Source organism: Paenarthrobacter sp. 10N417 (assembly GCF_056394745.1).
Genome location: NZ_JBFTIL010000014.1, coordinates 113979 through 161963 on the forward strand (window position 1 = coordinate 113979; position 47985 = coordinate 161963).

Annotated in this window: 55 protein-coding genes and 2 pseudogenes (1 of these 57 cut by a window edge); 29 read left to right on the forward strand and 28 right to left on the reverse strand. The window is 60.4% G+C overall.

The window, feature by feature from the left end; translation table 11 throughout:
- From AC1DCM_RS17280 to AC1DCM_RS17325, 10 genes and pseudogenes are all read left to right on the forward strand, one after another.
- Positions 1 to 29: the end of a CaiB/BaiF CoA transferase family protein gene (locus AC1DCM_RS17280; protein ID WP_477519167.1), read on the forward strand. 1240 nt of this gene lie to the left of the window's left edge; 29 of the gene's 1269 nt are visible here — the last part of the coding sequence; its start codon lies beyond the left edge, outside the window; the stop codon is at positions 27 to 29.
- A complete protein-coding gene (locus AC1DCM_RS17285) occupies positions 26 to 847 on the forward strand; it encodes an enoyl-CoA hydratase-related protein (RefSeq protein WP_477519168.1) in 822 nt (273 codons plus the stop codon). Before AC1DCM_RS17280 ends, AC1DCM_RS17285 begins: the two co-directional genes overlap by 4 nt.
- 148 nt (positions 848 to 995) lie before the next feature.
- Positions 996 to 1922 carry a dihydrodipicolinate synthase family protein gene (locus AC1DCM_RS17290; protein ID WP_477519179.1) on the forward strand — a complete coding sequence of 309 codons (927 nt, stop codon included), beginning with the start codon at positions 996 to 998 and terminating at the stop codon, positions 1920 to 1922.
- Positions 1922 to 2734 carry an SDR family oxidoreductase gene (locus tag AC1DCM_RS17295; protein WP_477519169.1) on the forward strand — a complete coding sequence of 271 codons (813 nt, stop codon included), beginning with the start codon at positions 1922 to 1924 and terminating at the stop codon, positions 2732 to 2734. The genes AC1DCM_RS17290 and AC1DCM_RS17295 overlap by 1 nt, the downstream gene beginning before the upstream one ends.
- 28 nt (positions 2735 to 2762) lie before the next feature.
- Positions 2763 to 4241, forward strand: coding sequence for an aldehyde dehydrogenase family protein (locus AC1DCM_RS17300; protein ID WP_477516684.1), 1479 nt, complete (start codon positions 2763 to 2765; stop codon positions 4239 to 4241).
- Between the two features lie 6 nt (positions 4242 to 4247).
- The gene (gene fdxA / locus AC1DCM_RS17305; protein WP_477516683.1) at positions 4248 to 4565 is read left to right on the forward strand and encodes a ferredoxin; all 318 of its coding nucleotides are present in this window, start codon (positions 4248 to 4250) and stop codon (positions 4563 to 4565) included.
- 506 nt (positions 4566 to 5071) lie between these two features.
- The gene (locus AC1DCM_RS17310) at positions 5072 to 5989 is read left to right on the forward strand and encodes an NADP-dependent oxidoreductase (protein WP_477516682.1); all 918 of its coding nucleotides are present in this window, start codon (positions 5072 to 5074) and stop codon (positions 5987 to 5989) included.
- A 45-nt stretch (positions 5990 to 6034) separates the two neighbouring features.
- The gene (locus AC1DCM_RS17315) at positions 6035 to 6331 is read left to right on the forward strand and encodes a type II toxin-antitoxin system HicB family antitoxin (RefSeq protein WP_442018082.1); all 297 of its coding nucleotides are present in this window, start codon (positions 6035 to 6037) and stop codon (positions 6329 to 6331) included.
- A gap of 312 nt (positions 6332 to 6643) precedes the next feature.
- Positions 6644 to 6703: pseudogene (locus AC1DCM_RS17320) on the forward strand (TMEM175 family protein); the annotation flags it as partial.
- A gap of 34 nt (positions 6704 to 6737) precedes the next feature.
- Positions 6738 to 6962, forward strand: coding sequence for a hypothetical protein (locus tag AC1DCM_RS17325; protein WP_477519181.1), 225 nt, complete (start codon positions 6738 to 6740; stop codon positions 6960 to 6962).
- Between the two features lie 390 nt (positions 6963 to 7352).
- On the opposite strand, the gene AC1DCM_RS17330 is transcribed toward AC1DCM_RS17325, so the two are convergent.
- The 3 genes from AC1DCM_RS17330 to AC1DCM_RS17340 are packed head-to-tail and all read right to left on the reverse strand — an operon-like array spanning position 7353 to position 9020.
- Positions 7353 to 7685: a DUF6510 family protein gene (locus AC1DCM_RS17330; RefSeq protein ID WP_442002448.1), complete on the reverse strand. Its 333-nt coding sequence runs from the start codon at positions 7683 to 7685 to the stop codon at positions 7353 to 7355.
- Complete coding sequence (locus AC1DCM_RS17335) at positions 7682 to 8479, reverse strand: ferredoxin reductase (RefSeq protein WP_442002447.1); 798 nt, start codon at positions 8477 to 8479, stop codon at positions 7682 to 7684. The genes AC1DCM_RS17330 and AC1DCM_RS17335 overlap by 4 nt, the downstream gene beginning before the upstream one ends.
- On the reverse strand, positions 8430 to 9020 hold the full coding sequence (locus AC1DCM_RS17340; protein ID WP_477519170.1) for a molybdopterin-dependent oxidoreductase: 591 nt from the start codon (positions 9018 to 9020) through the stop codon (positions 8430 to 8432). The genes AC1DCM_RS17335 and AC1DCM_RS17340 overlap by 50 nt, the downstream gene beginning before the upstream one ends.
- A 273-nt stretch (positions 9021 to 9293) precedes the next feature.
- Between AC1DCM_RS17340 and AC1DCM_RS17345 the strand changes: the two genes are divergently transcribed.
- Both AC1DCM_RS17345 and AC1DCM_RS17350 read left to right on the forward strand, forming a co-directional pair.
- Positions 9294 to 9560, forward strand: a complete 267-nt coding sequence (locus AC1DCM_RS17345; protein ID WP_442003648.1) for a type II toxin-antitoxin system Phd/YefM family antitoxin — start codon at positions 9294 to 9296, stop codon at positions 9558 to 9560.
- Positions 9557 to 9817, forward strand: coding sequence for a type II toxin-antitoxin system RelE family toxin (locus tag AC1DCM_RS17350; RefSeq protein WP_442003647.1), 261 nt, complete (start codon positions 9557 to 9559; stop codon positions 9815 to 9817). The genes AC1DCM_RS17345 and AC1DCM_RS17350 overlap by 4 nt, the downstream gene beginning before the upstream one ends.
- A 176-nt stretch (positions 9818 to 9993) precedes the next feature.
- Here the strand turns inward: AC1DCM_RS17350 and AC1DCM_RS17355 are convergent, their stop codons facing one another.
- The 12 genes from AC1DCM_RS17355 to AC1DCM_RS17410 all read right to left on the reverse strand — a co-directional run bounded on the left by AC1DCM_RS17355 (position 9994) and on the right by AC1DCM_RS17410 (position 21217).
- On the reverse strand, positions 9994 to 10458 hold the full coding sequence (locus tag AC1DCM_RS17355; protein ID WP_477516834.1) for a VOC family protein: 465 nt from the start codon (positions 10456 to 10458) through the stop codon (positions 9994 to 9996).
- A 75-nt stretch (positions 10459 to 10533) separates the two neighbouring features.
- Positions 10534 to 11283, reverse strand: coding sequence for an SDR family NAD(P)-dependent oxidoreductase (locus AC1DCM_RS17360; RefSeq protein WP_442003645.1), 750 nt, complete (start codon positions 11281 to 11283; stop codon positions 10534 to 10536).
- Between the two features lie 61 nt (positions 11284 to 11344).
- Positions 11345 to 12331 (reverse strand): Gfo/Idh/MocA family protein, encoded by a 987-nt coding sequence (locus tag AC1DCM_RS17365; protein WP_477516835.1) that lies wholly within the window; start codon positions 12329 to 12331, stop codon positions 11345 to 11347.
- Positions 12328 to 13188, reverse strand: coding sequence for a carbohydrate ABC transporter permease (locus AC1DCM_RS17370; RefSeq protein ID WP_477516836.1), 861 nt, complete (start codon positions 13186 to 13188; stop codon positions 12328 to 12330). Before AC1DCM_RS17370 ends, AC1DCM_RS17365 begins: the two co-directional genes overlap by 4 nt.
- Complete coding sequence (locus AC1DCM_RS17375) at positions 13185 to 14099, reverse strand: carbohydrate ABC transporter permease (RefSeq protein ID WP_477519171.1); 915 nt, start codon at positions 14097 to 14099, stop codon at positions 13185 to 13187. The genes AC1DCM_RS17370 and AC1DCM_RS17375 overlap by 4 nt, the downstream gene beginning before the upstream one ends.
- A 58-nt stretch (positions 14100 to 14157) precedes the next feature.
- Positions 14158 to 15420 (reverse strand): ABC transporter substrate-binding protein, encoded by a 1263-nt coding sequence (locus AC1DCM_RS17380; protein WP_477516838.1) that lies wholly within the window; start codon positions 15418 to 15420, stop codon positions 14158 to 14160.
- Between the two features lie 107 nt (positions 15421 to 15527).
- Positions 15528 to 16700: an MFS transporter gene (locus tag AC1DCM_RS17385; protein WP_477516839.1), complete on the reverse strand. Its 1173-nt coding sequence runs from the start codon at positions 16698 to 16700 to the stop codon at positions 15528 to 15530.
- Positions 16701 to 16798: 98 nt separating this feature from the next.
- Entirely contained in the window at positions 16799 to 17791 is a 993-nt protein-coding gene (locus AC1DCM_RS17390) for a Gfo/Idh/MocA family protein (RefSeq protein ID WP_477516840.1), read from the reverse strand.
- Complete coding sequence (locus AC1DCM_RS17395) at positions 17788 to 18690, reverse strand: sugar phosphate isomerase/epimerase family protein (RefSeq protein WP_477516841.1); 903 nt, start codon at positions 18688 to 18690, stop codon at positions 17788 to 17790. The genes AC1DCM_RS17390 and AC1DCM_RS17395 overlap by 4 nt, the downstream gene beginning before the upstream one ends.
- Positions 18691 to 18694: 4 nt before the next feature.
- Positions 18695 to 19261, reverse strand: coding sequence for a VOC family protein (locus AC1DCM_RS17400; protein WP_477516842.1), 567 nt, complete (start codon positions 19259 to 19261; stop codon positions 18695 to 18697).
- Positions 19258 to 20253, reverse strand: a complete 996-nt coding sequence (locus tag AC1DCM_RS17405; protein WP_442003637.1) for a LacI family DNA-binding transcriptional regulator — start codon at positions 20251 to 20253, stop codon at positions 19258 to 19260. Before AC1DCM_RS17405 ends, AC1DCM_RS17400 begins: the two co-directional genes overlap by 4 nt.
- Positions 20246 to 21217, reverse strand: coding sequence for a Gfo/Idh/MocA family protein (locus tag AC1DCM_RS17410; RefSeq protein WP_477519172.1), 972 nt, complete (start codon positions 21215 to 21217; stop codon positions 20246 to 20248). The genes AC1DCM_RS17405 and AC1DCM_RS17410 overlap by 8 nt, the downstream gene beginning before the upstream one ends.
- A 150-nt stretch (positions 21218 to 21367) precedes the next feature.
- Here AC1DCM_RS17410 and AC1DCM_RS17415 point away from each other — a divergent pair, with 150 nt between their 5' ends.
- The 3 genes from AC1DCM_RS17415 (at position 21368) to AC1DCM_RS17425 (ending at position 24242) form a co-directional block, all read left to right on the forward strand.
- Entirely contained in the window at positions 21368 to 22015 is a 648-nt protein-coding gene (locus tag AC1DCM_RS17415; RefSeq protein WP_477516843.1) for a bifunctional 4-hydroxy-2-oxoglutarate aldolase/2-dehydro-3-deoxy-phosphogluconate aldolase, read from the forward strand.
- Positions 22015 to 22563: a P-loop nucleotide/nucleoside kinase family protein gene (locus tag AC1DCM_RS17420; RefSeq protein ID WP_442019212.1), complete on the forward strand. Its 549-nt coding sequence runs from the start codon at positions 22015 to 22017 to the stop codon at positions 22561 to 22563. The genes AC1DCM_RS17415 and AC1DCM_RS17420 overlap by 1 nt, the downstream gene beginning before the upstream one ends.
- A gap of 257 nt (positions 22564 to 22820) precedes the next feature.
- Positions 22821 to 24242, forward strand: coding sequence for an MFS transporter (locus AC1DCM_RS17425; protein ID WP_477516844.1), 1422 nt, complete (start codon positions 22821 to 22823; stop codon positions 24240 to 24242).
- Between the two features lie 79 nt (positions 24243 to 24321).
- Here the strand turns inward: AC1DCM_RS17425 and AC1DCM_RS17430 are convergent, their stop codons facing one another.
- The 7 genes from AC1DCM_RS17430 to AC1DCM_RS17460 all read right to left on the reverse strand — a co-directional run bounded on the left by AC1DCM_RS17430 (position 24322) and on the right by AC1DCM_RS17460 (position 30643).
- Complete coding sequence (locus tag AC1DCM_RS17430) at positions 24322 to 24813, reverse strand: PaaI family thioesterase (protein WP_442019214.1); 492 nt, start codon at positions 24811 to 24813, stop codon at positions 24322 to 24324.
- A gap of 20 nt (positions 24814 to 24833) precedes the next feature.
- Complete coding sequence (locus AC1DCM_RS17435; protein ID WP_477516845.1) at positions 24834 to 25715, reverse strand: sulfurtransferase; 882 nt, start codon at positions 25713 to 25715, stop codon at positions 24834 to 24836.
- An 81-nt stretch (positions 25716 to 25796) separates the two neighbouring features.
- Positions 25797 to 26414: a CGNR zinc finger domain-containing protein gene (locus AC1DCM_RS17440; RefSeq protein WP_442019216.1), complete on the reverse strand. Its 618-nt coding sequence runs from the start codon at positions 26412 to 26414 to the stop codon at positions 25797 to 25799.
- Positions 26415 to 26472: 58 nt separating this feature from the next.
- Positions 26473 to 27261, reverse strand: a complete 789-nt coding sequence (locus AC1DCM_RS17445; protein ID WP_477516846.1) for an enoyl-CoA hydratase/isomerase family protein — start codon at positions 27259 to 27261, stop codon at positions 26473 to 26475.
- Between the two features lie 54 nt (positions 27262 to 27315).
- Positions 27316 to 28533, reverse strand: a complete 1218-nt coding sequence (locus AC1DCM_RS17450; protein ID WP_477516847.1) for an alpha/beta fold hydrolase — start codon at positions 28531 to 28533, stop codon at positions 27316 to 27318.
- Positions 28534 to 29256 (reverse strand): flavin reductase family protein, encoded by a 723-nt coding sequence (locus AC1DCM_RS17455; RefSeq protein WP_442003627.1) that lies wholly within the window; start codon positions 29254 to 29256, stop codon positions 28534 to 28536.
- Positions 29257 to 29473: 217 nt separating this feature from the next.
- Positions 29474 to 30643 carry a thiolase family protein gene (locus AC1DCM_RS17460; RefSeq protein ID WP_442019220.1) on the reverse strand — a complete coding sequence of 390 codons (1170 nt, stop codon included), beginning with the start codon at positions 30641 to 30643 and terminating at the stop codon, positions 29474 to 29476.
- A 232-nt stretch (positions 30644 to 30875) separates the two neighbouring features.
- Between AC1DCM_RS17460 and AC1DCM_RS17465 the strand changes: the two genes are divergently transcribed.
- From AC1DCM_RS17465 to AC1DCM_RS17475, 3 genes are read left to right on the forward strand one after another with little or no spacing between them, the layout of a single operon-like run.
- Positions 30876 to 31769 carry an alpha/beta hydrolase gene (locus tag AC1DCM_RS17465; RefSeq protein ID WP_477516848.1) on the forward strand — a complete coding sequence of 298 codons (894 nt, stop codon included), beginning with the start codon at positions 30876 to 30878 and terminating at the stop codon, positions 31767 to 31769.
- A 33-nt stretch (positions 31770 to 31802) separates the two neighbouring features.
- Positions 31803 to 32654 (forward strand): MBL fold metallo-hydrolase, encoded by an 852-nt coding sequence (locus AC1DCM_RS17470; protein ID WP_477516849.1) that lies wholly within the window; start codon positions 31803 to 31805, stop codon positions 32652 to 32654.
- 53 nt (positions 32655 to 32707) lie between these two features.
- Entirely contained in the window at positions 32708 to 33703 is a 996-nt protein-coding gene (locus AC1DCM_RS17475; RefSeq protein ID WP_477519173.1) for an SLAC1 family transporter, read from the forward strand.
- 439 nt (positions 33704 to 34142) lie between these two features.
- Here the strand turns inward: AC1DCM_RS17475 and AC1DCM_RS17480 are convergent, their stop codons facing one another.
- The 5 genes from AC1DCM_RS17480 to AC1DCM_RS17500 all read right to left on the reverse strand — a co-directional run bounded on the left by AC1DCM_RS17480 (position 34143) and on the right by AC1DCM_RS17500 (position 39066).
- Positions 34143 to 35528: an MFS transporter gene (locus tag AC1DCM_RS17480; RefSeq protein ID WP_442003622.1), complete on the reverse strand. Its 1386-nt coding sequence runs from the start codon at positions 35526 to 35528 to the stop codon at positions 34143 to 34145.
- A 233-nt stretch (positions 35529 to 35761) separates the two neighbouring features.
- Positions 35762 to 36583 carry an alpha/beta hydrolase gene (locus AC1DCM_RS17485; protein ID WP_477519174.1) on the reverse strand — a complete coding sequence of 274 codons (822 nt, stop codon included), beginning with the start codon at positions 36581 to 36583 and terminating at the stop codon, positions 35762 to 35764.
- 260 nt (positions 36584 to 36843) lie between these two features.
- A complete protein-coding gene (locus AC1DCM_RS17490) occupies positions 36844 to 37338 on the reverse strand; it encodes a tautomerase family protein (RefSeq protein WP_442003620.1) in 495 nt (164 codons plus the stop codon).
- 231 nt (positions 37339 to 37569) lie between these two features.
- Positions 37570 to 38538 carry an alpha/beta hydrolase gene (locus tag AC1DCM_RS17495; RefSeq protein ID WP_442003619.1) on the reverse strand — a complete coding sequence of 323 codons (969 nt, stop codon included), beginning with the start codon at positions 38536 to 38538 and terminating at the stop codon, positions 37570 to 37572.
- Between the two features lie 60 nt (positions 38539 to 38598).
- A complete protein-coding gene (locus tag AC1DCM_RS17500; protein WP_442003618.1) occupies positions 38599 to 39066 on the reverse strand; it encodes a tautomerase family protein in 468 nt (155 codons plus the stop codon).
- A gap of 304 nt (positions 39067 to 39370) precedes the next feature.
- Here AC1DCM_RS17500 and AC1DCM_RS17505 point away from each other — a divergent pair, with 304 nt between their 5' ends.
- From AC1DCM_RS17505 to AC1DCM_RS17540, 8 genes are all read left to right on the forward strand, one after another.
- On the forward strand, positions 39371 to 40288 hold the full coding sequence (locus AC1DCM_RS17505; protein ID WP_477516852.1) for an MBL fold metallo-hydrolase: 918 nt from the start codon (positions 39371 to 39373) through the stop codon (positions 40286 to 40288).
- 243 nt (positions 40289 to 40531) lie between these two features.
- Positions 40532 to 41542 carry a helix-turn-helix domain-containing protein gene (locus AC1DCM_RS17510; protein WP_442003616.1) on the forward strand — a complete coding sequence of 337 codons (1011 nt, stop codon included), beginning with the start codon at positions 40532 to 40534 and terminating at the stop codon, positions 41540 to 41542.
- A gap of 52 nt (positions 41543 to 41594) precedes the next feature.
- Positions 41595 to 41999 (forward strand): carboxymuconolactone decarboxylase family protein, encoded by a 405-nt coding sequence (locus tag AC1DCM_RS17515; protein ID WP_442003615.1) that lies wholly within the window; start codon positions 41595 to 41597, stop codon positions 41997 to 41999.
- A 159-nt stretch (positions 42000 to 42158) separates the two neighbouring features.
- Entirely contained in the window at positions 42159 to 43157 is a 999-nt protein-coding gene (locus AC1DCM_RS17520) for a helix-turn-helix domain-containing protein (protein WP_442003614.1), read from the forward strand.
- Between the two features lie 128 nt (positions 43158 to 43285).
- A complete protein-coding gene (locus tag AC1DCM_RS17525; protein WP_442003613.1) occupies positions 43286 to 44200 on the forward strand; it encodes an alpha/beta hydrolase in 915 nt (304 codons plus the stop codon).
- Positions 44201 to 44213: 13 nt separating this feature from the next.
- A complete protein-coding gene (locus tag AC1DCM_RS17530) occupies positions 44214 to 45236 on the forward strand; it encodes a VOC family protein (protein ID WP_442003612.1) in 1023 nt (340 codons plus the stop codon).
- Between the two features lie 101 nt (positions 45237 to 45337).
- Complete coding sequence (locus AC1DCM_RS17535) at positions 45338 to 46207, forward strand: MBL fold metallo-hydrolase (RefSeq protein ID WP_442003611.1); 870 nt, start codon at positions 45338 to 45340, stop codon at positions 46205 to 46207.
- 148 nt (positions 46208 to 46355) lie between these two features.
- Positions 46356 to 46574 carry a hypothetical protein gene (locus tag AC1DCM_RS17540; protein WP_442005908.1) on the forward strand — a complete coding sequence of 73 codons (219 nt, stop codon included), beginning with the start codon at positions 46356 to 46358 and terminating at the stop codon, positions 46572 to 46574.
- A gap of 124 nt (positions 46575 to 46698) precedes the next feature.
- Here AC1DCM_RS17540 and AC1DCM_RS17545 read toward each other — a convergent pair.
- Positions 46699 to 47014 (reverse strand): annotated as a pseudogene (locus AC1DCM_RS17545) (winged helix-turn-helix domain-containing protein); the annotation flags it as partial.
- Here AC1DCM_RS17545 and AC1DCM_RS17550 point away from each other — a divergent pair.
- The 3 genes from AC1DCM_RS17550 to AC1DCM_RS17560 all read left to right on the forward strand — a co-directional run.
- Positions 46947 to 47159 carry a type II toxin-antitoxin system RelE family toxin gene (locus AC1DCM_RS17550; protein WP_442005907.1) on the forward strand — a complete coding sequence of 71 codons (213 nt, stop codon included), beginning with the start codon at positions 46947 to 46949 and terminating at the stop codon, positions 47157 to 47159. The pseudogene AC1DCM_RS17545 and the gene AC1DCM_RS17550 sit on opposite strands and share 68 nt — an antisense overlap.
- A 232-nt stretch (positions 47160 to 47391) precedes the next feature.
- Entirely contained in the window at positions 47392 to 47523 is a 132-nt protein-coding gene (locus AC1DCM_RS17555) for a hypothetical protein (RefSeq protein ID WP_442019231.1), read from the forward strand.
- Positions 47524 to 47806: 283 nt separating this feature from the next.
- Positions 47807 to 47985 (forward strand): TMEM175 family protein (locus AC1DCM_RS17560; RefSeq protein WP_477519180.1); only part of this gene is annotated, 179 nt, incomplete at its 3' end.

Consider the following 47985-nt stretch of genomic DNA (forward strand, 5'->3'; position numbering starts at 1 on the left):
GCCTGCAGCAGCTGGGTGTGTTGCGATGACGGCGACAGCAGTTCAAGCACCAGTTGAGGCGCCGGTTGATACCGTCACTCTGACCATCGAGAACCACGTGGCGACGGTGGTCATCGATCGTCAACACGTCCTCAACGCAGTGGATGCCGCCACGCATGCACGGCTCAACGAGATCTGGGCGCAGCTTGAGCAGGACCCGTCCGTACGTGCGGTTGTCATCACCGGTGCTGGGTCCCGTGCCTTCTGCGTTGGTGCCGACATGTCGGCATCGGCCGTGGACAAGACCGGCCTGGAGTATTGGGCCAGCCTGGACCCGAACGGCTTCGGCGGCCTGAGCCTGCGCACCAGCTTGGACATCCCGGTCATCGCCAAGGTCAACGGCTACGCCCTGGGTGGCGGGATGGAAATTGTGCTGGGTGCCGACATCGTGGTGGCCACCGACACCGCGAAGTTCGGCTTGACGGAACCTCGCGTTGGGCGATTAGCGCTCGACGGCGGCATCCACCAGTTGGTGCGGCGGATCCCGTATACCCAGGCCATGGGGATGCTCCTGACAGGCCGCAAGGCAGGCGCCGCCGAGATGCAATCCATGGGTCTTGTCAACGAGGTAGTTCCTGTTGAAGAGCTCGACGCCGCTGTGCAGCGTTGGGTGGACCAGGTCCTGGCGTGCGCACCCACCTCGGTCCGTGCCGTGAAGCAGATGGTCACGCAGACTTCCCATCTGACGGCCACCGAAGCCCGCGGCCTGCGACTGCCGGCTCTTATGGCGGCGCTGGACAGTGAAGACTCCGCTGAAGGAGTGCGCGCTTTCCAGGAAAAGCGCGCGCCGATCTGGCCGGGGCGTTGATCGGCTCAGTGATCCGGCAGGACCAATGACCTGACCTGCCACTGACCCGCCTCGCCAACAAAAACCATTTCAAAGGAAATAAAAGGAGATACCGATGCCGTCATCAGTCGCGCCCGAATCCCTAAAACCCGAAGCCCTAAACAGTGAAATGCAGCACCGTGAATCGTTGACTCCTGGAGTGTGGGGCGTTGTTGCCACACCATTCCAGGGCAGCACGCTGGACGTCGACCTGGACAGCTTGGCCGAACTCGTTGAGCACTACGAGGCCATCGGCGCCACGGGACTCACTGTGTTGGGAGTCTTCGGCGAAGCAGCCGCACTGACGGTGGAGGAACGCCGGCAAGTGCTGGAAACCGTCGTCGAATGCACTGCGCTGCCGTTGGTGGTGGGCGTGACCGCCCTGGCTACCAGGCCCGCCATCGAGGAAGTCCGGGCTGCCCAGGACGTTGCCGGAGAACGCCTGGCAGCTGTGATGGTGCAGGCTAACTCGGCCAAACCCGAGACCGTGATTGCGCACTTGGATGCCATCCACCGGGCAACTGGCGCCAAGGTGGTCCTGCAGGACTATCCGCTGGCGAGTGGGGTCACTATCTCCACACCCGCACTGATCAAGGTGGTGGCTTCCTGCGACTTCGTCATTGCTGTCAAGGCCGAAGCACCGCCCACCAGCGTCGCGATCGCGGAGCTGAGTGCCGGCGTCGGGGTTTCCGTCTTTGGTGGCCTTGGCGGGCAGGGACTGCTGGACGAACTGCTGGCCGGCGCAGCAGGCGCAATGACCGGTTTCTCCTACCCTGAAGCCCTCATAGCTTGTGTGCGGGCATGGCAGCAGGATGGTTACGAAGCAGCCCAACGCGAACTGCTCCCCTATCTGCCGCTGATCAACTTTGAGCAGCAGGCGAAGGTGGCGCTGGCTATCCGAAAGGAATGTCTGCGCGAACGGGGCCTCATCAAGGACTCCGGCGTTCGCGCCCCTGCAGCGGGTTTCCCCGAAGCCCTGCGCGGGAGTATGGGGATGCATCTTCGTGAGGCAGCGTCGGCCCTTGAAAATGCCGCCGCCCCGGTAAGGAGCTTCTGATGGATCTGGGAATCGCAGGCAAGACAGCGTTGGTCGCTGCTTCCACGGGTGGGCTGGGCCTGGCCGTGGCGCGTGCCCTGGCTGCCGAAGGCGTGCGCGTGGCGATCGTGGGCCGTCGTCGGGACCGTGCCAAGGAGATCGTCGCTGAACTGCAGGCCGCGTACGGGACTGGAGCCTATGGAAACAGCGGCTTTGACGCCGTCGCCATCGAAGCGGACCTGACCACGCCCGAGGGCATCGAATCGGCGGTGGAACAGACGGTCGCGGACCTGGGACCCATCGACATCCTGGTCCTCAACGGCCCAGGCCCCAAACCCGGTGCCGCAGCCACGCTGAGCTCCGATGACATCGCAGCGGCCTTTGATCTCCTGGTCAAACCGCAGCACGCCTTGGTTTCCCAGGTACTTCCGGGGATGCGGGAGCGGCGATGGGGTCGGATCCTGGCTATCGGATCCAGCGGGGTGACAGCGCCGCTTCCCAACCTCGCCGTCTCCAACACCGGACGTGCTGCCCTGGCTGGTTACCTCAAGACGCTCGCCGCAGAAGTTGCCTTGGACGAGGTCACAGTGAATCTGCTCTTGCCAGGCCGCATCGCCACCGATCGGGTCACCCAACTTGACCAGGCCGCCGCCAAGCGCCGCGGCACCACGCTCGAAGACATCCAGCTCGAATCCCGCAAGACCATCCCCGCCCGGCGCTATGGAGAACCTGCCGAGTTCGGTGCCGCTGCCGCCTTCCTGTGCAGCGCGCCGGCGTCGTACATCACCGGCGTCGCGCTCAGGTGCGACGGCGGCCTGATCCGCAGCCTCTAGCCTCCCCCTTAAATCCGATAGGAACATCATGACTTCCACAGCAGTTGACCCCCAGGCGATCACCGACCCGCAGACGATCACCGCCCAGCACCTCATCAATGGCCAATGGCTCGGCGACGCGGACACACAGCGAATGAATCCGGCCCGGCCAGGCGAAGTCGCAGCGCTCTCACCCAGTGGCACCGTCCAGGACGTGGACGCCGCCATCACCGCGGCCGCCGCAGCCCAGCCGTCATGGGCGGCCCTGCCAGCACCAGCCCGGGGAGCCATCCTCATCGCGGCCGGAAACCTGCTCAACGACCGCCAACACGCAATCGCTGAGGATCTGGTCCGTGAGGAAGGCAAGACCCTTGCGGAGGCAAAGGGTGAGGTCAAGCGTGCCTCGGACGTGCTGCGCTTCTTCGGCTCACTCGGCTGGGCAGCAACCGGCGAAGTCCTGCCCAGCGGCCTGCCGGACACCACCGTCACGACGCGTCGCGAACCGTTGGGCGTGGTGGGACTCATTACCCCATGGAACTTCCCTATCGCGATTCCGGCATGGAAAACTGCGCCTGCCCTGATCAGCGGCAACGCCGTGGTGATCAAACCGGCCGAGCTAACTCCCTTGTCCACAACCCACCTGGCGCGCGCCCTGCAGGACGCCGGACTGCCCGCCGGCGTGTTCAACGTGGTTCACGGCAAGGGACGCGTAGTGGGTGACGCGCTGGCCCGGGACCCCCGGATTGCCGGCTTGTCGTTCACGGGTTCCACCAATGTTGGCCTTGGACTGCAGGAGATCCTCAATGCCCGGCGCGCCCGCGTCCAGCTCGAAATGGGCGGCAAGAACGGTGTCCTGGTGCTGGATGACGCCGACCCCCGCAAAGCTGCGCAGGTAGTAGCGGCAGGCGCGTTCGGCCTGACCGGCCAGGCGTGCACAGCGACGTCCCGCGTCTACGTGACGCCCGGCATCCGTTCCGCCTTCCTCGATGCTTTGGTTCAGGAGGCCGCCGACTACACCACCGGCGACGGACTTGATGGCGACGCCCGTATGGGCGCTGTGGTGAGCAGGCAGCAATTCGAGCAGGACCAGGCAGCGGTGCGTACCGCCGTCGAACGCGGGGCCACACTCCTGCACGGACAGTACGACGGCGACCCCGCCGGCGCGCTGTTCTTCCCGGCGGCGATTCTCACCGGACTACCCTTCGACGACGCAGCCGTGACGGAAGAGATCTTCGGGCCAGTGGTGGCAGTTCTTGAGGTGGCCGACTATGAAACAGGCTTGGCTGCGATCAACGATTCCCGCTATGGGCTCACCGCCGGCATCTGCACGGACTCGCTGGCTCTCGCCACGGACTTCGCTGCTCGCGCCCAAGCCGGCGTGGTGAAGATCAACCGACCCACTGCCGGGCTGGACCTGAACGTCCCCTTCGGCGGTGTGAAGGATTCCTCCACCAACACCTTCCGCGAGCAAGGCAGGTCCGCCCTGGACTTCTACACCTGGGGCAAGACCGTCTACACCGGTGTGTAGTGCGCCATGACATACGTGATCGCGCAGCCCTGCGTAGATGTGAAGGACAAGGCGTGCATTGACGAATGCCCGGTGGATTGCATCTACGAGGGCGAACGCTCGCTCTACATCCACCCGTCCGAGTGCGTTGACTGCGGGGCATGCGATCCCGTGTGCCCCGTAGAGGCGATCTACTACGCGGACGATGTCCCTGACGAGTGGGCAGACTACATCAGGGCGAACGCGGAGTTCTTCGAGGATGGGTTCTTCGAGGCGGAGTTTTTCGAGAATGCCGGCCGCGATCATCCTGGGGTGATCGCGGAGCCTTTGCGGGCGGGCAGCTAGGCGGCGCCGAGGCTGAGCCAACATCGCGGGTGTGGAAGCCGTACCGATCAACGACGTGAAGGGGCGTCTTCAATGTCCAGATATGCCGTCATGCGTCCTCAAGGCGCGTCAGCAGCTCAGCATCATGACTCGTGACGAAATCAAGGCCTTCACTGATTTCATTTAGGCGTGCATGGCGCTGCAGAACCAACTCTGCCCCCTGCAACAGGAGCGGGGACTTGTACGTGTGTTCCTCTGCGGCCAACTTCTCCGGTCGTGGATCGAGATCTTCAGGGCAACCAGATTCGTAGACATAGCTCGATGGTGCCGAAGCGGTACCAGCAGAAAACGGCTGGATATTGGGTTGGTGTTTCCACCGACCGGAGCAGGACGCCCTCGAGGTCGCGGCACCGGACCACGACACCAGAACCTACCCACCCGGGGTTCAATCTCGGCAAAATAGTGGAAGCTAAAGCTACAAAAGTAAAACCGCCCTGTAGGCCAGGGTCGAGTACAGGGAGCTTTTGATGAAAGCAATTGTTGTGACAGATCAGTCCGCCGGTATGGCCGGGCTGAGGATGGCCGAACGGCCGGAGCCGTCGGCATCTATTAATGATGTCATTGTCGAGGTTCATGCCGCGGGATTCGTCCCGACCGAGGTCCAGTGGCCCTCGACCTCGACTGATCGAGCCGGACGGGATCGGACACCTTCCATCATTGGGCACGAGGTTGCCGGCGTCGTAACCTCGCTCGGTTATGGGACGACAGGGCTGACTGTGAGTCAACGCGTGTTTGGCCTTGCGGACTGGCACCGAGATGGGACCTTAGCGGAGTATGTGGCGATGGAGGCACGTAACCTAGCGCCGCTGCCCGGGGACGTCGCCTTCACAGTTGGCGCGAGTCTGCCCATCTCTGGCCTGACCGCATGGCAGGGGTTGTTTATTCATGGCCGCATCCAGTCGGGGCAGAGCCTTCTGGTGCACGGCGCCGCTGGGGCAGTCGGAACGATGGTAACTCAGCTGGCACGTGAAGCGGGCGCCTACGTCATCGGCACAGGACGCACTGCCGATCGACAGAAGGCACTTGACTTCGGAGCGCACGAGTTCGTCGATCTCGCGAACGACACCTTGCAAGAGATCGGCGAGGTTGATTTGGTATTCGATGTGATTGGGGGCGATATCCAGAAGCAGTCAGCGGCCCTGGTCCGGCCCGGCGGAACGCTGGTAAGCATCACCGGGCCGGTTGAATCCCGCCCTCGGGATGGTCTGGCAGTGGATTTCGTTGTCGAATCGGATCGTGCGCAGCTGGGTGAAATCGTCCAGCGAATCCGAGACGGACGATTGCGGACAAACATCGGAAACGTCGGAGAATTCGACGATGCGCTCAATGCCCTCAATCCTTCCGCGCGCCGGAATGGGAAGACGATCATCCAGGTGCGTCCATAGGTTGCAGCCTGTCTATGATTGAGCTTGGAGGGCTCCGCCTCTGTGGTGAATACCAGATTGTCCAAGGAATTCTTAGTGAATAACGTTTCGGCAAAAGCGCAGGTCGTCAACGAGGACGGGGTTTGGGGCATGTTCCTGCCCGGCCTGCCCCTGGCGGCTGACGGGACGACGTTGGAAGAAGCGACCATTGATCTAATCGATGCTCTCCGTGAATACGCCGAAGACTGGGAGGACCACCTCCGCGCGGCCCCAAACCATCGAGACAACTGGGCTTTAGTACAACTGATTGACTCCTCCACTGATGAGGAACTGGACGCATGGCTGACCGATAGCAAGAAGTGAGCCAGGAATATCCCCAGGCACCGGAGATGATCACGAGGCTTTCTGCAGGACCGAGGAGTGGCAGCACAAAGTGATGCGAGAGGCGGCCTCCGCTGGTGTTTGTATCTTGGGCTGGCGGGCCACTCGGCGACCGGGTGTACTCTATCCACCAGGTGCGCGTCGTCCCCGACAGTGCAGACCTTCAGAGGAGCCGACTATGGCTGATGACAGGGTGAGCCAAAAGCAGTGCTACGTGCGACGGGACCGGGGTCGGTGAACAAGAACCGGCTCGAGGCGTTCAGCGACGGCGTGCTGGCCATCATCATCACCATCATGGTCCTGGAGCTGCACACCCCGGAAACGCCAACATGGGAGGGCGTGGCCGCAGTTCTGCCGACCCTCTTCAGCTACCTTCTGAGCTTCGTGTATGTCGGGATCTACTGGAACAACCACCCTTGCCCGGGCTGTCGGCCGGGACTGGAAAGGCAAAGCATCCCCCGTGATCTACATGGCCGGCATCGCAGCCACCCTGGTCCAGCCCCTGTTCGGGATCGCCATCTTCACCGTTGTGGCGCTGATCTGGCTGGTCCCGGACCGCCGGGTTGAGCACTTTGTCGCCAGGTCTCCTCAAAGCGATAATGGCGGCGGTTAATCGGCTACTTCACTCCTAACCACGCGACGATTAGCAGCCCTGCGCGCCGAATCAGGAACTTGGTTCTGGTGCTGCTGCTCGACAGACGCGTTCACGGGTGGGAACCCGCAGCCTCCCGGTGAACGAATACACCAAGCACCACCGTGACGACGACGAGAAGCGCCGGAGCGTCTCTGCGGTGGCAACCCGCGCTGCTCGCCACTGGATCGTCACAAGCCATCACCAATGACGCCGTTATTCGTACTTTGGCCAGAAAATAGGAATAAGCTCACTCCTATTCAGACTTAGGAGAACCGGTGACCGACTCCTGGCCAGCGCATGGGTAAACTTCACATCTTCCAGGATTGGGCAGTGAGGCGGCCCCGCTCGCGGTGCCAAGGCAACGGACGCCTACTCTTCGCGGTCGATCTCCAAGTAGCTGAGGCCACTCAAATCCAGCCAGTATTTGGTTGGTGTTTGGACCAATCGCAGCAGCACGCCCTGACAGTCGCGGCACCGGACCACAATTCCGGGCGCGTCGGTGAAGACCATGGCCTCGCCAAAAGCCCTGACGGAACCGCAGTGTCTGCAGCGTCCCAGCGCCGCGATGATGTCGATGCGGAACACTTCGGATAGGGCGCCGGCTGCGGCGTTCCCGTCTACATACGGAATCGGGTCATGGGGTGCTGCTGCAATGTCCTGGTCATCGGACTCGGGGACAGCAAAGTCGTCGGTGCTGTTCACCGGATGCCTCCCGTCCCGCCAAACCGCTCGGTCTTTATGGACTCCGGCGGATAACCGGCCATTACAAGCCAGTCCGAAACGGTCTCCACAAAGACGGTTTGGCCGCAAACAAAAACATCGGGGTTCTCCTCTGTTGGGAAGATCTTGCCCAAAAGGCCCTCGGAAGTAAGGCGACCTGGCGCTGCCGGCCAGCCGTCCGGCGTCGAACGCGTGTAGATGTAATCGACCATCAGCTTGGCTGATTCCTGATCCAAACGGTGCAGCTCGTCCCGATAAAGCGAAGAATCCGGAGATCTGAGGGAATAGAGCAACCTGAAAGGGGCCCCGCTGTTGGACGCCCGATGGGCACGGATCATCGACATCAACGGCACCACACCTGACCCTCCCCCGATCAGCTGCACCGGGTTCGCATTGGCTGGCCGCCAGACAAACCAGCCGCCCACCGGTCCCCGGATTTCCAACTGGTCCCCCACGGCCAGGTCCCGGACAAGGTAAGGTGACACTTCGCCGTCGGGCAGTTCATCAACGGTGATTTCCAGATGCTCATCCGTACTTGCCGATGCCACGGAGTAGGACCGGATGGCTGTATACCCGTCCTCTGCGGTGAGGCGGATATCAATGTGTTGCCCGGCCAGATATCCCATCAAACCATCCACGCGCAGCCTAATGGTTCGGGCTGTGGCGTTTTCCAGTTCCCCGCCCACCACTTCCGCGACCCGCCATACAGAACTCACGGCAAAGGCCTCACGAGTACCGCTCCTCGCGCCACGGATTGCCGTGAAGGTGATATCCATTCGATTCCCAGAAACCTGGAACGTCTTCGTCAGTCAGTTCCAAGCCATGAATCCACTTGGCGCTTTTCCAGAAATACAAATGCGGCACCAAAAGCCGCTCCGGACCGCCGTGTGCCCGTTCAAGAGGTTCGTGATCAAATTCCCAGGCCACCCAGGCCTTACCGCCCAGGAGATCCCACAGCGGAACATTGGTTGTGTAGCCGCCGAAGGAATGGGCGGTGGCGAAGTCGCGGGTGGTCTCCACGTTTTCGAAAAGCGTGTCCACTGAAACTCCGCGCCACGTCGTTCCCAGCTTTGACCAGCTGGTCACGCAGTGAATGTCTTCGGTGATCTCCTCCTGCGGCAAAGCCATGAACTCATCCCAGGACCACGCGAGACGTTGGCCATCCTCCGCCGTAATGAAGAACTCCCACTCATCGGCGGGAATGAGCGGAGCGGGTCCAGCCGTCAGAACGGGAAAGTCCTGCGTTTCATGCTGTCCCGGAGGCAACGCAGAATTCTCGGACCGTCGTCCACGGAAACCGGAAGAAATGATACCCATGATTTACCTCCGCAGCGGAGCTCCTCCGGCCAATGACCGTTGATGCCCCAACGATAGGGCAAGCTGTGCGCGGGGTCTAGGGATCGACGAGGGTAAGCCAGTGCACACCGCATACCCGCGCGCGCTGCCATAGAAACTGTCCCGGCCCCCGCTTCAGCGAAGGACTTGGATTTCCTCCACGACATGGCAGAAAAAATGGAACATCCAGTATCGGGGTTTCGGCGCTTTCCGCGCTGATGTACATTTCAGCGCTAGCGAGTCTAAGATTGGGGCATGAGCGAAATGACTGTGACGGACGCACGGAGCCGGCTCTCGGAGGCAGTCGATACCGCCCGGGTGAGCCATGAACCGGTGTATCTGCTGCGCCGTGGCCGCCGCGTCGCGGCGCTAATCGACGCCGAAGACCTCGCCACGCTGATTGAAGCCGCCGAAGACCTGGAAGACCTCCGGGCGGCGAACGCGGCGCGGGCCGAAATGGCCGACACCGGCGAAGGCCCGGTGCCTTGGGAGGAAGTCAAGGCGGAACTGGGCCTGGCGTGAGCTATGCCGTGCAGGTCGCGCCAGCCGCGCTGCGGCAGTTGCGCAAACTCCCACCCGATGCACGCCGGCGGATCCAGGCCGCCATCGAACTCCTCGCCGAAACCCCGCGCCCGCCGGGGGCGAAGAAGCTCGCCGGAAGCAGCGGCGACTGGCGCGTGCGCACCGGCGATTACCGGATCATCTACGAGATCCGGGACGGGCAGCTGATCGTCCTGGTTGTCGCCCTGGGCCACCGGCGGGACATCTACCAGCACTAGGCAAGGACGATACCGCCAAGTCAGGCGCTGTCGGGTTGTCTTGAGCACGCGGCGAGGTCGCCATTCACCGCGTCGACGGCCAGCGTCGTTATCGATGAGGCTCAGGGCCCGTTTCATTTATGGCCCTTCTCGGTCGACCTCCTAAGAGGCTCCGGATTTAGTGCGCGTGTTGTTTGTCAGGATGTGCCGCGATCCCGCCAGTCCGGTGCCTGAATGAGCTCCACCCGGTTACCATCCGGGTCGAGCAAGTAGATCAGCAGACCCCCTGCATTTGGGCCGGAATCAGGCCCAACCGGTTCGGACAACGCACCATATCCGAGCGCCGTCATCTCAGCGAACACCTTCCGGACGTCAACACCCGTGAAGGCAAGGTGCGCCGTTCCCGGCTGCGCCTCAGTGGGGTTGATGGCGGTTGGAGGATCCTCGACCTGGACGAGTTCCAACTGAAAGGTTCCGTCAGGCGTCGTGAGGAGCAGCGCTCTGACCTTTACGCCCGGACGGCCGAAGAGTTCGCCTATGTAGGACCCTGACGTCCAAGCCTCCGAACGGACCAGTCCTAGCCCGTCGGCATAGAACCGTGCGCTACGCTCCAGGTCCGCGACATGAAGGGCAGTGTGATGATGTCTGATTTCGGCTTTCACTTCGCTCCCTGTTAATTGCGGAGGGGCTCGGCCCTGACGGGGCCTCAAGGTTTGTGAAACCCCGCGCCTGGTGATTCAGGTTCCGATTCCCAGATGTGCTCCCCCTGCCACATCAAGAGACACTCCCGTGATGTAGCGGTTGTCCGGATCGGCAAGGAAAAGGATGGCGCGGGCGACTTCCTCGGGTTCGGCAAACCGGCGCATCGGCAGTTGGGCTGCCCTCTTTGCCCTGCTGGCAGCCGCTCCCGAGCCGGAATCCTTGTCGAACTGTGCCCGCATGGGTGTGTTCACTGGGCCTGGGGCGATGGCGTTGACTGAGATGCCGTCAGGCCCAAGCAGTTCGGCGAATGACCACATGATGTGCAGAACGGCGAGCTTGCTCGCGTTGTACGGCAAGTAATTGAGGCGTGCTTCTTTGGCCGCGACGGAGGACAGGACGACGATGGCGCCGGCCGTGCCGGACTCAAGCATGGACTTGGCGGTCTCCCGCACCATCGTGAAGGTCGCCGTGGCGTTGATCCTCAGAATTGAGTCGAATTCTTCTGTGGTTGTTTCCATGATGTTGGGGGTGGGGCCCAGCACTCCGGCTGCATGGATGAGGACATCTACTCGACCATATTTGGCTGCGATGTCCTTAACAAGGGTCGCGCATTGTTCTTCCGACGTGATGTCGAGGGGGTAGAACTCCTTTAGCGATTGGCCCTCTTTAGGGGACCGGTCCCCGCCGATGACGACGGCGCCTGCCGCTGTGAGTGCGCTGACGGCGGCGTCGCCGATTCCCCCACTCGATCCCGTTACCAAAACCACTTGGTCTTTGAGGCTCATTTTCAATCCTTACTTGGTATTGCTCAGTTCGGCCGGTGCCACTGTCTAGTTTTTCGCGATGCTACGGGGTAACCACATCCTCAGCGCCGTAAACTGCCGCTGCCAGGAGGGCATCGGCGATTTCTGTAGCGTGGAGTGCTTGAGCGAACCCGACTGCGGGACTTTCACCCGCGCAGAACTTTATCGCCGCCTCTGCCTGGCGAAGGAAGAGATCCGAGGGCTCGAAAGTGTTCACGGAATGGCCACCGTCACGGTCCCAGATGTGAACTGAATCGTTGGACCACAACAGCCGGCCTGTAGTTGCCAGGACATCGATGGTGAGGCTCCAATCGCCCTGGTTGAGACCTTCCGGCTCCTGCCAGGGAGACCAGTAGCTCTGCATCGTGAATACGGCACCCTCAGGAAATTCGAGGGCGGATATGACATGCTCTGGCACCGGGGACCCATACAGGCTGCTGCTGGTACTGGTAGTCAGCACCTTTGGGTCACCGTCAAACCATGATGAGACCAGTTCGATGGCGTGAATGCCATTCACGACGGCGACGCCACCCTCCTTCGGGTCAGCGCGCCACGAGTTGATGTCCTTTTTATGGGCGACCGAACGAACACAAACAGCGATCACGTCGTTGTTCCTGACCCATTGAGAGGCAATTGAGGCGGCGGGATGATGGTGAAGCGTGTACCCCACCATAAGCCTCTCATTTACACCAGAAGCGGCAGCCATGACCGCAGCGCCTTCGGCATCTGCAGCTACCGGCTTTTCCGTCAACACACGGAATCCCCTGTTCAGCAAATCTGCGACCATGAGCGGCTGCACCGTAGTGGGCAATGCTACGACAACCAGGTCCAGGTGCTCAGGGTCGAGTTCCTGGGCACTGGGCACCAACTGTGCGCCTAACACCTGAGCGAGCGCAATGCCACGCTCGTCCTTCTCTACAATGACTGCGACGTCGGCCCCCGCCGCGGCGAATGCGCGCGCGTGCCGTGATCCTGCCCAGCCGGCCCCTCCGACGACGGCTACACGAGGAGCAGTTGCCTGTGCGCTCATGATTTGACACCACCGGAGGTCAGGCCCGCGATGAACCAGCGTTGGAATGCGACGAAAATGCCCAGGACGGGAATGAACGCGACAATAACGAACGCGCCGAAGGACGCCCAGAAGTTGCCGAAGCCGGTTGAGATATACCGGACGATGCCGTTCTGCACGGTCTTCATGTCCTCGGTGGTTGCCAGGACGGTTCCGACGAGGAAGTCATTCCAGACGAACACAAAGATGAAGATTGCTACGGCCGCTATACCCGGACGGATCAGTGGCAGCACAATCCGTATAAGTATTTGAAGTCGACTGCAGCCATCAATTGCCGCAGCTTCCTCGATCTCAACCGGAATGTTCTCGATGAAATTGCGAAGAAACAGGATCGTCTGTCCGCAGATTATGCCCGTGTAAACCAGGATCAGCAGAGGGTAGCTGTTAATGAGGGACGTTTTGACAAACATGGAATAGAGCGCGATGAAGACTACAACACCCGGAACCATAGACAGCACCAGAATGCCCGTCATGAGGCTTTCCATACGACGGCCGCGGAAACGGGTGGCGACGTACGCTGCCGGTACACACACTGCCAAGGCGAGAACAATCGATCCAATGGCGTAGATGATTGAGTTCGCAAAGAAGCGAACATTAGCGGAGGTAAACAGGCCGGCGTAGCTGTCGAAGGAGAATGGGGCCGGGATCCACACCGGTGGGAAAGCCACGGTATTGGCTTCAGTCTTCAAGGAGGTCGACAGTATCCAAAGGATTGGAGGCAACACAAGGGCTGCTGTTACAGCAACAATTACCCAGATGGGCACCCGCCGCAGAATCTGCCCAGGACGTCGGCGTTTGGCCGGGATTACAGCAGTCACAGGGTGTCCTTCCGTCGGAAGCGAATGGCTACCAGGGTCAGCGCGATGTTGATAGCGAAGAGCAGAATGGCAGTTGCCGAGGCTCCCGAGAGGTCAAAGTCTTGGAATGTCTTGTTGAATACACGCATGGAGAGGGTTTCCGTGCCGCCGAGCGGGCCGCCTCGCGTAATGACCAGGATGATGGTCACCATCTGTACATAGAGCATGAGCAGGACGACGACGACCGAGACKATGGTGTTCCGGAGGAAGGGTAGCGTGATGTTCACGAATCCCTGCCAGGCGTTTCCCCCATCGACGCGGAGGCTCTCGTAAAGTTCATTCGGAACGGTCTGCAGGGCACCCAGGAACAGAACCATGGCCTGAGGATAGGACCACCATGCGGTGATGAGGGTTACAGCCACCAAGGCAGAACCGGGCGATGAGAACACGTCCGTGGGGCCGAAGCCCAAAGCCTTGGTGATAGCTGTGCCCGGACCATAGTTGGGATTAAGGAACCATAGCCAAAGGGTGCCGACGGTGGCTTGTGACATCAGCCAAGGAAGCAGGAACAGGCTTCGAACCGTCCGCTTGAAGCGGATGATCTTGTTCAGTACCGCTGCAGAGGCAAACCCCAGCGGCAGGGCGATTGCCAAGGCACCAAGTGAGAAGGCAAGAGTGGTACCGATTTGTTTTGGCAGATCCTTGTCTGAGAAGAGCTCCGTGAATGAATTCAGCCCGGAGAACTCTTTGATCTGGTAGTACGTGGTTTCGTGCAGGGCAGTCCAGGCCGTGTAGATCAGGGGCCCGACGAAAACGAAGAGGAAGACCGCTACGACCGGGACGACGTAGAGCCATACAGCGCGGTCTGTCCGGGCTAACCTGGCAGGGGGCGTGGTGCTCCGCGCCGTGCGGTGTGTTTGTGTCACTGACATGGGTTTCGCTTTCCTGGGACCAGTGCAGTTGCGTCGATGTTCCTGTCGGGAACGAGCCTCACTTGTTGGCCGCGTCCTGGGCAATCTTCATGAATTCGTCCGCTGACCGGTTGTTGAGATACAACTCCTGGCCGGCGCCGGCGAGGCCACTTGCAATGGCGATCCAGTTGTCCGGGTAGGTGTGCGGTTCGCTGTGTTCCTCAACGAACTTGCTCACATCCAGTACCGTCTTCGCTTCGGGCGTGCTGAAGTATGGCTCCTTGAAGGTCGCGGAACGAGTGGGTACGTCACCTCCGGTTGCCATCAATGCACCAGCCTTCGGTCCGGTCATGTATTCAATGAACTTCCAAGCCGCCTTGGCATGCTTGCTTCCCGCACCAATGCCAAGGGTCCAGCCGAAGGTCGATCCTGTGTTCGAACCATTCGAAGCCTTGGGAAGAGTGGCGGACTTGATGTCCGGGTTGGCCTTCTGCAGTGTCAGAAGGCGTTCTGTTCCAAGGACCGCCATAGCAACTGTGCCGTTCTGCAGGCCGTCGGTGACGGTGGAGTACTGGTCGCCGACAACGCTGTTTGACATGCCTCCGGCTTTCTTGAGCTTGACAAGGAAGTCGGCGAATTCTCTACCCTTGTCGGTGTCAAAAGCGGCTTTGCCGTCCTTATCCGAGATGTCCTGTCCCACCTCACTCATGAAGCAATCAAAAAATGTCGAGATGATCGCGGAGTTATCGACACCGGAGAAGCCCGTGCCGAACCCTGTGTAGCCAGCGGCTGCTGCTTTTCCGGCGACATCCGCCACCTGGTCCCAGGTGGTGGGGACAGCCGCTCCGATCTGCTTGAGGGTCTTGTCGTTGTAGTACAGCGTGCAGGTCCGGTAGTCGTACGGCACCGCTACCTGCTTCCCGTCCTTGTCCGCCAGCTTGTCTGCAGGGCGCAGCCAGTCTGTGACCTGCTTAGCTTCGTCCGGGAGCGGTTGATAGACCTGGGCGGCTGCAATCTGTGGGACCACCGGGGCGAACATTTTGACCACGTCGGGTGTCTGGCCCGCTGCTGCTGCCTGCGGGAGCCTGCTGATCATGTCTCCGAAGGAAACCGTTGACAACTGGACATCGATGTTGGGATTTTCTTTCTCGAAGTTCTCGATGTTTTGCTTCAGCGCCGCGGCCCGCGGATTGTTCTGGCTCGGATCCATGAAGTCCCAGTACGTCAATACCACTGGACCATCTTCTTTCTCGTTGCCTGCGTCGCCCGAGGTGCTCGAGCAGCCTGTCAGTAGTGCCGCGGTAAGGGCCACGGCGGTCAAAGTGCCTGAGCTTCTCATCATTGCGTCTCTCCTTTGAGATCGGTTGCATTTAGCTTCAGTCCGAATGAGATCGGTTGCTGAGATCGGTTGCAATAAACATAAGATGGCCGAAGGGGTCTGTCAAGGATTTATTTGATCCAGAGGCGAGGTGCTTGATGCTCTGGTGTGCCGGCTTCGCGTACATCGTCCAGACAGCGTGGGTTGTTGATCATTATGGCTCCCGCGGTCAGCACCAAAAGCCAGGCTCCGAGCATACTGAAAGAGGGCAACCAGTTATCGCCTGGTTGGTGCAGTAGACCAAAAAGCAGTGGGCCGATGCCGGCGAGGGCGTAGCCGACTCCCTGGGCGAACCCCGATAGTGCCCCCGAGCCAGCTTCCGTTCTGGTGCGTTTGTTGATCATCGTGAACGCAAAGGAATAGGCACCCTGGCCCAACCCAGCAATGACCACCCACACGACTCCAGAAGCTGGTGGAGCAAAGACGATGCCCGCGTAGCCGATGGCGAACGCGACAACGAACAGGACCGCGATGGGCATGGGGCGAGGCATTCGTGCTACCACCAGAGGCGCGATCAGACCTACAGGCAGGCCGATAATTGAATACAGCGCGAGCATAGAGCCAGCCGTTTCCCCGCTCATCCCCCGGTCGACAAAAACAGCCGGAAGCCACATCAGGGCTGCAAAGGTATTGCTTGAGCATCCGGCGAAAATTAGCGCCATACCCCAGCCGATCGAGGATCGCCAGGGCTGTATCGCGCTATCAGGTGGCGCTGGAGGGTCACGACTTATTGGCTTCGCGCTGCGCTCGGCTTTCCACTTCCCGGCAAGAACCACCAGCCAGGGCAGGGCTGCGACTGCGCTGAAGCCCGCCCAAATGCCGACTGACAACCGCCAGCCATAAAGATTGGCCAAGGGTGTGGCACATTGGGCGGCAATGGCCGTGCTGACGCCCAGGAGAGTCACGTGAAGGGCTGAGAGAAGCCCGATTCTCTTGGGAAAGAACTTCATCAGAAGCGGCGGAACCACGATGTTGACCATCCCGATGCCCAGCATGGCGATCCAGGTGAAAGCCAAAAAGACCAGGGTGGTCCAACCCACTGCGCGTCCGACCTGACCCAAGGTTGTCAGCAGGAGTGCAACTAAAAGCAGATGCTCCAGCTGGATGCGACGCACGAGCGGGAGAGCCAGAAAGCCTACTAAGGCGAAGCCGGCCGTCGGCAGCATCCCCAGCGTCCCTGTTGACACGGCATCGAGTGGAAGGTCCTCACCTATTGCGTCAAGGAGTGGGGATGCTGCCGACACCGCTTGCCTGGCACTGAAGGCGACCAGGAGAATGCCGAGAAGAACGGTGAACCGCCTTCGTAGACCTGACGTGGTGCTGGGCGGTCTCGCCTGGTGCTTCAGCTTCCGCTGACTGCGTGGCTGGCCCATTCGCGGCCGGCTTGTTCTTCTGTGGGCAAGCCGGCGGAAGCGAGAATCCGGTCCAGCAGGCGTTGCGTGTGAACGGCTTCGCGGCCAGAAGTCAGGGGTTGCCCCCTGTCGGCGACCCGGTCCAGGAAGTGGTGAACGGCGGCGGAAAACCCCAGAGTGTCGGTGGCTGTCGCCCAGCCATATGCCTCGGCGCTAAGTTCCCGTGATGTCGTGACGCCGTTGATCGTGGTGGAAACCGTTTCGGGTGCCCTGACTTCGACGGTCTTTCCGTCACCGTAGGCGTCCAGTTTTTCGTTCCAAGCTCCCGCTGTACGGGCCGCCATCAAGACGCCTGTATTCCCTGTGCTGAAGCGGATGGTTGCTGCGAGGCCGTCTTCTTCCCAAGGGTCCTCACCGGCGGCGTGGGCGGCGACGTGTTCAGGCTCGCCGCCGCAGTACCAGCGGAGGAGATCGACCATGTGAATGGCGTTCTCGAACGTCGCGCGGTATTCAGATCCGGGGCGGTTTTTCTGGGCGACGCAGAAGGTGGCGCCGTTGGTTCCGAAAATTTCCCTGCCGGCTGTATAGACGGGCGCATAGCGGCGGTTGAAGTCGACCATGAGCACCCGACCGCGTTCGTCGGCGAGATCTGCAAGGCGTTCTGCCTCATCGGTTGCCGGGGCCAATGGCTTTTCACAGAACACGTCGACGTCACGATTAAGGCACAGTTGGACGGCATGGGCGTGCTCTGCGCGTGGTGTCAGTACAAAGACAGCGTCCAGTTCCTGCGAGGCCAACATGTCCTCCACGGTCTTAAAAGCGGAGTTGAAGCCCCAGCGCCGCACCAGACCGCTGGGATCTTCACGCCGGGAGACGAGGGCTGCTAATTCGACGTCGTCGCGTTGTACGAGCGTGGGTAATTGGGCGATGGTGGCGATATTGCCCGCGCCGACAACTCCGACGCGGAGACGATTCGTGTTCATCGGGCGTTCCTTACTTCAGAGAGATCAGAGAGCATTGAGCGCAGGACTGCGGCGGATTGGCGGAATCCATCTTCGGGCGCAGGGAGGTCTTGGGGGTGCCACCGGTATTCAAGCTCGATGCTCAGCACATCGTCGTAGCCGTGCTGCAGCAACGTGGCGAGGATTTGGGACCAGGGAACCACGCCGCTTCCCACGACGCGGGAGCGGACCGCCCGCTCGGAAGCGTTGACTCGGGCTGTTTCAGTGGCGCGGAAGGTGGCATTGGGATCGGTGAAGACGAGGTCCTTTACGTGGACGTGACTTATCAGATCGCCTTGGATTGCGAAGGCTTCTTCGTAGTTTTCGTCGTGCGTGAATGTCAGGTTGGCCTGGTCATAGAGAACCCGGACAGCAGGATGGGCGATTTCCCGGACCAATGCAGCGGTGTCCGCAGCGGTCTGGGTCATAGTGCCGAAGTGGTTTTCAACGCAAAGGCGAACCCCTGCCTGGCCTGCTTCAGGCGCGAGGGTCTCCAAGGCTTCACGCAGTTTTGCCCATCGTGCCGCGTGATCGTTGTCACCGGGGTGCCAGGAACCTGCATAAACACGGACCCGGTCGGCGCCGAGCAGGTGTGCGGTCTCTATGGCGCCGCGGAATTCGTCGACTGCTTTGCGCCATTCCACGGCGTCCAGGGCATTGATGGCGGTGGTGTATGGCGTCAGACCCACTATGGGCACACCTGCGCCTTCGGCCGCTTTCAGTGCCTCCATCGCGGCGCGATGGTCACCCAAAGGCAACCCGGACTTGTAGTCATCCTGGTAGATGACTTCGGCGGCATCGAGCCCCACCGATCGGAAGAGATTAATTGCTTGGGGAACCGTGTGGTCCGGGGTGCCTAGTGTGTGACCAGCTAGCCGCATGGTTTCATGTCCTTTCTGACGTCTTTCTTGTTGCTGCCCAGTCCGCGGGACCGACCAGCCGGGGTGGGTCTGCGACGCGGGACCGATCCACGATCTCCATCAGCAGCCCCCAAGGGGTAATGAAGTAGGTCCAGCGGTTGCCGGATACACGAGGGCTGTCACCTGCGACTTCCTTGCGTTCCCCGAGCACGCGTACCCCTGGTGTTTCCTGAAGCACTTCGATGGCTCCATCGACGTCGTCCACGACGAAGCACAGGTGGTGTCCCCCGGCGTCGCAATGACGCGGTGGCGTCTCGCGCCGCTCAGCGCTGCTCCACTCGAAGAGCTCGATGTTGAGGTTCGGAGGCAGTCTCAGCATGGCGAGTGTGAGCTTGGCATCTGCCGGGACTTCGAAGTTCGTGGGCATAAAATCTTCGTCGGGCCCGCGTTCGGAGCGGTATAGCTCTTCAGCTCCGAGCACTTCGACGAAGAACCGAACGCCCTCGTCAAGGTTTGGAACCGTCAGTCCCACGTGGTCCGTGTACTGGAGTCCCGGCAGACGCCGGAGCGTCGACTCCCCTGCCGCACTCATTTTCGAGGTCCCGAGGTGGAACCGCGCACCAGAAGCTCAGGTTCAAGGACGATGTGGTCCACGGAGCCGTCAACATTCTGCTTTTCTGCCAATTCGATCGCGATATGTCCCATGTCGGCGATGGGCTGCCGCACTGTTGTCAGGGGAGGGTTGAAGCGCGCACCGAGAGCGAGCCCATCGAACCCGATGACCGACACGTCGTCCGGTACCCGCAGGCCGCTCCGACCGAGTTCCGAGATCACTGCAAAGGCCACCATGTCGTTGGCCGCGATGATAGCCGTCGGCGGATTGTCCATCTGCAGGAAGTGCTCTGCCCCGCGCGTTCCCGCATCCAGGTCTGACCCGCTGTCCAGCACCACGGGCGCGCTGCCGCTTTGGGCGGTGAGCTCCAGATAGGCGTCCATACGGTCTTGGGCCGTATGTGTCCCGGCGATACCGGAAACGTAGCCGATCGAGGTGTGCCCCAAGGCATGCAAATGGTCCAACGCCAGCATGATTCCTTTGCGGCTGTCGACGGTGACCGTAGGAACGGAGTCGTCACCTTCCACGCGGTCGATCACCACCACCTTATGGCCGAAGGCAAAACGCTTCAGGGCTTCGGAATCCACCTTCGTGGAGGGCGCCACAATCCCGAACGGGGCATACATCGCCTGCATCGCTGTGAAGTATCCATCGGTCTTGGCCGGGTCGCCGTTGGTGACGCAGAGCATGAGTTGGTAGCCGCGCTCGTCAGCTGCCTGTGTCATTGTCTTGGCAAGTTCTGCGAAGAACGGGTTCGTAATGTCAGGGACAATCAGAGGAATGATGGTGCTGGTCTTTCGACGGAGCGCTTGCGCCAGCGGACTCATGGTGTAGCCGAGTGCCTCGGCGACCCGGAGGATGTGCTCGCGTGTTTCACTCTTCACCGCCTCAGGGCGTGAGAACGCCCGGGAGACTGTTGACCGGTGGACACCGGCAGCTTTTGCAACGACGTCGATACTCAGGTCAGGCATGTTCATTTCCTCCGTGCTGGTCGTCATAGGCCCGCCAAATGGGCCGCATGACATTCTCGAGCTGGGCCAGCGTGGGCAAGCCCCGGAATCCATCATCCAGTGTCCGTGCGACACTCCGCACGAAGGGGTCGTAGAGCGGGTCGCTGTCCACATCGATCTTGTCGGATTCCGTGGTGCCGTCCAGGGCCGTGAAGGAAGCTGTGCCGTCTGAATCGACGGACGCGAATCCCGCTTCTCCGACCGAAGTGAAGCTGCAGTAGCGCTTGAACGGGGAGCCGGGGAATGCGTAGCCCACCTCAACAATGGCTTCGCGTCCGGCCGGCGTGGTGATGATCAAAGTGGCATGATCCTCAACAGCCTGGTCATGAAGGACCGAGGAGAGCCGGGACTGGATATGTGCCACTGACTCATCGCAGCCCTGAAGGAACAGATCAACGAAATGTGGACCGAGGTTGGCCAAGCATCCTCCGCCAGCCTTGATGGGGTCGAGCATCCAGGGGTTTGCGTTGGAGAGATACCGGGATGGTGGTCCTGCGATGAAAGATGTTCGCTGGTACGTCGGTCGTCCAGCTTTAGCCAGCCATCGGTCGGTCGGGCCGCCCCGCTGGACCAAGGGTACTGTGGCGGGCACGCCAGCTGCCTCGGCGGCCTTACGTACGGCAGAAAGTTGGGCAAGTGAAGTTCCCAGCGGCTTTTCCACCACGAACGGAATACCCCGTTCTATCAGGGCAAAACACTTCTCCGCCATGCCATCGTGGGGGCCAAAGACATAGGCAAGGCCAACATCGGGAAGGTCCACTAGCTTCTGCCAGTCAGCCTCCACCGGTGCTCCCCAGCCGTCGGCAAGTCCTTGGACGATGGACACGTCCTCGTCACTGACTCCGAGGACGTTGTGCTCGTCGCCAATGGCCTGCGCATAAAGCGGAACGTGCCAATGGGAAGCACCAAGAATGATTGTGCGCACATGAGTCAACCGCAATACCCCCTTGTATGAGATCGGTTGCTGAGATCGGTTGCAATAACAGTATGGATGGTGGGAGAGTTTGTCAACGGAACATCAACACGAGCCGGGCTGCTCAAGACCAGGACGCTTCCCGTCCGGAAAGAAGCCAGCATGCAAAAGAAACTTCGCACCCTGCAAACCATCGACGAATCCGGGGCCGTACTCATCGTGCGACTCGAGAACGCCGAACTCGCCGAACGCGTGGCGGAAGCCGCTATCGAAGGAGGCTTCAAAGCCCTCGAAATCACGCTTTCCATTCCCGGCGCCGTAGACGTCATTCGACGACTCGCCGCCAAGCATGGGCCCACCGGCGTGGCAGTCGGCGCCGGGACCGTGTTGGATGAGCATTCAGCCTACGAGTGCATCCGCGCCGGCGCAGAGTTCTTGGTCAGCCCGCAGTTGAACCCTGCGATGATCCGCACAGCCAACCGATACCAAATACCAACAATCAGTGGGGCTTACACACCGACTGAGCTAGTGGAAACAGCAGAAGCGGGTGCGGATATCCTCAAGCTCTTCCCCACCGAGGCTGGCGGCATTGCCTATGCGAAGTCTGTGCTGGCGCCGCTGGCCCATCTGCCGATCATGCCCGCAGGTGGCGTGACACTGGAAAACGTCGGCGAATGGTTCGCGGCGGGCGTGGCGGGCGTCGGTGTGGGCAGCTACGTGACAAAGGCATGGCAGCCGGACGGCGACTTTACCCGCGTCACGAAAGCTGCCGAGGAATTCCTGTCAGCAGTGGCAGAGGCCCGCCGATAATGTCTCCGGGTGTCTTCATTGTTATCGGACCGGCCGGCTCGGGAAAAACGACGGTTGCCCAGCAAACAGCAAAGGAACAGGAAGCGGCATACCTGGACAAGGACCGGGTATGTGGCCGCTTCGTTGAATTCGCGCTGACCGCGACCGGGCACGATCCCACCGACCGCGAGTCCAACGACTACTATCGCGACAACCTGCTGCCCCTTGAGTACGAAACCCTCATGGATGTGGCGGGCGTGAACCTACGCCTCGGCCGGTCAGTGGTCCTTGATGCTCCCTTTGGAGCCTACTTCGGAGAAGCAGATTATTTGACCCGTGCTGCAGAAAACTTTCTGTGGCCCTCGTGCGAGATCACAGTCATCCGAGTGCGGGTACGTCAGGAAGTTCTCCGCGAACGGCTCACCCACCGCGGACTGGAGCGCGACCAGTGGAAACTCGCCCATTGGGATGAATACTGGTCTGCGTACGGCAGCTTGGAGTGCGCCTGGTCCGGAGTGCAATTCCTGGACTTCAACAACGAAGCGCCTCTTTCCATTGAGGCTGAGTAAACCGACCTTCGGCCTACACGCGCCACAAGTAAAACGTTGACAAGCATCACATTCAGTCCGTAAGGTTGATTGCAACCGATCTCAGCAACCGATCTCATTTGCGTTTCCCAGGTAAGAACCGCTGGAAACGCAAAGCCTTGAAGAGTTCGCGTACCGGCCCCATGCTTGGCATTAAGCGCCCATATCGCAGTCGGCCGCCTCGCCGATGCCCCGGATCGAAACCCTATCCTCCCTGGAACCCAAATATGGAGAGTTCAATGAAGACCTCAAAAGAAGCGCTGGACAGTCCAGGCTCTTCGGAATTTCCCGAAGCGTCCGAGCCGCCCCGCCGCCGCGTCAACCTGATCGCAGGTACCATCGGCCACTTTGTGGAGTGGTACGACTGGTACATCTACGGGCTGCTCGCAGCAGTATTTTCGTCGCAGATCTTTCCGAGTGACTCTGCGTTCGCATCCCTCGTGGCAGCCCTTCTCACTTACGCGGTGGGGTTTGTGGTTCGGCCTCTTAGCGGCATCATCATCTCGCCGCTGGCAGATCGTTTCGGCCGACGGCTTATTCTGACACTGTCCATCTCCGGGATGGCCCTCGGAGCCCTGATCATCGGCCTTACGCCGTCCTTTGGAACCATCGGCTACGCCGCCCCAATTCTCTTCTTGGTTGCGCGCATCCTGCAAGGAATCTCCGCCGGCACCGAGCAGCAGAGCGCCATCGCGTTCATGGTCGAACACGCTCCTGCAAACCGCAGGGGTCTCTTCGGTTCGTTTTCCAACATGGCAAGCGGCCTCGCAACTCTCGCAGCGACTGGTGCTGCGGCTATGGTCACTTCAGCCTTCTCCCCCGATGAACTGGCTGCGTGGGGTTGGCGCATTCCGTTCGTCATTGGCGGTGCGCTCGGAGTAGTCGGTCTCATTCTGCGCGCCCGTTCGGATGAAACCCCTGAATTTGAAGCAAGTGCCGCCGTCGATCAAAAGTCTGCACCGGCGCGTCTGCGGGATCTCCTGCGCGATCATCCAAAGGCCCTGCTGCAGACGGCAGCCCTTTCTGCCCCCGCAGTGGCGTACTACACATGGGCGACCTTCCTGCCCACTTACGCCAAACTCACGACTGGCCGGGACCTCGCCTCAACGCTTGCAGGAAGTGTCATCGGACTTGCATTACTCGTGATCATCGTGCCAATTTGTGGTTATCTTTCCGACCGTCTCGGCCGCCGCAAGATCTTCCCCATCATCGGCGCCATCGGCATGATCGCACTGTTCTACCCCTTGCTTTTGCTGTTGAACCAGCCAGGGTTCGGCGTTTACGTTTTGGTTTCAGCTTCAGGCTGGGTGGTCCTTGGTATCTGGCAGTCGGTCTACCCGACGATTCAGGCAGAACTGTTTCCTGCATCCGTCCGGGTGTCCGGCATCGGGTTCTCTCACCAGATCGTGATTGCCATCTTCGGCGGGACCGCACCACTGGTCGCTGCTGCCTTCGTTGGCGCCGGACAGCCAATGTTCGTCGCCTACTACATGATCGCGATAGTCGCCCTATGCCTCATCGTGTACTTCACGCTGCCCGAGACCGGCAGCAGGGGAAAACGTGCCACCGTCGCACCGGCAGACCCCGAAGTATTGGAGGGTGAGCACCTTGTTTCGACGACTGCGCCGGCCGCGGTCCGGACGAAGAGTTCAGGGATGTAGATCCCGGGCGATTCACTCGGCAGAGCCCTCGACCGAAACCGGTCGGGGGCTCTCCCTCTGTGGCGCTGACCCCACCAGGTCAGTCGATTGCGAAGACGAGCAGGGAGCCTGTGGCGGTAGCTACGAGCTTGCCCTTGGCGTCAGTGACAGTGCCGTCCGCGAAGGCAACGCGATTGCCAGGCTTCGATACAACGCCTACACAGGTCAATGGGCCGCTGTCAGCCTGCACCGAGCGTAGGTAGTTCACCTTAATCTCTATGGAGGTGTAACCCTGGCCTTGGGGAAGGGTTGTCTGCACGGCGCAACCAAGGGCGGAATCGAGCAGGGTGCAGAGGAGCCCGCCGTGAACCGAGCCGATTGGGTTGTAATGGGACTCGTCGGGATGACAGGTAAAGGTGACAGTGCCCAGTGCCGCATCCACCAGGGTCATGTTCAGTAGTTCGCCCATCGGTGGGGGTGGCAGTTTTTTGCCCATCATTGAGTGCAGGTATTCCAGGCCGCTCATGCCGGGCATGGCGGCCGCGCCAATGGCTGGATCGTCCCACGCTACGACTCGTTTACGCTCACTCACAACTGCTCCTCTTGTTCGCTTCAGCTACCTACCGCTATGGGAGCCCGTACGGCATTGCCCCATTCGGTCCAGGAACCGTCGTAGTTCCTCACCCGGTCCATACCCAGCAGGAAAGTCAGGGCGAACCAGGAATGGCTTGAGCGCTCACCAATACGGCAGTATGTGATAACTTGATCGTCCGCTTTCAGGCCTATTTCTTGGAAGTAGATCTGCTCCAGTTCCCTCCGCGGCCTGAACGTTCCATTATCCGAAACAGCCCGCGCCCACGGCACATTGCGTGCTCCAGGGATATGCCCGCCACGGAGGACCCCCTCCTGCGGGTAATCGGGAATTGAAGTCCGCTCGCCGGTGTACTCCTCGGGGCTGCGGATGTCGATGAGGGATAGGCCGAGGTGTTCCTGGACGTCCTCCTTGAACGCCCGGATGGACGAGTCATCGCGCGTGACTACCGGATAGGACGTTGCGCTCCTTGCCGGCGGCAGCGAAGTCTCGAGGGGACGCCCTTCGGAGATCCACGTTTCCCGCCCGCCATCGAGCAAGCGGACGTCAGGATGGCCAAAGAGACGGAACACCCAGAGGGTATAGGCTGCCCACCAGTTGTGCTTGTCACCATAAATGACAACGGTGCTGTCCCGCGAAATACCTTTGGACATCATTAGATTGGCAAATTCCTGCCCCGCCAAATAGTCGCGAATAACAGGGTCGTTCAGATCTGTATGCCAGTCAATTTTAACGGCCGACGGAATATGGCCCAGTTCATAAAGCAGCGGGTCCTCGTCAGACTCCACGATGACCAGTCTGTCATCAGCCATGTGCCGTACAAGCCATTCAGCCGTAACCAGCCTGTCAGGATGCGCGTACTCGGTGATTCGGGCGGAATTGTCCGCAGGTAAAGCTTGCATTGAGGTCCTTAGTGGGGTTAATAGCCCGGTCAGCGAAAAGACCCCTCCTGCACATTGTTCACGAACGAACAGAAATGGGAGTCAATTCACGAGCTTTGATTCAAGTTTTCGTGCTCGGTGCGCCCGGAGATTCGCCGGGTTTCCACAAATTCTTACGTCATGCCACACGCCGCTGTTGTTGCGGGAGCGATCAAAGAACGCAACCCTGCATTTTTCGCTGCGGCATAGTTTGAGCCGATGCCAGGTCCCTGCGAGTTGGGCCTGGAAGATCTCCGTCATAGCCAGGGATTCAATGTGCCCGGCTCCGGCTCCCTGCGGTTCAGCCTGGATCTCGCCATTGGACTTGAGCCTCAAGGAGGTGGCGGTCGTCCAGACTGTGGGCAAGGCGTCAATGTCGGAACGAACGACGGCGTCCGGGTCGCCTCCGGCGTTTAGCGTGCCCGCAAGTTCATCACGAAAGTACCGCAGGTGTTCCAGGTCGCGTTCCGTAAGTTTGACTTCGACATAACGCCGTCCGGTGGCCAGTGCCCACTGTTTCAGACCAGCATCCAGCCAATCCTGGGCGAGCCCGAGATCAAGCAACAAATCGGTCCTTCGCGGCTTTCCAGCCGATTTCGTGTTGAGCAGGTCATGCACAAAACCCAGCCCTCCGGGAGCACTTTCCATGTCATAGCGTTGCGTCGCGTTCCAGTCGCTCACTGCATCCCCTCTCGCCAACTTCCAGGGCACCCTTGGCCATCCACCATGTTAAGTGCGATTAGCGGCCTTGAAATTCCAACACCGGGCGCGGCCGTCCCGCTTCCAGTGCCTCCACGGCCGATTTCAGCCCGGCCTGGGTGTCTTCGCGTTCAAACAACGGCATGGCGATATCGAACATCGCTTGGTCTGCCGCAGCGACGCCGCCCAACGACCAGGTTCTCAGGAGCGCCTTATGCGCAGCGTATGCCTGTGTAGCTCCAGTGGCGATCCGCTGGGCAAACGCCAAGACTTCCTCCCGGAGCTTGTCATCGGAAACGACGCGGTTCACCACTCCTGCTCGGTTCATTTCAGAAGCGGATACTTTCTCCGAAGTCATCGCCCATTCTGCTGCCCGGGTCTTGCCTGCCCTTTCGGCAACGCGATAGATGCCACCCAAGAGGGTGACGATGCCAAGAGTTTGCTCCGGATGCCCGAACTCCGCTGATTCTGCTGCGAAAATGAGGTCGGCCCGCAGGGCGAGTTCAAACCCTCCTCCAAAGCAAAGGCCCTGAACTTCGGCAATCACCGGCATCGGCAGCAACTCCAACTGGTTGAAGACTGACATGTAGCGCTCAAACAAGGCACGCAACTCCCGCGTTTCCGCACCCGGCCACGTCATGATGTCGCCTCCGAAACTGAAGTCGGCGCCTTCAGCCCGAATGATGACCACACGGGCGTCGCTACTGCCTATCACGGTCACAGCTTCGGAAAGCTCGTCCGCCATCTGAAGGTCGATCCGGTTCTGGGGCGGATTGTCCAGGATGATGGTGGCAATCTGGTCCTGGACCGTAAACGTAAGGTGGGTCATTGGCATAAGCCCTTTCGCTAGGAAGTAGTTGCGAACCAGCTGAATCCGAAGGAATCAGTCGGCGGAGTAGAAACGGGATTCATCGCCCACGGACTTCCCGAGGCGTTTCCCCAGTTCAGCCGAAAACCGGAGCGCTGCGTCAAGCGGGCGATGGTGGATGGCAGCCGAGACGATCTGGCCGGCTTCGTCTTTGGTGAGGATAGTGACTCCGTCGATCTTGAGACCACTGAACGCGGTGGCCTGCCATTCAAGGTAAGTGCGCGGCCCATTGACGGTTTGATGGGTGAACTCCAGCGATTCGTAAATAGAGCTGGCTGCGCTCATTACCGCTTTCACGTTCTCCCGGCCGGTGATGGGCGATCGGATAACGGAAGCCTCAAGCACCACGTCGCGGTGGAAGGCCTCGCCAAAGTCGTCAGCGGATTTGCTGGCAAAAGCGTTGATCCAGCCTTGGGCGTCTCCTCCGCCAGACGTAGTGGCAGATGCTTCAGAAACTTCTTTGAGGAATCGGCCGATGAAACCGGCCACGTTCTGAGGCTGCTCGACGTGAGGCCAGTGGCCCGCCCCGCTGAGTACTTCCTCCTTGACGTGCCGGAATCGCGGGGCGACAGCTGAAGAGATCAGCTCGGCGGTCGCGAACGGGTCTGCTTCACCGCGGATTATTAACACTGGTGAGCTAAATTCGCTCTCCGCAGGGGCGTTCGGAATCCCTTCGTTCCAGCAGTCCACGAGGTGGGTCACGACTTCCGGACGGATGCGGCCCCCTATGTAGGTGAGCTTGTCCAACCCGAACTCGTTCAACCCGCCGCCGAGGTACTGCCGGATCCCTCGTTGGGCTGCTGCATCTCCACCCAGATGCCGGAAAGGACCAACAGCTTCCTCAGGAAGGTGTGTCCCCGCTAAAGGCACCGGGGTAACAAATACAGCACCCACCACTTTGTCTGGATGGCGGACCCCAACTAGTTCGGCTACGAGCGTTGCCATGCTCTGCGCGACGACCACGACGGGCCTGTCCAGACCCGCCACGACGCGAGCGACGTCGTCGGCGTATCGCTCCAGGCTGTAGGGGCCTTCGTCCCCGCTCCGGTCCCCCATCCCGGCCAGGTCCAGCCTCAGAAACTGGGCGTTCGCGGTGGCGAGTTCGGAGACGACGTCGTCCCAGACACTCTGGTCATCCAGGAATCCGTGGATGAAAAGTACGGCCACATCGCCGCTGCCAGTGGTTGTCAACGAGGGGTCCTGCTTCTGCAACTGCTCCATTACAGTGCTCATCTACTGCTCCTTGGTGAGGGTCGAGCCGGATGGGGACCAGGCTGCTGTATTGATGGGTGACCAGTCGCTCGGCTGACCGTCCAGCCGTGCCATGCGTTGCTTGTGCTTGGACTTGAGGAGTTCATCCTCAAGCGGCGTGGTAAACACGTTTTCAACCAGGGTGTACTCAGCCGCCAACCGCCCGACGGCGGTAACTGCTGCCGTATCAATCCGGCCTCGTTCCAGGTAAAGCTCGTCTTTGACGTGGAAACGGACAACTTCGCCCCAGACCACGTGATCGTTCATCTCGCCCACAGGGATGATGCGGTTAACGATGCATTCCATTGCGATGGGAGCGTCTTTGATCCTGGGCGCAGACACGGCTTGTGAAGCCTCTTTTTCCAGCCCCACTGCCTCAAACTCGTCGATGCCCGAGGGAAATTCGAAGGCGGAGGAGTGCAGGGCGTCTGCCTGTGGAAGGGTCGCCACGTTCACCACAAAGTTTCCCGTTTCGCGAATGTTGACGAAGGTGTCCTTGAGGGTCTTCCCGTCTGAGCGCGGCTGCAGCGAGATCGACACCATGGGCGGCTTTCGCCCCACCGCCGTGAAGAAGGAAATGGGCGCAAGATTGGCCACTCCGTCGGGTGAGACGGTGCTCACCCAGGCGATGGCCCTGGGAATGATGCTTCCGATGAGGAGTTTGTAGGAGTCGACGGCGTCGAGATCCGCACTATTGATGATCATGGAGAGCCTTTATCTTTCCTTGTCAGTGTGGGGGCGTTCCTTAGAAGAAACGCGACCTGAGGCTGCATCGGCGCGGCCTGCGGTGGTGGGAAGTTTTGGAGCCTAGTGAAAGGCAGCTGAAGTAAGCGTATCCGCTTTACCTATTTCAGACAAGAGTGTTGATTGAGAATTCGAAAACGCCTTGGGTGCCGCAACCGCGCGGGGGGCGGGGCGGCGGCTATCGCTCCAGAACGACAGCAAGGCCTTGCCCGACGCCGATGCAAATGGCAGCGACTCCAACACCGCCTCCACGGCGCTTCAGCTCGCGCGCCAGGTGTATGAGAATGCGGGAGCCGGACGCCCCCAGCGGGTGGCCCAGCGCCAAGGCTCCACCATGGATATTCACTTTCTCCGGGTCCAGGTCAGGCCAAAGCCGCAGGCACGCAAGGCTTTGGGCGGCAAACGCTTCGTTGAGCTCGACGACGTCGACGTCTGCCCAGGTCTTGCCTGCCCGGGCAAGCGCCTGATTCGCAGCCTCCACAGGGGCAATGCCGAAAACGTTCGGATCGTTGCCGGCCACCCCACGTGAAACGATGCGAGCCAGAGGTTCCGTTTCGAGGGCACCTTCACGGCCGATGAGCATGGCCGCCGCCCCATCATTGAGCGGAGAGGAATTACCCGCCGTTACCGAGCCACCGTCGCGGAACGCCGGCTCCAAGCCAGCCAGGGCCACCTCGGAGGTGCCGGGTCGCACGCCCTCATCGGTGAGGAGCGTCGAATCCGGATGGGGCACGACTTCGTCGTCGTAGATGCCCTCGGACCAGGCCTTGGCAGCCAAGGTGTGGCTTCTCACGGCAAACTGGTCTTGCTCGGTCCTTGATATGCCAAACTTGTCGGCCAGGATTTCAGCCGTCTCGCCATTGGAGATAGTCCAGGCCTCGTTCATCCGGGGGTTGACCATACGCCAGCCCAGCGTCGAACTGTGCAGGGTTTCAGGGCCAGCGGGATACGCCCTCTCGGGTTTTCCCAGGATCCAGGGCGCCCTGCTCATCGACTCAACACCCCCGGCAACAATCAGGTCGGCATCTCCGATTTCCACAGCGCGGCTTGCCTGGATGGCAGCCTCAAGTCCAGAGCCGCACAGTCGATTGACCGTGACGCCAGGTACCGACGTCGGAAGCCCGGCGAGCAGCGCAGCCATGCGCGCCACATTGCGGTTATCCTCCCCAGCACCATTGGCGTTGCCCAGGATCACCTCGTTAATCCTGTCCGCTTCCAGCCCGGGCTGCCTGCCCACCACTTCGCGGACCACATGGGAGGCCAAATCGTCAGGACGAACGCCAGCCAATGACTTACCGAATTTTCCGAAGGGGGTTCGGATCCCGTCGTAGATGAAGCTGCTTGCCATGCTTCTGCCTTTCGTCGTGCATCGGGGAAGGAAATCTGGAATGGGTAGCCGGCACGCGGCCGTGAAAGGAGCATACGCCAAAAAATCGTTGCAGGACATAGTCTAAAGCTGTACGCTTATTTCACGTCTTTACCCCCTTTACTCACACCTCACAAATTCCCCGCGGCGCGCGGCGTTGCTCCCGCGGCTTCACCCTGCCCGTCCAGGGGCGCTGGAAAGAAAAGAGAGACTCATGGCAGAACGACTGGATGTTGAATTCACGGCCGATGGGGGCATCACGCTCCGTGCTTGGCTCTACATCCCGGATGGGCCAGGGCCTCATCCCGCCATCACCATGGCACACGGCTATGCCGGAACCCGAGCTCATCGCCTCGACGCATACGCCTCCCGCTTTGCTGCCAACGGATTCGTGGTCCTGGTCCACGACCACCGCAATTTCGGCGCGAGTGATGGCGAACTTCGTCATGACATCAATCCCTGGCAGCAGATCAAGGACTGGCGCCGGGCGGTAACCTATCTCGAAGGCAGGCCCGAAGTGGACCCCTCGCGCATAGGCCTCTGGGGGTCCAGCTACTCCGGCGGGCACGCGCTTGTTTTGGGGGCCACGGAAGGACGGCTCAAAGCAGTGGTGTCCCAGGTGCCCGCCATTAACGGCCATGTGGCCGGCTCCCGGAGGGCAGTGGGCGATGCCAGGACGGCGCTGGAACAGTCCTTCATCGACGACGAACGGGACCAAGCCGCCGGCAAGGCACCCAGGATGATCGCAGTGGTAAGCAGTGATCCAAATCAGCCTGCCGCGTACCGGCTTCCCTCCGCCCTGCGCTTCTACACGCAACCCGGTCCGGAAGAATACGGCTGGGACAACACCGTCACCTTGCAATCCACCCGGGCAGCGCGCCTGTACGAACCGGGAGTCTGGGCCTCAAGGGTGTCCCCGAAGCCGCTGCTCTTCATCGTGGCCGCTGACGATGAACTGACCGGCACGGACCTGGCCCTCGAGGCCTACGAACAGGCCCAGGAGCCCAAATCACTCGTGATGCTTCCGGGCGGCCACTTCGAGCCGTACGTAGAAAACTTCGAAGAATCAAGTTCCGCCGCCCTCGACTGGTTCTTGCTACACCTCTAACCACCACAAGCTTCAGGGAAAGTGACGCATACTATGGCACCCACAACCGAGCTGGTTTACGACGTCTTTGTCTCCGGCACCCTGCCTCAAACGGGACGAGGCACACTTCCCAACGGTGACCCCCGCATCTGGTCCCCGCTATCCTCCACGCTGATCTCCGGACAGGAGAACGCGGTGCTGGTTGACCCGCCCATGACGGTGGACCAGACAACGAGGGTCGGGGACTGGATTGAGGCCTCAGGGAGGACACTTAGCCACATCTACATCACCCACGGCCATGGCGACCACTGGTTCGGCGCAGGTCCCCTGGCCGAGCGGTTTCCGGGGGTTACAGTACTGGCAACCCCGGGCACGCTCCAGGAAATGGCCATGCACGGCTCCCCGGAGTTCCGTTCCTCCTTCTGGGACTCGATCTTCCCCGACCAGATTCCGCCCACCACAACAGTGACCCAGCCGGTGGACAATGGGTCGTTTGAACTTGAGGGTCATGAACTGCAGATCATTGAAGCGGGCCATACCGACACCGACAACACCACCATGCTCTTCGTTCCCTCCATCGGGCTCCTGGTAGCCGGGGACGCCGTCTATAACGGGGTCCACCCCTATCTGACCGAGTCCCAGGACGGGGGTCTGGAAGCCTGGCTGCGGGCGATTGATATCGCGGAAAGCCTCGATCCGAAGTTCGTTGTGGCCGGCCACAAGAATCCCGCAGTGCCCGATCTGCCCGGACAGATCCAAGAGACCCGCAGGTACCTTTTGGACGCATCAAAGCTCCTGGCCGAGCAACCAACGCCGGAGGAGTTCTTCTCCGCAATGCTTGCGCTTCATCCTGATCGGATAAACCCGGGTGCATTGTGGGGTGCGGCCATGAAACTGCTCAGTTGACCAGCAGACAGGCGCCCACGATAGGGCGCGTTGCGACGACTTCGGAAGCTCAGTTGCCCGATCTCGTCACTGAACCACCGCCTCCCCTCGCTGAACCTCCCCCAAAGCCTCCGTCGCACCCGTTCAACCTGTTTGCCATTCCCCTGGGCATCACTGGGCTGGGAGGCGCCTGGCAGGCGGCACGCCTGACACTTCGTGCTCCCGCATGGCCAGCGGAGGTCTTTTACGGGATAAGTGCCGGCATCTGGTCCATCCTGCTTATCCGGTATCTGGCAAAAAGTTTCCGATACGGGTCCAAGGGACACTTCGACAAAGAACTAAGGCACCCCGGAAACGGCCCGTCAGCGTCGTTCATTCCCCTGGTGGGCATCCTCCTGAGCAGTCACTACATCGAATACAACAAGACGTTTTGGTCCCTGCTGTGCCTGTGCTTCATCATCGCTCTCACGCTGCTCGGAGCAAGACTTCTGGCCCACTGGGTGACCGGAGGAGTGACTCTGGAATGGGTCCACCCGGGTTACCTGCTTCCCGTTGCCGCAGGTCCCTTCATCGCCAGCATCGGCTTCTCCACCATGGGTTTGCCCCAAGCAGCGATCGCCGCGTGGGGAACCGGCGCTTTTTTCTGGCTGGTGATGGGAACGGTGGTGACGGTGCGCTTCATGGCGGGGATTGAGATGCCGGACGAGTTGAAGCCCGTCTTGGCCGCGTATGTGGCCGCCCCCGCAACGGCCTGCGTTGCCTGGATAGTCATCCGCCCGGAGGGTTCCGGAATCATCCAGACAGGACTCACGGGAATCCTCCTCATGATGATTCTGATGCAGGTGGTTCTGATTCCCCAGTACGCCAGCCTGCCGTTTTCGTTGACGTTCTGGATCTTCACCTTCCCGGTGTCAACGTCGGCGAACTACGGCATCCGGTGGCTCAAGACCGTCGACGTCGCCGGCTCGGAACTCATCTCCTGGGCCCTCTTGGGCCTTGCCACGGCTTTTGTTCTTGGCACCGGAATACGGACACTCATTCACGGTTCGCCAGCCAAGAAAGAGCGCTGACGCTTCCGCATAGGCGTGACCACAGCAAGTCCGCGCGGAGGCGCCCAACTGGATGTTCGACGTCGGGCGCTTGAGTTCTGGGAATGGTTGCGGCGCGCAGGGGCGACAAGGAAGGACCTTCGGGTGGAGCGGGACTTGTAGAGAGTCCAGCTCCACTCGGAGGTCTTTTCCGTGTTCAGGGCACTCGCCGCGAGGGCATGACCGTGGCGCGGGAGCATCGGGCCCTGAGCAGCTCGGCGCGGGATGCCAATTGCTTCTCCAGTCGGCGCCTGCCGGAGGCGCTGCCAGCGAACTGCGCCGGAAGGTGCGACAGCACCCGTTCGGAAGTCAGCGAACCTTGCCACCGGCTGACTCGGCAAACAGCGGAGCCACCTTGCTCCGGAGCAGGAGCAAGGTGGCTCGGATTGGGACTATTTATCGCTGACGTCCTGTGTGACCCTTATGCGTCCGAACGTGAACGGCGCATGGTCATCGCCCTGACTGCCCCCACGGCTGCAGCTCCGGCCAGGAGTGGAATGGCCAGGGCGAAGAAGATCTGGTCCACGCCCCATCCCGCACCCAGCATCACGCCACCCAGCACACCGCTGACGATGGAGCCGGCCTTGCCGAAGCTGTGCATCCATGACACGCCGGTTGCGCGGGCTTCAGTGGGGAAAACGGATGTGCTCAGTGCGTTCATACCGCTGTTGGCACCCACCAGCACAACGCCGATGGTGAAGCCCAGAACCAGCAGCAGGGGCAAGGTCAGATTGACTGATGCCAGGATCCAGGCCGCTCCGGCGGCCAGCGTGAAGGCCGCACCGAGGGATACATATTTGCCCAGCTTCTCCATGGCAAACCCGATAGCCAAGGCTCCGATCACACCGCCGATGCCGAACATCGAAACCACATTGCCTGTGCCCGCGGCGTCGATATGAAGTTGCTTGACGATCAGCGGCAGGTAGTTCAGGAACATATAAACCACTGCGGCGCAGATGAAGTAGCAAAGCCAGATGAGCAGCGATACCACCACAAGTTTCTTGGACAGTACGGCCCTGACACCTCCAACCGGCTTGGCAGCGCCAGCCTGCGGTGCGCCCGTCAGATCCACAGTGTTCATGTCGAAGCCGGGGATGATGGCACTCAGTACCTTCGTCACTTTTTCAGTCCGGCCTCCCCTTCGAATCATGAACACCGTTGATTCCGGAAGGCCCCACAACAGCGCGGGCAGGAGAATCAATGCCAGGACTGTTCCGGTTCCGAGCAGCCACTGCCAGCCCAAGGTGGGGAGAATGGTGGATGCCAGGAAGCCGGTGATGACTGTCCCCAACGGGAAACCCGTGAACGTGATGGCCACAATGGCGGCCTTACGCTTTTCAGGCGCAAACTCGGCAACGAGTGTGATGACCAGGGGCATCACAGCTCCGAGGAACAGGCATGCCACCACCCGGAAGATTCCCAACGTAAGGTCGTTTTGTGCCAGCGCGCCGCCTAAGGTGGCCAGCCCGAATCCTGCCGTGCCTACGATAATCGGGAGCCTTCGGCCGATCTGGTCCGACAGCGGGCCGGCAACCATCGAACCGACGGTGAGGCCCACAACTCCCAGCGTCACCATGGTGGTAACTGTTGCCAGCGAGGTACCCCACTGCGTGACTATTTGTGGGTAGATGAATCCCCACAGGCCGATTTCAACTCCTTCAAGGGTCATGGTCAGGAACCCGAGAAGGATGATCACGCGGCGCCTGTTGCCAAGCGGCGCCTGATTGAGTATTTCCTGAACGGTCAAGCGGGAGGATGCCGGGGTCCGGAGGTCGGTCGTCTTTGACGCCTCGTTGGCAATTGCCATGTTGTTTGCCTTTCTAATGCACGCCGTCGTTGGCGTGCGTGAGCTGATGCGAAGCTCGTAGTGCTCGTGGATCAGGGCACGCAGTCTTCCGTGAGCGATTGCCGTCTAGGTTGTTCCCTTGCGCCTTGCTCATGGCAACCGAATCCTCAAGTGTGATCGGGGACACAGGGTGAACTCTGCGATTGAAAGAAGCTTAAGCTACACAGCTCTTTCAAGCAATGGTTTTTCGGTATTCAATCCGCTGGCCTTGCCGTCCGCGAGATGGCCTCGACCCGAAGCGCCTTCAACCAGCCGCTGATCACGCTCCAGGACTCCTCCCAGCCGCCGTCGAGCATCATGTCATGTCCGATCCCGGCGAGTTCCCGCACATCGGCGCCATAGCGTCGTGCGGTTGCGCGCGCCGACCGCGCTGGCACCATTCGGTCGTGCCTGCTGTGGACGGACAGAAGCGGATATTCGGACTTCACCTTCGCCGGAAGGTGGAAAAGCAGCTGGTACTGGACCCAGGGTGACTCCCCGCAAAGGGATCGGGAGATCTCCGCCGCCTCCTCAGCGCCCATCCGCTCGAACAACATGTCCGGCGGCAGCCGAAGGCTTCGACCCGCGAGAAACCGCATCGCTTGCCAGGGATGGCTTCTCAGCACCGAAAACACCGTTCCGAAGGCCGGACCGGAGGTGATGGAGCCAACAAGCACGCCCGCGCTCACCGTCGTCGGCTGCAGCGCCAACACCCGCTGCACCACCAGTCCACCGAGTGAGTGTCCAACCAAGACGATCTCATCGGCATCGACAGCCTCGACGGCGCGAAGGACGTCTTCAACATAATCCTTCAGCCGGGCGGAACGCAGGCGTCCTCCGCTGCCGCCATGGCCCCTGAGCGAGATCGCGTACGCCGCATAGCCATCCTCGGAGGCTGCGTGCATCCAGTTGCGCCAGCACGTTGCGTCATGACCGAGGCCATGCACAAAGAGAAGAGCAGAACGGGGTCGGATCGCCCCCGGAGGGCCTGACGCGAGAATCTCGAGTTGAACATTGCCGCCGGCGTTAAACATCATCGTTTCCATAGCGGATGAAGCTATCAGAATGTGACAGAAGTAACAACGGTTTGCCTATTGCGACGGTGTTCTGCCGCAAGCCGTGACATGATCAGCACCGCTCCATGAGCGACGTCCGCAATATCGCACCTCTCTGGTCCTTCCCTGCCGGAAACAAAAATGCTCGACCGGAACATACCGGCCGAGCATTTTTGTCTGAACTGTTATTGATTCCCCAGCCGCCAGCGATGTTGCCAGACCCTGCTTGGAAATCGGCTTGCTCAGTAGTAGGGAACGGGACGGTTCTCCTTGCGCCAGAGCTGTTCGAACTCGGACCATCCAGGTGGCGGAACGAGGCCTTGAACGCGCCAAAGGTCCTCAGGGGTTTCGTCGACGTGGATCTCCCAGTCGTAGCCGCGCTCTTTCACGAAGGGCACAAGGACCTCCTCCACTTTGTCGTGGAAGTCTGCCCGGAGCTGTTCCGAGGTCAAGCTTCCGAGGGCGATTCCGTTCACCACCGTCTTCTTGTTCGTGTGGTGCTCGATGTAGTCAACTGTTTTACGGGCTATGTGGTCAAGGCGGATGCGTATGAAATTGTTCGCCGCTTCGCCTCCAACGTAGATGCTGTTGCGGGGCATCTCATGAAAGACGACGACGACGTAAAACTTCGGCAGATCGACCAAGTCGTAGTAGATCGACGTTATTCCTCGAGTCAACGCCTCCTTGTCCTCATCGGTAAAAGCGTCCTTGGGTGTGTAAATTTCCCAGAATGGCATTCCTGGCTCCTCCTTCTCCTTTGTAGGTGTTGCATGGGTGACCGTAGACCCCGTCGCAGGATTAGCAGCGCTGCAATCGTGATCTTCATCACCATATAGCCGCTCGTGACTGCCGGATTGGGACCAGCGCGTCAAGGTGATGTACAACTGCGCCTGGTTGAACAGTGCGTGATTCAGGCGCACTCCGGCAAGGTCCAGTTGCGTGGCTTAAGGCGGTGGCTGCGTGATCTACTAATGCCTATCCAGCGCCACCGCTGTTGGAACAGCAGCCATTGAGGGGAACTCTTCGCCACCACGCAGGTGCTCCAAGAACCATGAACTTGCGGCTTCGCTGGATTGCTCGAAGTGGTCCGTATAGGTGTCGAAGTGGCCGCCTTCATGCACGAGAACCTGCTTCGGATGACGGGCGGACTCGAATGCTGCCAACTGGACTTCCGGGAAGGTGCAGGTATCAGCCCGGCCTACGATCATCAGCAGGGGCTTCGGTGCCAGGTGAGGAATCCATCCGGCTGGTTCGAACTCCAGCAAGTGGGCTACCGATCGTAGCGTCACCTCGTTGCTCCATGACGGCGAATCCTGGAGAGCGAAGTTGATGAAGTCCTGCTCAACGCTCGGAGGAAGGGCACAGAGCGTGTTGGGGTCCGACGAGAAGACCGGAATCATTTCAGGCGCTTCTCCGGCGATACGGCCGCGGCGATCGGCCTCGAGGCGCCGTTCGAGTTCGGCTCTCTGCTCAACGCTGAACATCTGCCGACTATTCAAGTGCCCGCTTACCTGTGGAATCTGGGCAACGACACATCGGACCCTGGGGTCGTTGGCGCCGATCACCATGGCCAGCCCTCCTGCAAAGCTGGATCCCCAGAGGCCAACTCCGGCAGCGCCGTCAACCTCGGGAAGTTCTGTAGCTTGTGTGATCACGTCTCGCCAGTCCGCCATCTGCACATAGGGGTCAACCTCATGGCGGAGCTTGCCCCCTGAAGTGCCAAAGCCTCGGTGGTCGTAGACGATCACGGTGAAACCGGATACCGCGAAGGCCGCTGCATAGTGGTCGATGTGCTCCTTTATTCCACCGAATCCATGGGCCATGACGATGCAGGGTGCGGCCACGTTCGGTTCTGCGTGTAGGTAGCCACGAAGAACGGTTCCGTCCTCTGTCTTGATTTCAATATCTCTTCTTACGAGTGCTTCACTATTTTTCACAAGTGTTTCCTGATCTAACTCGTCGGCAGTTGGTGGTGAGTTGCAGTCCTGTTGGCCTGCTCAGTAGTACGGGACGGGACGGTTCTCCTTGCGCCAGAGCCTCTCAAAGTCCGATTCTCCTGGTGGGGGGACGAGGCCTTGCACACGCCAAAGATCCTCAGGAGTTTCGTCGACGTGAATCTCCCAGTCGTAGCCGCGCTCTTTCACGAAGGGTGCCAGCATCTCCTCGGCCAGATTGTGGAAGTACGCCCTAATCTGTTCGGTGGTGAAGCTTCCTGCGGGCATCCCGTTCACGACCATGTCCTCGTTCATGTCGCGGGCGATATGGTCAACGCGGATGCGTATGAAATTGTTTGCGGCTTCGCCTCCGACGTAGATGCTGTTGCGGGACATGTTGTGGAACACGACGACAACGTAGAACTTCGGCAGGTTCACTAATTCATAGATCGACGTGATTTTCTCTGTCAGCGCCTCCTTGTCCTCATCGGCAAAAGCGCCCTCGGGCGTATAAATCTCCCAGAATGGCATCCAGGCTCCTCCTTCTCCTTTGTAGGTGTTGCATGGTGACCACGGCCCCCTTTGCAGGATTAGCAGCCCCGCAATCGTGATCTTCATCACCGTAGAGCCGCTCGTGACCGCCGGATTGGGACCAGCGCGTCAAGGTGATGTACAACTGCGCCTCGTTGAATTGAACTGCCCCTGCTCCCGTGGCTGACCCTGGCGCACATATGCGACTGAGGGACGCGATTTTCCTATAGCGACCTCGTTGTTCATCCGTAGCGTGGCAACTGTGGCGCCTCGTTCGGAGCCGCCAACCACACTGGAGGTCATAATGAGCAGCAACACCCGTTCCTCGAAGCTAAGCCCGCCGGTCCGTGCGACGGTCTACGCCGGCCGTTGGCCCGAGATCCCGGCCCGCGAGTTTCCCGGCATCCCAACTGGTACTTTCTCTCCCACCACGGCGACTCTTATCAGCGGCCCTACGGAGGCAATCCTCGTTGACGCGCTATTCCTCAAAGAGGACGTCAAGGATCTCGGGGACCTGATCGAGCGCTCGGGCAAGAAACTCACCACGATCTACCTGACCCATGCACATGCCGACCACTATCTGGGCTTTGGACCGCTCCTGGAGCGCTTCCCCGAAGCAAGAGCCGTGGCGCTTCCCCACGTAGTGGAGGCCATCAAAGACACAATGGAGCAGCAACGAGTGGAGTGGGATCTGTTGTTCGGTGACGCTTGCGTGACGGCCGGCCCCCTTCCCGATCCCTTGGAAGGCCACACCCTGCACGTCGATGGGTCGCTGGTGGAGATCATTGAGGTAAAGCAGGCCGACATCAATCCAACCACCGTGGTCCACGTGCCGGACATCGGCCTGGTTGTGGCAGGTGACGCGATTTACAACGAAATCCATCCAATGCTCGGACTCTCCAGGCCCGCGGAGTGGGAGGACTGGCTGGAAACAGTGGATCTTGTGGAGGGCCTCAATCCCCGGATGATCGTCAGTGGCCACCGAAGGCCGGACGGTGATGACTATGCCGTCACTGACATGATCGCCACCACCCGGGCCTACATCAAGGATTTCGCTGCCGCTTATCAAGATGCCAAGGATGCCGAAGAACTCACCCGCGTCATGGTGGCCAAGTATCCGCATCACGGAAACCTGTGGACACTTCAGTTCTCTGCGCAGAGTGCGATAGCACGTCGCGATTCCGGCGAACTCCTCGTAAGCACTGGGACAGAGGTGAACTAGTTACCATTCTTCTTCAGACGTTCGGAAACGAGGCCGCATCCACTCTTCCCTAACATAGTCATTCAGCTTATGGTTATGTCGGAACCCGGAGTGGGGGCCTGAAGGGTGATGCTTCGGGTTCGCCACGGATTTTTGTCTGTGACTGTGGAAAGGGCCGTTTTGTTAGACCTGCGAAATACTCTCAGTACCAACTCGGAGTTCGATGCTCATTGGAGGATCGAAGCAAATGAGCGCATCGCAAGGATGGATCTAAAGCCGATTGGAGCAAGCGAACGTCCAGGGAAGTTCCTGAAGCGCGACCTTGGGGACATCCTGATCACCGACTGGGATTCTCCGCCGATCGAGGGAGTGCGCAGCGCGAAGGACGGACGCGGAGGCGATGAGGCATTGCTGCTCTTCACGGCCTCTGCCGGGAAACAAGTCATAGATACGGCATACGGAAGCGCGGTCCTACAGCCCGGGATCGTGCTTCTGTCCGACACCCGCGGGCCGGGCAAGTTTGTCATTCCGCATTTCGTACGGAAGAAGAGCGTCAGGATACCTTCCTCCGCCCTCATCCCCTTCCTTGCCAAAACAAGTATTCCGGACTCCTTGGTACTCCGGACAGCAGACAGCCCCCTGGCACAGATCCTCCAAGACCTACTGCACGGGATCGACCGTCAATACACCCGAATGTCGCAGTCGGAACTGGAAGGTGCCCGTAACGCGATGCTTTCGCTCATCGCCGGACTGGTCCTCGGTAATAAGGCCAACGTTGGCGGCAGCGACTTCCTGCCAATGCTTCGGCCGCGTCTTGAGCAATGGATTAGCGAGCATCTTCAATGCAGGACCCTCCGGGTAGAGGACATCGCCACAGCACATAATGTCTCTCCGCGAACGGTACAGCGAGCCTTTGCTTCAACAGGTGACAGCGTCCGGTCGGTTGTTCGCGCTCATCGACTCGCGGCGGTCAGGCGCGACTTGCTCACATCCGACCAACCGGTGGCCACAATTGCCCACCGCTGGGGTTTCTTCGACGCTAGTCACTTGAGCCGGATATTCAAGCACGAGTTTGCGATGACACCCGGAGAGTTTCGTGAGAGTTATCAGCAGACAACAGCGCCGGCATCAGCTCCTGCACCCCTTGGTCGCGGCGTTCCGGCGCCAGACTCGGGAGTCAACGAAGCGTCACGGTCAACCGGGTTGATATCCCAGCCCTTGGATGACGCTTGGGCGCCACTCTTCAATGCCCTTGCAGGGGCGAGTCCCACATAGGAGCAGTTTTCTGGCATGCGGACGTACAGACGACAGGGCAAGGAAACAGAAATTGACGAACTTCGACGCAACCCAGACCGCTGCCACATCAGGCCTCGCCCTGAGAGAAAAAGTGATGGGGAAAGAACATGTCCAAAAGTCTCTTGAGGAAGCAAGTGACTTCTCGCGGGCCATTCAGGAACTCGTTACAGATTTTGCTTGGGGAAGGATCTGGACCAGAACGGGTTTGGATCTGCGAACGCGCAGCATGCTGAATCTCGCCATGTTGACTGCCCTGAACCGAAACCAGGAACTCGCCGGGCACGTCCGCGGAGCACTCAACAACGGTGTCACCGAAAAGGAGATACAAGAAGTCTTGATTCAGGCAATGGTCTACTGCGGGGCTCCAGCCGCCTTGGAGTCATTCCGTGTTGCCGAACGGACCATCATCCAATACAACGCCGAGAACAACGGCTGAGAACCACTGGACGCGGGCCGTGCCAAAGCCATTCGTCTCCCATCTCTAACGTGATTCGACCCCGTGACCCCACCAGTCACTCGTGCGTTACCTATTCTCGTTGGACGGTTGTGAGACTGCCTCAGTTGTATCGAGCTTTGAAAAAGGAAGGGAATCGGCATGACTGTCATTGAAGACATTCCGCAGCGATTGCTGCCTGCCCCTGGTGCAGATGGCTACTGGGATCTCACTGAGGTTGATGCATCCAAAAGGGAGGCCACTTTTGAAGAGTTCTTATCGACCGCACTTGTAGACATGGCAGTGCGTATCGACGCAACCTGGACGGCAGCGTCGTTTCAGTCCTGGGCCCGCCGCCGCTGGATCCAGGATCTTGCCCTTGTTGAGGCTGGCTGTGATCCCTGCCAAGGCATGCGAGGAAAGCGCCGGGCCGCTCGGGCAGCGGACCCATACCTCGGTGTAACGGTCCTGCGCGAAGGGAGCGAAACGCTGGTTGTGGGCGACGCAACGTTCGACATGCGCCCAGGCGATGCTGTTGTGTGGCGCAGCGACCAGCCGATCCGGTTTCAGGTCCACTCACCACAAATCAAACAGACACTTATTATCCCGCTGATCGCACTGGAGGAAACGAGTGGCGGGAACTTCCTGTTCCGACCGCTACTCCTTGACCGCACAGCACCGGCCACTGAGTTGTTTACCGGGTACCTCGCGTTGCTGGCGCGGACGCTTGACCGGCTGAGCGCCTCCGAAATGCGCGCGGCACGCAGTGCGGCCTTGGAGCTGTTAATTCCGGCGGCCCGCCACCACGTCACTGCGGAAAACGGAGGAGCAACTGAGCCGCCAATTGCCCTGATGAAGGACTGGATCGAGCAGCGCCTTCGGTCGGGGGACATCACAGCCCTTTCGATCGCTGCCGCTCACGGGATGTCGGTTCGCGGAGTGTATAGGGTCTTTGAGGAGGCCGGCGAGACTGTCGGAGCGTTCGTGCGAGCACGACGGTTGGCTAGGGCGCGTCGGGATCTCGCCGCTGGAGCCGGTTCAATCGCGGATATCGCGGTACGTTGGGGCTTTTCCGATCCCAGCCACTTCGCTCGTGCCTTCCGCGCAGAGTACGGCTGCGCGCCCCGGGATTACCGGACCTCCGCCGCGACATTATCCTGACGTGCTGATTTTCGATTTAAGGTTCTGGCACAGATAGGCCAGAACCTGGCACGCAAATGCAGGAAGTCGACCTTCGCCGCCAGTGAAGATGTATTCACCAAGCCGTAACAAATCAAGGAGGAATTTCTGTGGCCCGTGAAGACATCGAGTTCACCGCACAAGGTGCGACAATGCGTGGCTGGTTCTACCCCGCCGACGACTCCAGCGGTGAGGCGCCGTGCGTGGTCCTGTCGCACGGATTCTCAGCAGTCAAAGAGATGTGGCTCGACCACTACGCCGAGGTGTTCCAGGCGGCCGGGTTGAGCTGCCTGGTCTACGACCACCCCGGATTCGGGGCCAGTGACCCGTTGCCGGGTACGCCACGTCAGGAGATCGACCCGTGGCAGCAGATCCGCTGCACCCAGCACGCGATCACCTACGCCCAATCCCGTCCCGATGTCAATGCCGACCACATCGGCCTCTGGGGAACCAGCTACAGCGCTTCGCACGCCTTCGTCGTCGCCGCGACCGATCACCGGGTCAAAGCCGTCGTCACCCAGGTCCCAGCCATCTCAGGCACCGCATCGTTCACCAGCCAGATCCGCATCGACCACTGGGCACCGACCGACGCCGCGTTCGCCGGCGAACGACTCGCCCGGATGAGCGGCGCCGCACCGACGATGATGCCCGTCGTCACTGAAGACCCCGCCGGGCACGCCGCGCTGGGACACCGCGACTCCTACGAATGGTTCACCACCCACGCCGACCGGGCCCCGTCCTGGCGCAACGAACTCACCGTGCAGTCCGTCGAGTTCGTGCGTGGCTACGACGTCGAGTCGTGGATCCCCGCGATCTCGCCCACCCCGCTGCTGATGATCGTTGCACCTCACGACCGGGTAACCGACGGCCAGATCGCTCTCGCGGCCTACGAAACAGCCTTGCAGCCCAAGAAGCTGGTCCCGATCCCAGGAGGCCACTTCGACTCCTACACCGGACCCAACTTCGACACCACTTCCCAAGCCGCCCGGGACTGGTTCCTCGAACACCTCCCCACCGGGCACTGAAAGGCCACGAATCATGTCCCAGACAACGACGTCACCCGGACCCACCGCCCTCGAGTTCGTCCACCTCGAACTCGTCCACCACAACCCGGTCGCCGCCTACGAGTTCCTCCGCGACAGCCTCGGTGCCGAGCGAGTTGAGAAAGAGATCGCCGACTACATCTCGAATACCTTCGGGGTCGTCGGCGAGCACGTCAAGGTCGGAAACATCGTGTTCCAGATCTTCACCCCCGGACCCAACCTTCCGACCTGGCACACCCAACTCCACGAACACGGACCAAGCGTCCACAACGTCACCTTCTTCGTCAACGACGTCGAGACCGTCAAACAACGGATGCTCGGCAAGGGTGCCACCGAGATCATCGACACTCACGTGCCCTTCGACGAGATCGGCCTCGGCGACGGACCCTCCCGCCTCCTCGTCATGGATGCACGAGAACAAACCGGCCTCCGATTCGAACTATGCCCTAACGTCCCCGGCTGGAACCCCTATCCAGGACGAACCGACACCACACCACCAACCAACACCGACCAACCCACCGCCCAGGCCCTCCTCCATCTCGAGATCGTTCATCCCGACCCGGAAGCGGTCTTTGAGTTCCTCAGCGATTGCCTTGGGGCGGAGCGGGTGGAAAAGGAGATCTCCGAGAATCTGGAGAAGGCATTCGGATTCGGACCTATCCTTCATGCCAAGGTCGGAAACATTGTTTTTCAGATCCTGAAACCTCCGCCAACTATCTTGGGCCAGCCCACCTCGTGGTACGAGGAGCTCGAGGAGCGCGGCCCTGGCGTTCATAACGTGACGTTCTATGTGGACGATGTGGAAGCGGTCAAACAGCGAATGGTCGGCATGGGAGCCACCGCACTCATCGATATGGACGTGCCGTTCCACGAATTCGGCATGGGAGAGGCGCCCACCCGCTTGTTGGTGATGGACGCCCGAGAGCAGACAGGCCTACGGTTCGAGATGGTCCAACCGATTGATGGTTGGACTCCCTATCCGGAGGCATCCGAGCGTCTGGGTATCAGCAATAAGTAGAAACGAGTTGCGACATTCAGCCACCCGACGGAACTGCGGTTCCGTCGGGTGGCTGAGAGATCCAGATGATAGCCAGCCTCGGTTCTTCCAAAAGGAGAAAAATGATCACGCAGCTACCTCAAAGCGAAGACGAGAGCTTGAAGTATGCCGTTCTCGTCGACCGTCGCCCCTCTCTTACCCGAGACCTCCCGTATGGGCCTGCCGATCTTCAGTGGGTAACGAATACGTCAACCCTGCTCTACGGCTCCCGTGACGCGATCTTGATCGATACCTTCACGACGGCGGCACAAAACGAGAGGCTGGTCGAGTGGGTCGCCTCTTTCGACCGCAACTTGGTTCGAATTTACTCCACCCATGGGCATGGGGATCACTTCTTCGGCATCGGACAGTTGCTCCGCCGGTATAGGGAAGCCACTGCAGTCGCAACCTCCGGAACGGTCCGGGAGGCTAGGAAGCATGCCTCGCCTGCAATGCTGACGGAATTCTGGGGCATGCTGTTCCCCGGTGAGATCCCGTCTCCGCTGCAACTGCCCACTGTTATCGATTCGCCGGTCCTGGAGCTTCATGGCCATGAACTCCAAATCATTCCAACGGGTTTCACAGACACCGAAGACACCACGGCCGTATGGGTACCTAGTCTGGGTTTGCTCGTCGGCGGTGACGTTGTTTATAACCACACGCACCCGTACCTCGCGGAGACTACTCCCTTATCGCGGGACAATTGGCGATCTGCACTTGAGCAACTGTCCAGACTCGGCGCCAGGGCTGTGGTGGCAGGGCATAAACACAGCGACTACCCGGATGACCCGGACGATATCGCAGAAACGTTGTCCTACCTTGAAGATTTTGACGTGTTGCGCGAAGCCACCACAACCTCCGCCGAGCTATATGCCGCCATCCTCGAAAAGCATCCAAACCGCGCTAATCCTGGCTCCGCGTGGGCGGCAGCAAAGGCGGCTCACGCCGCCTAGCGCGTTGAGCACTCCTGCACACGAGCGGCGGACTTTCGTCCATAATTGAGCATCGTAGGACTCCCCCTGTGGTGAACACCAGATTGTTCAAGGAATTCTTAGTGAATAACGTTTTGGCAAAAGCGCAGGTAGTCAACGAGGACGGGGCTTGGGCCAGGTTCCTGCCCGGCTTGCCCTGGCAGCCGAGGAGACGACGTCGGAAGAAGCGACCATTGATCTAATCGCCGCTCTTCGTGAATACGCCGAAGACTGGGAGGACCACCTCCGCAGGGCGCCGAATCATCAGGGCAACTGGGCCCTAGTGCAACTGATTCACTCCGCCACTAATGAGGAACTGGACGCTTGGCTGACCGGTAGCAAGAAGTGAGCCAAAACCTTACATGACGGGCGAATTCTTCGGACTCGTATCTCACGGCCAGTGGACCGGGCCGAGTACGGTCCTTCCCCTCTGGGGCGAAATTTGAGGAATCAACTCGAATCAAGCCCGCATGTCAGTTGCCCTGAGCCAGCGGCGCGAACCGGTACCCAACGCCGCGCGCGGTCTCGAGCCAGCGCGGGTTCTGGCTGCCGTCGCCAAGCTTCTTGCGCAAATTGCCCGTATGCACCTCAACGGCGCGTTCATCCGCATCGCTGACGTAACTGTCGACGTCGTAGGTCATTTCGCAGACGCCGCGCCAGATCTGCCTTGGTCCGCACAATCCTGCCGGTCGTAAGGAGGGCAAGCAGGAGGTCGAATTCAGTGCGTGTCATCCTCAGTTCATTCCCGTTCAGGACTGCCGTACGGGATCCGGCCGAAACGGCAAGGCCGCCCGATGCCAAGCAACTCACAGGCAGCAACGGCGATAAGCGCGTCCGCACCGGTGACTATCGGATCATCCACGAGATCCAGGACGCACAACTCGTCGTCCTTGTCCTTGCCATGGGCCAGCGCCGAGACATCTACCAGCACTAACGCCGGCAGCCCCTGGCGCTTCATGTCAGCCTGACGAGTCACCACCATCTAACTGGGCGCCCATGGCGGGCTGACGGCGAAACAGGATTCCATAAGAGTTCCGGAAACTGGTGCGTCAGTGGGCCGACGGTGAGGGAAACCATCGGCCGAGCTGATAACGCGGCTTCGTCACGCCACCACATAGCAACCTTGCTGGCAGAGCGCGACTCCCGCTCTACATGCTTTCATCGGCATGGCCCTTAGCGTCGGATATCTGGACTTTGATGCCGCGGCCTTGAAGGATGCCCGGCCATGCCAACTCACGCAGTCGATTGCCGCTTGGATCTACGAGGCGATGCCCCTCGACAGCGTTGCCTTCGAATAAGGGTGCCTTCCACCTGCTCGGCCTGAACTGGACGAGCGAATGGCAGCAGAGGGACCGGTGTCAGGGTCGGCGGCGAAGGCGTCGTCCGGGACCGTGACGCTGCCCCTTTCACGCTGACGCCCTCCCCTGCTTGCGTCTTGGGTTGCCGCGGCCACGCCACCTACCGGGTGTACTCTAGCCACCGGGTGCGTGTCGCCCTACAGTGCAGACCTTCAGAGGAGCCGACTATGGCTGATGACAGGGTGGCCCGAAAGCAGTGCCACGTGCGACGGGACCGGGTCCTGTGAACAAGAACCGGCTCGAGGCGTTCAGTGACGGCGTGCTGGCCATCATCATCACCATCATGGTCCTGGAGCTGCACACCCCGGAAACGCCAACATGGGAGGGCGTGGCCGCAGTTCTGCCGACCCTCTTCAGCTACCTTCTGAGCTTCGTGTATGTCGGGATCTACTGGAACAACCA

Coding starts and splice junctions, on each gene's coding strand:
- AC1DCM_RS17285 (WP_477519168.1), top strand. CDS start 26: ATGACGGCGACAGCAGTTCAAGCACCAGTTGAGGCGCCGGTTGATACC.
- AC1DCM_RS17290 (WP_477519179.1), top strand. CDS start 996: ATGCAGCACCGTGAATCGTTGACTCCTGGAGTGTGGGGCGTTGTTGCC.
- AC1DCM_RS17295 (WP_477519169.1), top strand. CDS start 1,922: ATGGATCTGGGAATCGCAGGCAAGACAGCGTTGGTCGCTGCTTCCACG.
- AC1DCM_RS17300 (WP_477516684.1), top strand. CDS start 2,763: ATGACTTCCACAGCAGTTGACCCCCAGGCGATCACCGACCCGCAGACG.
- fdxA (WP_477516683.1), top strand. CDS start 4,248: ATGACATACGTGATCGCGCAGCCCTGCGTAGATGTGAAGGACAAGGCG.
- AC1DCM_RS17310 (WP_477516682.1), top strand. CDS start 5,072: ATGAAAGCAATTGTTGTGACAGATCAGTCCGCCGGTATGGCCGGGCTG.
- AC1DCM_RS17325 (WP_477519181.1), top strand. CDS start 6,738: ATGTCGGGATCTACTGGAACAACCACCCTTGCCCGGGCTGTCGGCCGG.
- AC1DCM_RS17335 (WP_442002447.1), bottom strand. CDS start 8,479: ATGGATATCACCTTCACGGCAATCCGTGGCGCGAGGAGCGGTACTCGT.
- AC1DCM_RS17340 (WP_477519170.1), bottom strand. CDS start 9,020: ATGGGTATCATTTCTTCCGGTTTCCGTGGACGACGGTCCGAGAATTCT.
- AC1DCM_RS17345 (WP_442003648.1), top strand. CDS start 9,294: ATGAGCGAAATGACTGTGACGGACGCACGGAGCCGGCTCTCGGAGGCA.
- AC1DCM_RS17360 (WP_442003645.1), bottom strand. CDS start 11,283: ATGAGCCTCAAAGACCAAGTGGTTTTGGTAACGGGATCGAGTGGGGGA.
- AC1DCM_RS17365 (WP_477516835.1), bottom strand. CDS start 12,331: ATGAGCGCACAGGCAACTGCTCCTCGTGTAGCCGTCGTCGGAGGGGCC.
- AC1DCM_RS17380 (WP_477516838.1), bottom strand. CDS start 15,420: ATGATGAGAAGCTCAGGCACTTTGACCGCCGTGGCCCTTACCGCGGCA.
- AC1DCM_RS17390 (WP_477516840.1), bottom strand. CDS start 17,791: ATGAACACGAATCGTCTCCGCGTCGGAGTTGTCGGCGCGGGCAATATC.
- AC1DCM_RS17395 (WP_477516841.1), bottom strand. CDS start 18,690: ATGCGGCTAGCTGGTCACACACTAGGCACCCCGGACCACACGGTTCCC.
- AC1DCM_RS17400 (WP_477516842.1), bottom strand. CDS start 19,261: ATGAGTGCGGCAGGGGAGTCGACGCTCCGGCGTCTGCCGGGACTCCAG.
- AC1DCM_RS17405 (WP_442003637.1), bottom strand. CDS start 20,253: ATGCCTGACCTGAGTATCGACGTCGTTGCAAAAGCTGCCGGTGTCCAC.
- AC1DCM_RS17415 (WP_477516843.1), top strand. CDS start 21,368: ATGCAAAAGAAACTTCGCACCCTGCAAACCATCGACGAATCCGGGGCC.
- AC1DCM_RS17420 (WP_442019212.1), top strand. CDS start 22,015: ATGTCTCCGGGTGTCTTCATTGTTATCGGACCGGCCGGCTCGGGAAAA.
- AC1DCM_RS17425 (WP_477516844.1), top strand. CDS start 22,821: ATGAAGACCTCAAAAGAAGCGCTGGACAGTCCAGGCTCTTCGGAATTT.
- AC1DCM_RS17435 (WP_477516845.1), bottom strand. CDS start 25,715: ATGCAAGCTTTACCTGCGGACAATTCCGCCCGAATCACCGAGTACGCG.
- AC1DCM_RS17445 (WP_477516846.1), bottom strand. CDS start 27,261: ATGACCCACCTTACGTTTACGGTCCAGGACCAGATTGCCACCATCATC.
- AC1DCM_RS17450 (WP_477516847.1), bottom strand. CDS start 28,533: ATGAGCACTGTAATGGAGCAGTTGCAGAAGCAGGACCCCTCGTTGACA.
- AC1DCM_RS17455 (WP_442003627.1), bottom strand. CDS start 29,256: ATGATCATCAATAGTGCGGATCTCGACGCCGTCGACTCCTACAAACTC.
- AC1DCM_RS17460 (WP_442019220.1), bottom strand. CDS start 30,643: ATGGCAAGCAGCTTCATCTACGACGGGATCCGAACCCCCTTCGGAAAA.
- AC1DCM_RS17465 (WP_477516848.1), top strand. CDS start 30,876: ATGGCAGAACGACTGGATGTTGAATTCACGGCCGATGGGGGCATCACG.
- AC1DCM_RS17470 (WP_477516849.1), top strand. CDS start 31,803: ATGGCACCCACAACCGAGCTGGTTTACGACGTCTTTGTCTCCGGCACC.
- AC1DCM_RS17480 (WP_442003622.1), bottom strand. CDS start 35,528: ATGGCAATTGCCAACGAGGCGTCAAAGACGACCGACCTCCGGACCCCG.
- AC1DCM_RS17485 (WP_477519174.1), bottom strand. CDS start 36,583: ATGATGTTTAACGCCGGCGGCAATGTTCAACTCGAGATTCTCGCGTCA.
- AC1DCM_RS17490 (WP_442003620.1), bottom strand. CDS start 37,338: ATGCCATTCTGGGAAATTTACACACCCAAGGACGCTTTTACCGATGAG.
- AC1DCM_RS17500 (WP_442003618.1), bottom strand. CDS start 39,066: ATGCCATTCTGGGAGATTTATACGCCCGAGGGCGCTTTTGCCGATGAG.
- AC1DCM_RS17505 (WP_477516852.1), top strand. CDS start 39,371: ATGAGCAGCAACACCCGTTCCTCGAAGCTAAGCCCGCCGGTCCGTGCG.
- AC1DCM_RS17510 (WP_442003616.1), top strand. CDS start 40,532: ATGGATCTAAAGCCGATTGGAGCAAGCGAACGTCCAGGGAAGTTCCTG.
- AC1DCM_RS17520 (WP_442003614.1), top strand. CDS start 42,159: ATGACTGTCATTGAAGACATTCCGCAGCGATTGCTGCCTGCCCCTGGT.
- AC1DCM_RS17530 (WP_442003612.1), top strand. CDS start 44,214: ATGTCCCAGACAACGACGTCACCCGGACCCACCGCCCTCGAGTTCGTC.
- AC1DCM_RS17535 (WP_442003611.1), top strand. CDS start 45,338: ATGATCACGCAGCTACCTCAAAGCGAAGACGAGAGCTTGAAGTATGCC.
- AC1DCM_RS17555 (WP_442019231.1), top strand. CDS start 47,392: ATGGCCCTTAGCGTCGGATATCTGGACTTTGATGCCGCGGCCTTGAAG.